Genomic DNA, 57,146 nt, shown 5'->3' with positions numbered 1-57,146 from the left:
CTTGCCGCAGATGATTTCCAGCCGCGTGCAATTCGGCGTCTACGGCGCGGCGATCCCGATCGTGCTGGTGTGCCTGATGTACCTGGGTTTCACCGCCACCGGTACGGTGCTGTCCGGCCAGGCGCTGGGCCAGTTGTTTGGCGTCAGCGACACCGTCGGCATCCTGCTGTTCGCCAGTGTCATCGTGGTGGTCACGGTGCTCGGTTATCGGGTGATCCACTGGATCGGCCGGGTTGCCAGTGTCATCGGCGTGATTGCCTTCGTGTATCTGTTCAGCCGTTTGCTGAGCCAGGTGGATGTTGGCGCGCTGTTGCAGATCCGTCACTTCAGCTGGAGCAGTTTCCTGCTGGCGGTGTCGCTCGCGGCGTCCTGGCAGATCGCGTTCGGCCCTTATGTGGCGGACTATTCGCGTTACCTGCCGAGCAAGGTTTCCTCGGTGAAAACCTTCTTTGCCGCTGGCGCAGGTTCGGTCATCGGCGCGCAGGTGGCGATGGTCCTCGGCGTGTTCGCGGCAGCTTCGGCCAACGGCCAGTTTGCCGGTCACGAAGTGGCTTACATCGTCGGGCTGGGCGGCACCGGTGCTACCGCGGCGCTGCTGTACTTCAGCATCGCCTTCGGCAAGGTGACCATCTCGACACTGAACTCATACGGCAGCTTCATGTGCATCGCCACCATCATCAGCGGCTTCCGTGGGCATCTGACGGTCTCGCGCCTGCAGCGTCTGGTGTTCGTGCTGGTGATCGTCGGCGCGGCAACCCTGATCGCCTTGCTCGGCCAGCACTCGTTCCTCGGTGCATTCAAGTCGTTCATCCTGTTTTTGCTGGCGTTCTTCACGCCATGGAGTGCGATCAACCTGGTCGATTACTACTGCATCACCCGCGAGCGCTACGACGTGCCGGCGCTGGCCGATCCCAACGGTCGTTACGGGCGCTGGAACCTGCTCGGGATCAGCGTCTATGTGTTCGGCGTGCTGGTGCAGCTGCCGTTCATCTCCACCAAGTTTTACACCGGCCCGCTGGTGGCCGCCCTCGGTGACGTGGATATCTCCTGGATCATCGGTCTGGTGCTGCCTGCCGCGCTGTATTACCTGTGCGCGAAAAAATGGCACGGCTCGGTGCCCGATCACCTGATTCTGCCGGTCGAGCAGAACAGCGTTGTACCACCTGAAAAAAGTAGGGCCGGGCGCGCTGCGGCGCAGGCCTGATTGGACGTGGACAGGGCTGGATGCCTCTTGACTGCCGTAAGCCAATTCATGATTAGGAGCGTCGCAACAATGAAATCGAACAAGACCCTGCTCACCACACTGCTGTCCATGGGCCTGTTGGCCAGTGCCGGCGCCACCCAGGCGGCCGGCTGGTGCGAATCCGGCAAACCGGTGAAATTCGCCGGCCTGAACTGGGAAAGCGGCATGCTGCTGACCGACGTGCTGCAAGTGGTGCTGGAGAAAGGTTACGACTGCAAGACCGACAGCCTGCCGGGCAACTCCATCACCATGGAGAACGCCCTGAGCAGCAACGACATTCAAGTGTTCGCCGAAGAGTGGGTTGGCCGCAGCGAGGTCTGGAACAAGGCCGAGAAGGCCGGCAAGGTGGTCGGTGTCGGCGCCCCGATCGTCGGCGCGATCGAAGGCTGGTACGTGCCGCGCTACGTGATCGAAGGCGACGCCAAACGCAAGATCGAGGCAAAAGCCCCGGACCTGAAAAACATCGCCGATCTGGGCAAATACGCGGCTGTTTTCAAAGACGCCGAAGAGCCGTCCAAGGGCCGTTTCTACAATTGCCCGGCGGGCTGGACCTGCGAGCTGGACAACAGCGAAATGCTCAAGAGCTACGGCCTGGAAAACACCTACACCAACTTCCGCCCGGGCACAGGACCTGCGCTGGATGCGGCGGTGCTGTCGAGCTACAAGCGTGGCGAGCCGATCCTGTTCTACTACTGGTCGCCAACCCCGCTGATGGGCCAGATCGACGCGGTCAAACTCGAAGAAAAGCCGGGCGTCGACAAAAGCGTGAGCATCAAGGTGGGCCTGTCGAAAACCTTCCACGAGCAGGCACCGGAACTGGTGGCCGTGCTGGAAAAGGTCAACCTGCCGATCGACCTGCTGAACCAGAACCTGGGACGTATGGCGAAGGAACGTATCGAGTCGCCAAAACTGGCGAAAATCTTCCTCAAGGAACATCCTGAGGTCTGGCACGCGTGGGTCAGTGACGACGCAGCCAAGAAAATCGACGCGGCGCTGTAGGTCGATACCTCCCGGTCAACCGTGAGGCTGGCCGGGAGATATGCCGTAAATCGCTTGATTGAGATTTCTGATTGAGAGCCGCTTATGTTTCCCGAAAGCTTTACCTTTTCCATCGCCGACTGGGTCAACGGTTGGGTCGATTCGCTGGTTACCAACTACGGTGATGTGTTCCGCCACATCTCCGACACCCTGCTGTGGGCCATCGTCAACCTCGAAGGCCTGCTGCGTGCGGCGCCGTGGTGGTTGATGCTGGCGATCGTCGGTGTGGTCGCATGGCACGCCACGCGCAAAGTCGTCACGACTGCGGTCATCGTCGGTCTGCTGTTCCTCGTGGGCGCTGTCGGCCTGTGGGACAAACTCATGCAGACCCTGGCGCTGATGATGGTCGCGACGATCATTTCGGTGCTGATCGGCATTCCGCTGGGGATTCTCTCGGCGCGCAGCAACCGCCTGCGTTCGGTGCTGATGCCGCTGCTCGACATCATGCAGACCATGCCCAGCTTCGTGTACCTGATTCCGGTGCTGATGCTGTTCGGTCTGGGCAAGGTCCCGGCGATTTTCGCCACGGTGATCTACGCCGCGCCGCCGCTGATCCGCCTCACCGATCTGGGCATCCGCCAAGTCGACGGGGAAGTCATGGAAGCGATCAACGCCTTCGGTGCCAACCGCTGGCAGCAACTGTTCGGCGTGCAATTGCCGCTGGCCCTGCCAAGCATCATGGCCGGGATCAACCAGACCACCATGATGGCCCTGTCGATGGTGGTGATCGCCTCGATGATCGGCGCCCGGGGTCTGGGTGAAGACGTGCTGGTGGGGATTCAGACCCTCAACGTCGGACGCGGCCTCGAAGCCGGTCTGGCGATCGTGATTCTCGCAGTGGTCATCGACCGCATTACTCAGGCGTACGGTCGGCCACGGCATGAGGTGAGCAAATGAAAAACGCAACCGTGAGCAAGATCGAAGTCAAAAACGTCTTCAAGATTTTTGGCAACCGCGCCAAGGACGCACTGGCGATGGTCGGCCAGGGCAAGACCAAGGATCAGGTGCTGAACGAAACCGGTTGCGTGGTCGGGGTCAACGACCTGTCGCTGAGCATCGGCACTGGCGAGATTTTCGTGATCATGGGCCTGTCCGGCTCCGGCAAATCGACCCTGGTGCGCCACTTCAATCGTTTGATCGACCCCACCAGCGGCGCGATTCTGGTCGACGGCGTGGACATCCTGCAATACGACATGGAAGCGCTGCGCGAATTTCGCCGGCACAAGATCAGCATGGTGTTCCAGAGCTTCGGCCTGCTGCCGCACAAGACCGTGATCGAGAACGTCGCCTACGGTCTGAAAGTGCGCGGCGAAAGCAAACAGTTGTGCGCCGAACGTGCGCTGCACTGGATCAACACCGTGGGCCTCAAAGGCTACGAAAACAAATACCCGCACCAGCTCTCTGGCGGCATGCGTCAGCGCGTGGGCCTGGCCCGCGCCTTGGCGGCCGACACCGACATCATCCTGATGGACGAAGCGTTCAGCGCGCTGGATCCGCTGATCCGCGCCGAGATGCAGGACCAGTTGCTGGAGCTGCAAAAGACCCTGCACAAGACCATCGTCTTCATCACCCACGACCTCGACGAGGCCGTGCGCATCGGCAACCGCATCGCGATCCTCAAGGACGGCCGCCTGATTCAGGTCGGCACGCCAAGAGAGATCCTGCATTCGCCGGCGGATGAGTATGTTGACCGGTTCGTGCAGCGGCGGGCGGCGGTGGTTTAGTGGACTAAGGGTGAGACTGCTTTTGTGGCGAGGGAGCTTGCTCCCGCTCGAGCGCGCAGCGGTCGCAAAAATTTTGGGCCTGCTTCGCAGTCCAGCGGGAGCAAGCTCCCTCGCCACAGGTTGGTGTATCAACAGAATTGGCATGAGGTTTTAGATGTCCCAGGCTGAAAAAATCATCATCACCGGCAACCCCCTGCGTTGGCAGGACGTGGTCGCCGTCGCCCGTCACGGCGCAAAACTTGAGCTGTCGAGCGAGACCTGGGCGCGCATCGAAAATGCTCAGGGCATCGTTCAGCGTATCGTCGAAAGCGGCGAGCGTGCCTATGGCGTCAACACCGGTCTGGGCGGTTTGTCCAACGTGTCGCTGAAGGACGAGCAACTCAGCCAGCTCTCGCGCAACACTTTGCTCAGCCACGCCTGTGGCGTTGGTCCGGTGCTGCCCGATGAGCAGACCCGGGCGATCATCTGCGCGGCGATTCACAACTACAGCCACGGCAAATCCGGCATTCATCGCCGCGTGGTCGAAGTGCTGCTGGCGCTGCTCAATCGTGGCATCACCCCGCAGGTTCCATCGCAAGGTTCGGTCGGTTACCTGACGCACATGGCGCACATCGGCATCGCATTGCTGGGCGTGGGCAATGTCAGCTATCGCGGGCAGATCACCTCGGCGCAACAGGCGCTGGCCGAAGAAGGTTTGCAGCCGGTGCAATTGGGTGCGAAGGACGGTTTGTGTCTGGTCAACGGTACGCCGTGCATGACCGGCCTCAGCTGCCTGGCGGTTGCCGACGCGACACGCCTGGTGCAATGGGCTGACGTGATCGGCGCCATGAGTTTCGAAGCCCAGCGTGGGCAGATTGCCGCGTTCGACGCCGAGATCATCGCGCTCAAGCCGCACCCGGGCATGCAACAGGTCGGGAGCAATCTGCGCGCCTTGCTCGATGGCAGTGAAGTGATCGCGACCAGCAAAGGCATTCGCACTCAGGATGCGTTGAGCATCCGCTCGATTCCGCAGGTGCACGGCGCGGCGCGCGATCAACTGGACCATGCGATCAAACAGGTGGAAGCCGAGCTCAACGGCTGCACCGATAACCCGTTGCTGTTGGGCACGCCGGAGAATTTCCGGGTGATGTCGCAGGCCAACCCGCACGGCCAGTCAGTGGCAATGGCAGCGGATCTGCTGGCGATTGCCATGGCTGAAATAGGCTCGATTGCCGAGCGCCGCCTCGATCGTCTGGTCAACCCGCACGTCAGCGGTCTGCCGGCGTTTCTGGTGGCCAACCCGGGGGTGAACTCCGGAATGATGATCGTGCAATACGTCGCCGCTTCGCTGTGTGCCGAGAACCGCCAATTGGCGCAACCGGCAGTGCTCGACAACTACGTCACCTCGGGCCTGCAGGAAGACCACCTGAGCATGGGCACCAGCGCTGCGCTGAAGCTGCACCGCGCCCTGGAAAACTGCACGCAGATCCTCGCCATCGAATACCTGCTGGCGGCGCAGGCCTTCGAATTCCTCAAGGAGCAGCGCTTTGGCGCAGGCACCGACCGGGCGTGGCGCCTGCTGCGGGAAACCGTCCCGGCCTACGATCAGGATCGCTGGCTGGCGCCGGATATCGCCGCCGCCGCCAGCGTTCTGAAAGCCCCGAATTCGCTGCACAACGTATTACCGAATCTGCACTGACAATTACCTATACCAGCGTGCCAAGGCGCGGATCGTCCACAAGACGAGAAACGACGGATAACGGAATGCTCCGGAGCGACTGGTAGTTAATAACAATGTTCAAAAGGAGCATTTTAATGACTGCGCTGAACCTGATTCCGGGCCAACTGAGCCTGGCCCAACTGCGTGACGTTTATCAGCAACCGGTCAAGCTGACCCTCGACCACAGCGCTGCGGCGCAGATCGAGGCGAGCGTCGCCTGCGTCGAGCAGATCCTCGCCGAGAATCGCACCGCCTACGGCATCAACACCGGTTTTGGCCTGCTGGCTTCGACCCGCATCGCCAGCGAAGACCTGGAAAATCTCCAGCGTTCACTGGTGCTGTCGCACGCCGCCGGCGTCGGCCAGCCGATCAGCGACGAGCTGGTGCGCCTGATCATGGTGCTCAAGGTCAACAGCCTCAGCCGTGGTTTCTCCGGCATCCGCCGCGTGGTGATCGACGCGCTGATCGCGCTGATCAACGCCGAGGTGTATCCGCACATTCCGCTCAAAGGTTCGGTGGGCGCTTCTGGCGATCTGGCACCGCTGGCGCACATGTCGCTGGTGCTGCTGGGTGAAGGCAAGGCGCGCTACAAGGGTGAATGGATGGAGGCGACCGAAGCGCTGAAAGTCGCCGGTCTGACCCCGCTGACCCTGGCGGCGAAAGAAGGTCTGGCGTTGCTCAACGGCACTCAGGTGTCCACTGCATTCGCCCTGCGCGGTCTGTTTGAAGGTGAAGACCTGTTTGCCGGTGCACTGACCGTTGGCGGGCTTACGGTGGAAGCGGTACTCGGTTCGCGCTCGCCGTTTGACGCGCGCATTCACGCCGCCCGTGGTCAGAAAGGTCAGATCGATGCTGCAGCCGCATATCGCGATCTGCTCGGCGAGCGCAGCGAAGTCTCCGATTCGCACCAGAACTGCGAAAAGGTTCAGGACCCGTACTCGCTGCGTTGCCAGCCACAAGTCATGGGCGCCTGCCTGACCCAGTTCCGTCAGGCCGCCGACGTGCTGGTGGTCGAAGCCAACGCCGTCTCCGATAACCCGTTGGTATTCGCCGCTGAAGGTGATGTGATTTCCGGCGGTAACTTCCACGCCGAACCGGTGGCCATGGCCGCCGACAACATGGCCCTGGCCATCGCTGAAATCGGTTCGCTGAGCGAGCGCCGCATCTCGCTGATGATGGACAAGCACATGTCGCAACTGCCGCCATTCCTGGTGGCCAATGGCGGTGTGAACTCCGGCTTCATGATCGCTCAGGTGACCGCCGCAGCATTGGCCAGCGAGAACAAAGCGCTGTCCCATCCGCATTCTGTCGACAGCCTGCCGACCTCGGCCAACCAGGAAGACCACGTGTCGATGGCTCCGGCCGCCGGCAAGCGTCTCTGGGAAATGGCTGAAAACACCCGCGGGATTCTTGCGGTGGAATGGCTGGCGGCGGTGCAGGGACTGGATCTGCGCAACGGTCTGAAGACCTCGGCCAAGCTGGAACAGGCGCGGGCGATTCTGCGCCGCGAAGTGCCGTTCTATGAGAAGGACCGCTTCTTTGCGCCGGACATCAATGCGGCGACCGAGTTGTTGGCTTCGCGCTGCCTGACTGAGCTGGTTCCGGCGAAATTGCTGCCTAGTTTGTAAGTGTTTTTCAGGGGGAGTTTTGTTGTTGCTGAAATCGATCCCCCTCACCCCAGCCCTCTCCCCCAAGGGGGAGAAGGAGAAGGGGAAGGGAGCCGATCTTCATTGTTTTCAGAGCCGGAGTTCGGCTCAAGATTCTCAGGTCGATGTATCTCGACAGAACAACCCGGTCAGTCCCCTCTCCCTCCGGGAGAGGGCTAGGGTGAGGGGCTTTTGAAGGCTCCCCACCAAACCAATTCCAACGGAGGCCAACAGTGAAAACCCTCTGGCAACACTGCCACGTCGCAACCATGGCGCAGGGCGTCTACTCGATCATCGAGGATGCGGCCATTGTGACGTCCGGTGCGCACATCGAGTGGGTCGGTCCGCGCAATCTGCTCCCGTCCGGTGAATACCCGGCGGTCAACGATCTGCAAGGCGCGTGGGTGACCCCCGGCCTGATCGACTGCCACACCCACACGGTGTTCGGCGGCAACCGCAGCGGCGAATTCGAACAGCGTCTGCAAGGCGTCAGCTATGCCGAGATCGCGGCGCAGGGCGGCGGCATTGCCAGCACCGTGCGCGCCACCCGTGAAGCGACTGAAGACGAGCTGTTCGTCAGCGCTGCCAAGCGCCTGAAAAGCCTGATGCGCGACGGCGTGACCACGGTCGAGATGAAGTCCGGCTACGGTCTGGACCTGGCCAGCGAGCGCAAGATCCTGCGCGTCATTCGTCGCCTGGAAAAAGAGCTGCCGATCAGCGTGCGCAGCACCTGTCTGGCCGCCCACGCGCTGCCGCCGGAGTACAAGGATCGCGCTGACGACTACATCGAGCACATCTGCGCCGAGATGCTCCCGGCATTGGCCGCCGAAGGGCTGGTCGATGCGGTGGATGCGTTCTGCGAGTACCTGGCGTTCTCGCCGGAGCAGGTCGAGCGGGTGTTCATCACCGCGCAAAAACTTGGTCTGCCGGTAAAGCTGCACGCCGAACAACTGTCGTCGCTGCATGGTTCCAGTCTGGCGGCGCGGTATCACGCGTTGTCCGCCGATCATCTGGAATTCATGGATGAAGACGACGCCATCGCCATGGCCAAAGCCGACACCGTCGCGGTGTTGTTGCCGGGAGCGTTCTACTTCCTGCGCGAAACCCAGCTGCCGCCGATGGACGCGTTGCGCAAGCACAAGGTGAAAATCGCCATCGCCAGCGACCTCAACCCCGGCACCTCACCGGCGCTGTCGTTGCGCTTGATGTTGAACATGGCCTGCACCTGTTTCCGCATGACCCCGGAAGAAGCCCTGGCCGGTGCGACCATCCATGCCGCACAAGCGCTGGGTATGGCTGACACCCACGGATCGCTGGAGGTCGGCAAGGTCGCCGACTTCGTTGCCTGGCACATCGATCGTCCGGCGGATCTGGCCTATTGGCTCGGCGGTGATCTGGACAAACGCGTCGTGCGTCACGGCGTCGAATCAAGTCTGTAGGAGAGCGGTTGTGGATAAGGTTCTGAGTTTCAAACAAGGTCGCGTGCCCCTGCTGATCAGCATGCCGCATGCCGGTGTGCGCCTGACGCCTGTGGTCGAGGCCGGGCTGATAGCGGATGCGAAAAGCCTGCCGGACACCGACTGGCACATTCCGCAGCTCTACGATTTTGCCGAAGAGCTGGGCGCCAGCACCCTGGCGGCCGAGTACTCGCGGTTTGTCATCGATCTGAACCGTCCGTCTGATGACAAGCCGTTGTATGCAGGCGCCACCACAGGCCTGTACCCGGCGACGTTGTTCGATGGCATTCCTCTGTTCCGCGAAGGGCACGAGCCTTCGAAAGAAGAGCGCGCGACCTATCTGGAACAGATCTGGACGCCGTACCACCGCACCCTGCAGCAAGAGCTGGCGCGGCTGAAGGCCGAGTTCGGCTATGCGCTGCTGTTCGACGCGCACTCGATCCGTTCGATCATCCCGCACCTGTTCGACGGCAAACTGCCGGACTTCAACCTCGGCACCTTCAACGGCGCCAGTTGCGATCCACAGCTGGCGACGCAGCTCGAAGCGATCTGCGCGCGGCATGGCAATTACAGTCATGTGCTCAACGGACGCTTCAAGGGCGGCCACATTACCCGCCATTACGGCAACCCGGCCGAGAACATCCACGCCGTGCAACTGGAACTGGGCCAGTGCACCTACATGGAAGAGTTCGAACCGTTCCGCTACCGCGCCGATCTGGCCGAGCCGACGCGGGTGGTGTTGAAGGAGTTGCTGCTGGGCTTCTTGAACTGGGGCAAATCCCGCTATACCACCTGACTCGCAGAGAAAATTGTGGCGAGGGAGCTTGCTCCCGCTCGACGGTGCAGCCGTCGTAAACCGGCAATCCGGATTCAACCGGAACACTCGGCTGACTGTTTTGGGGCTGCTCCGCAGCCCAGCGGGAGCAAGCTCCCTCGCCACAGATTTTGATTCATGGCCTCAGGCATGCTCATTGACGTAAATCGGGTTTATGATGCCGAACGGCAGAATAATAGAAGTCCCCCCAGGGATGACCTCGACCCCTTACGGAGCGCGCAATGCAGACATTGTTTCCGCAGATCAAACCCCACGCCCGGCACGATCTGGCTGTCGATGACACCCATACGCTGTACGTCGACGAAAGCGGTTCGCCGGAAGGCTTGCCGGTGGTGTTCATCCACGGCGGCCCGGGTGCCGGTTGCGACGCGCAGAGCCGTCGCTATTTCGATCCGAACCTGTATCGCATTGTCACCTTCGACCAGCGCGGCTGCGGACGCTCCACCCCGCACGCCAGCCTGGAAAACAACACCACCTGGGATTTGGTCGCCGACCTCGAGCGTATCCGCAAGCACCTGGGCATCGACAAATGGGTGCTGTTCGGCGGTTCCTGGGGTTCGACCCTGGCGCTGGCCTACGCGCAAACCCACCCGGAGCGCGTACACGGTCTGATCCTGCGTGGGATCTTTCTCTGCCGTCCGCAGGAAATCGAGTGGTTCTATCAGGCCGGTGCCAGCCGTCTGTTCCCCGATTACTGGCAGGATTACATCGCGCCGATCCCGCTGGACGAGCGCGGCGATCTGCTCAGCGCTTTCCACAAGCGCCTCGTCGGCAACGACCAGATTGCCCAGATGCACGCGGCCAAGGCCTGGTCGACCTGGGAAGGGCGCACTGCGACCCTGCGCCCGAACCCGCTGGTGGTCGACCGTTTCTCCGAGCCGCAGCGCGCCCTGTCGATCGCGCGGATCGAGTGCCACTACTTCACCAACAACGCGTTCCTTGAGCCGAATCAGCTGATTCGCGACATGGGCAAGATCGCCCACCTGCCGGGGGTGATCATTCACGGTCGCTACGACGTGATCTGCCCGCTGGACAACGCCTGGGAACTGCATCAGGCCTGGCCGAACAGCGAGCTGCAGGTGATTCGCGACGCCGGTCACGCCGCGTCCGAGCCGGGCATCACCGATGCGCTGGTGCGTGCCGCAAGCAAAATGGCTCGCCGCCTGCTCGACCTGCCGCCCGAAGAAGCATGAAGGGGCTGATACAGCGCGTGCGCGGTGCACGGGTCGAAGTGGCGGGCGAGATCGTCGGCGCGGTGGATCAAGGATTGCTGGTACTGGTGGCGGTCGAACCCGACGATACCCGTACCAGCGCCGACAAACTTCTGCATAAGCTGCTTAACTATCGGGTATTCAGTGACGCCGAGGGCAAGATGAATCTGTCCCTGGCGGATGTGGGCGGCGGGTTGCTGCTGGTCTCTCAGTTCACCCTGGCTGCCGACACCAAGAGTGGGTTGCGTCCGAGTTTCTCGACCGCGGCCCCCCCGGCATTGGGCGAGGAATTGTTCGACTATCTATTGGGCAAAGCGAAACAGATGCATGGCACTGTGGCATCAGGTAGATTCGGCGCGGATATGCAGGTGCACCTGGTCAACGATGGCCCGGTCACCTTCCTGTTACAGACATGAAAGCGCTTGAAACATCTTTTCAAGGGCTTTTCGACTGAAAACAGGCGTTTTTCGCGATAAATACTTTGTTACCCCTGATGCGTTGTCACGCGGGCTACTAGATAATCGCGCGCTATGGGGATCAGCGTTCGCTGGTCCATTTTTGACTTAGGTAGAGACTTGTCCGGATCCGATTGGGGAATCATTTTGCCCCAGCGGAGTCGGAACAATGCTCGCCAACTTGGCAAGGGTGCGCTGGGAGGTCGGCTTTTCAAAGTCGAAAACCCCACAGGCACTTAATCTGGCCGTTGGTTTTTTGATCTGTTTTCGGCGAGGGTTGCTCGTGATTGTTAGTCCCTGTAATGCAGCAAAAATGTCTGCCAAACGCATGCGAAGTGCCCTGGTAGCGGGTTCGGCGCTCCTGTGCCTGCTCAGCGCCGGCCAGCTTTGGGCGTTCAATCTTGACGATGTATCAGCCAAGGCTAAAGAGCTCGCCGGGCAGAAATTCGAAGCCCCGCGCAGCAACCTGCCGAACGAATTCCGTGACATGAAGTTCGCGGATTATCAGAAAATCCGCTTCCTCACCGAAAAGGCTGAGTGGGCCGATCAGAAGACGCCGTTCAAGCTGTCCTTCTATCACCAGGGCATGCACTTCGATACGCCGGTGAAAATCAACGAAATCACGGCGAACACCGTCGAAGAGATCAAATACGATCCGACCCGCTTCGATTTCGGCGACCTCAAGTTCGATCCTAAGGCTACCGAGCAACTGGGCTACGCCGGTTTCCGTGTGCTGTACCCGATCAACAAGGCCGACAAGCAAGACGAAATCATGACCATGCTCGGCGCGAGCTACTTCCGCGTCGTTGGCAAGGGCCACACCTACGGTCTGTCGGCCCGTGGTCTGGCAATCGATACTGCGCTGCCGTCGGGCGAAGAGTTTCCGCGTTTCCGCGAGTTCTGGATTCAGCAACCGAAGCCGGGCGACAAGCATCTGGTGATCTTCGCCCTGCTGGATTCGCCGCGCGCCACCGGTGCCTACCGCCTGATCCTGCGTCCGGGCAGCGACACCATTGTCGACGTCAAGGCGCAGATGTTCCTGCGTGACAAGGTCGGCAAACTGGGCATCGCGCCGTTGACCAGCATGTTCCTGTTCGGCGCCAACCAGCCGTCGAAAGTCCTCAACTACCGTCGTGAACTGCACGACTCCAGCGGTCTGTCGATCCATGCCGGCAACGGCGAGTGGATCTGGCGTCCGCTGAACAACCCGAAACACCTGGCCGTGAGCAACTTCAGCGTCGAGAACCCGCGTGGTTTCGGTCTGCTGCAACGTGGCCGTGATTTCAGCCACTACGAAGACCTCGACGACCGCTACGACAAGCGCCCAAGCGCCTGGATCGAGCCGAAGGGCGAGTGGGGCAAGGGCACCGTTGATCTGGTAGAGATTCCGACCGCCGATGAAACCAACGACAACATCGTTGCGTTCTGGAGCCCGGAAACCATGCCGGAACCAGGCAAGCCGCTGGACTTCGCCTACCGTCTGCACTGGACCATGGACGAAGCGGCGATTCACGCCCCCGACAGCGCCTGGGTCAAGCAGACCCTGCGTTCGACCGGTGACGTCAAGCAGTCGAACCTGATCCGTCAGCCAGATGGCAGCGTTGCCTACCTGGTCGACTTCGAAGGTCCATCATTGGCGGCTCTGGCCCCGGATGCCGACGTGCGCAGTCAGGTCAGCGTTGGCGATAACGCCGAGCTGGTCGAGAACAGCGTGCGCTACAACCCGGAAACCAAGGGCTGGCGCCTGACCCTGCGGATGAAGATCAAGGACGCGAGCAAGTCCACCGAGATGCGCGCCGCCCTGGTTCAGCCAGTGGTCACCGCTGATCTGGCCAAGTCTTCGGTACCGGCGTCGAATTCGTCGGTGGCCAAGGCGGACAAGGTCGCGGCCAAGCAACAAGAGAAGGAAGAGAAGGAAGCCAAGGCAGCCGAAGCCAAACAGGCCGACGCCAAGCCAGCCGCAGATGCCAAGGACAAGGCCAACAAAGACGCCAAGCAGCCAGCGGCTGCCAACGCGGCCCCAGCCACACCGGAATCGGCACCGACTGAAGAAGTCCTGACCGAGACCTGGAGCTATCAGTTGCCTGCCGATGAGTAACTCTCAAGTACAGCCAGAGACTCTGTCCGAGTATCTGGCGCATCTGCCGATGACCGACGAGCAGCGCGCGGAACTCGCGGGCTGCCAGTCGTTCAGCGAATTACACCAGCGCCTGTCGTCGTCAACGTTCGACGCGCCTGCCGAAGCCGCCCAGGCTTCGGTGGGCAAGCGCCTGACCCTGAGCACCGCCGAAGAGCTTGAAGACGCGGAGATGCTGGTGCTCGACTCCAGCGGTCGGGTCAGCATGAAGGCGACACCGCCGATCCGTCGGACCAAAGTCGTGCCGGAGCCATGGCGCACCAATATTCTGGTGCGTGGCTGGCGCCGCCTGACCGGGCGCACCAATCCGCCGCAGCCGCCGAAGGACGAAAACGTGTTGCCGGCAGCGCGCTGGCGCACGGTCGGTTCGATCCGTCGCTACATTCTGTTGCTGCTGATGCTTGGCCAGACCATCGTTGCCGGCTGGTACATGAAAGGCATCATGCCGTACCAGGGCTGGTCGTTCGTCGATCTGGACGAAGTGCTGCACCAGCCGCTGCTGCAAACCGCCACGCAAGTGCTGCCGTATGCGCTGCAGACCAGCATCCTGATCCTGTTCGGGATTCTGTTCTGCTGGGTATCGGCCGGTTTCTGGACGGCGCTGATGGGCTTCCTCGAGTTGCTCACCGGCCACGACAAATACCGTATCTCCGGCAAAAGCGCCGGCAACGAGCCGATTCCGAAAGACGCCCGTACTGCGCTGGTCATGCCGATCTGCAACGAAGACGTGCCCCGGGTATTCGCCGGTCTGCGCGCCACCTTCGAATCGGTCGCCGCTACCGGTGATCTGGATCGCTTCGACTTCTTCGTCCTCAGCGACAGTAACGACACCGATATCTGCGTCGCCGAGCAGCAGGCCTGGCTGGACGTCTGCCGCGAAGCCAAGGGCTTCGGCAAGATCTTCTATCGCCGCCGCCGTCGTCGCGTGAAACGCAAGAGCGGCAATCTCGACGACTTCTGCCGTCGCTGGGGCGGTGACTACAAGTACATGGTCGTGCTCGATGCCGACTCGGTGATGAGCGGGGAATGCCTGACCAGTCTGGTACGCCTGATGGAAGCCACGCCGGACGCCGGGATCATCCAGACCGCGCCGCGTGCGTCGGGCATGGACACCCTGTATGCGCGCATGCAGCAGTTCGCCACCCGCGTGTACGGTCCGCTGTTCACCGCCGGTCTGCACTTCTGGCAGTTGGGTGAATCCCACTACTGGGGTCACAACGCGATCATCCGGATGAAGCCGTTCATCGACCACTGCGCTCTGGCGCCGTTGCCGGGCAAAGGTGCGTTCTCCGGGGCGATCCTGTCTCACGACTTCGTTGAAGCCGCGCTGATGCGCCGTGCCGGTTGGGGCGTGTGGATTGCCTACGACCTGCCGGGCAGTTACGAAGAGTTGCCGCCGAACCTGCTCGACGAGCTCAAGCGTGACCGTCGCTGGTGCCACGGCAACCTGATGAACTTCCGCCTGTTCCTGGTCAAAGGCATGCACCCGGTGCACCGCGCGGTGTTCCTGACCGGCGTGATGTCGTACCTGTCGGCGCCGTTGTGGTTCTTCTTCCTGGTGCTGTCCACCGCGCTGCTGGCGGTGAACACGCTGATGGAGCCGCAATACTTCCTGGAGCCGCGTCAGCTTTATCCGTTGTGGCCACAATGGCACCCGGACAAGGCGATCGCGCTGTTCTCGACGACCATCGTGCTGCTGTTCCTGCCGAAACTGCTGAGCATCATCCTGATCTGGGCCAAGGGCGCGAAAGAGTTTGGTGGCAAGTTCAAGGTGACCCTGTCGATGCTGCTGGAGATGCTGTTCTCCATGCTGCTGGCGCCGGTACGGATGATTTTCCACACCCGTTTCGTTCTCGCCGCGTTCCTCGGCTGGGCCGCAACCTGGAACTCGCCGCAGCGTGACGACGACTCCACGCCATGGAGCGAGGCGGTCAAGCGCCACGGTCCGCAGACCCTGCTGGGCTTCTGCTGGGCGCTGCTGGTGATCTGGCTGAACCCGAGTTTCCTGTGGTGGCTGGTGCCGATCGTCGGTTCGCTGATGCTATCGATCCCGGTGTCGGTGATTTCCAGCCGTGTCGGTCTGGGCCTGAAGTCCCGTGACGAGAGCCTGTTCCTCATCCCCGAGGAATACAATCCGCCACAGGCGCTGCTGGCGACCGACCAGTACACCCACGAAAACCGCTGGCATGCACTGAATGACGGCTTCATCCGCGCCGTGGTCGATCCGCAGCAGAACGCCCTGGCGTGTTCGCTGGCGACGGCCCGTCACGGTCAGGCCGAGCCGATCGAGTGGCTGCGTCAGGAGCGTGTGCGTCACGCCCTGAAGGCGGGTCCGGCAGCCCTGAGCAACCATGATCGCCTGCAATTGCTGAGCGATCCGGTAGCCCTGGCGCGTCTGCACGAGCTGGTCTGGGCCGAAGGTCACAACGAGTGGCTGGACGCCTGGCGCGCTTCGGTGAAAGCCGATCCGCATGCGCCGCTGTTGCCGCTCAAGCCAGTGAGCTTGCAGGCGCAACCGGCCTGATGAAGAAACCCCGCTAACTAGCGGGGTTTTTTTATGGCGCTGAAAAGCCCCCTCACCCTAACCCTCTCCCGGAGGGAGAGGGGACTGACCGGATTGGATATTCGAGTTGCATCGACCTGAGAAATCGAGTCGAACTTAGCTTTCGAATATTTCCCCGATCGGCTCCCTTTCCCCCTCTCCCCTCTGGGGAGGGGGCTGGGGTGAGGGGTGGCCTTTGAATGTTAAACAAATCGTCCATTAAACCTTGTGCAAAAAATCGAGTGCGTTAGCATCCGTCCCCGAATTGGCGCGCCCGGACGATCTTGTCCATTTCAGTCGGTTTTCGCGCCGCAATTGCAATGGTTTTGGGGACTTGAAGATGAAGAAGTATCTGTCGATGCTGCTGGTCGGCGTCACGGCACTGGTTGCAGTCAATGCGGCGCACGCCGGTGCAATCGATGACGCGGTCAAGCGCGGCACGTTGAAAGTCGGTATGGATCCGACCTACATGCCGTTTGAAATGACCAACAAGCGCGGCGAGATCATCGGCTTCGAAGTCGACATCCTCAAAGCCATGTCCAAGGCCATGGGCGTCAAGCTCGAGCTGGTCTCCACCGGTTACGACGGGATTATCCCGGCCCTGATGACCGACAAGTTCGACATGATCGGCAGCGGCATGACCCTGACTCAGGAGCGCAACCTGCGCCTGAACTTCAGCGAACCGTTCATCGTGGTCGGCCAGACCCTGCTGATCCGCAAGGAACTGGAAGGCACCATCAAGTCCTATAAAGACCTGAACACCGCTGACTACCGCATCACCTCCAAGCTCGGCACCACCGGTGAGATGGTTGCCAAGAAGCTGATCGCCAAAGCCAAGTACCACGGCTACGACAACGAGCAGGAAGCCGTGCTCGACGTGGTCAACGGCAAGGCTGACGCGTTCATCTATGACGCGCCGTACAACGTGGTCGCGGTGAACAAGGTCGGCGCCGGCAAACTGGTGTTCCTCGACAAGCCGTTCACCTACGAGCCGCTGGCCTTCGGTCTGAAGAAGGGTGATTACGACAGCATCAACTTCATCAACAACTTCCTGCACCAGATCCACGAAGACGGCACCTACGATCGCATCCATGACAAGTGGTTCAAGAGCACCGAGTGGCTCAAGGACATGGAATAAGTCCGGTCGTTGTGGCGAGGGAGCTTGCTCCCGCTCGGCTGCGCAGCAGTCGTAAACCGGTTGACTCGTTCTACCCGACGTTGCGCGGTGGCTGATTTCAGGGCTGCTGCGCACCCCAGCGGGAGCAAGCTCCCTCGCCACAGAGGGAGCGAGCATCCTGATCGATATGGATTTGCTCTAGATGAAACAGAAAAAAGCCCAATGGCCCTGGCACGTCCTGACCGTGCTGGTGCTGGTCGGCCTGGCGGGCGCGTTGTATTACGCCACGTCGCTGATGTCCTACGAATGGCGCTGGAACCGTGTGCCGCAGTACTTCGCCTATCAGGCCGAAGAATCCCAGCGTGCCACCGATATCTCCACCGTCACCGAACTGGTGCGCAAGGGCGGCAGCGCGCAAGTCACTCTGCGCAACGACGCCGGTGACGAGCAGCACCTGACTGTCGACGAAAACAGCCTGCAATTCGCTCAGGGCGACGATGTGGCCGAAGGCGACGTCGTGGGCGTGACCCGGCATTGGGCGGCAGGGCCACTGCTGTGGGGCCTTTGGACGACGCTGTGGCTGTCGGTGGTGTCCGGCGTACTCGGTTTGCTGATCGGTCTGGTCACCGGGCTGTGCCGCCTGTCGAGCAACCCGACGCTACGCGACCTGTCGAGCATCTACGTCGAGCTGGTGCGCGGCACGCCGCTGCTGGTGCAGATCTTTATCTTCTACTTCTTCATCGGCACGGTGATGAACCTGTCCCGCGAGTTCGCCGGGATCGCCGCGCTGTCGCTGTTTACCGGCGCCTACGTGGCCGAGATCATCCGTTCCGGCGTGCAGTCGATTGCTCGCGGGCAGAACGAAGCTGCGCGTTCGCTCGGTCTGAGCGCCGGCCAGTCGATGCGCCACGTGGTGCTGCCGCAAGCGTTCAAACGCGTGCTGCCGCCGTTGGCCGGGCAATTCATCAGTCTGGTCAAAGACACCTCTCTGGTGTCGGTGATCGCCATCACCGAACTGCTGAAAAGCGGCCGTGAAGTCATCACCACCTCGTTCTCGCCGTTCGAAATCCTGTTCTGCGTTGCCGGCCTGTACCTGTTGATCAACCTGCCGCTGTCGAAAATCGCCAGCCGGCTTGAGCGGAGGCTCGCGCAAAGTGATTGAAGTCCGCGATCTGGTAAAAGTCTTCGACACCCGGGGCCAGGTAGTCCGGGCGGTGGATAACGTCACCACGTCTGTCGCCAAGGGCGAAGTGCTGGTGGTGATCGGCCCGTCCGGCTCGGGCAAGTCGACCTTCCTGCGTTGCCTCAATGGCCTGGAAGAATTCGACTCGGGCTCGGTGAGCATCGACGGTCTGCAACTGGCTGACCCGAAAACCGACGTCAACGCCTACCGCCGTGAAGTCGGCATGGTGTTCCAGCATTTCAACCTGTTCCCGCACATGACCGTGCTGGAAAACCTCTGCCTGGCGCAGAAGGTCGTGCGCAAGCGCGGGCAAAAGGAAAGCGAGGCCAAGGCCTTGGCGTTGCTGGAGAAGGTCGGTATTGCGCAGAAGGCGCGGGAATACCCGTCACGCCTGTCCGGCGGTCAGCAACAGCGCGTGGCAATTGCCCGGGCGCTGGCGATGGACCCGAAAGTGATGTTGTTCGACGAACCGACTTCGGCCCTCGATCCGGAAATGGTCGGTGAAGTGCTGGACGTGATGAAGAACCTGGCCGTGGAAGGCATGACCATGGTTTGCGTGACCCACGAAATGGGTTTTGCCCGGGAAGTGGCGGATCGGGTGCTGTTCTTCGATCACGGCAAACTGCTGGAAGATGCCGCGCCGGCGCAATTTTTCGATGCGCCGAAGGATCCGCGCGCTCAGGCGTTCCTGCGGCAGGTGTTGTAACGGCGGCGTTCTTTCGGACGCCATCGCTGGCAAGCCAGCTCCCACAGTGAATGGGTTGAACACAAACTTTGTGAACGACTAGAAACCTGTGGGAGCTGGCTTGCCAGCGATAGCATCACCTCGGTCCACAGTGAACCGAGGTCGATGCATCACCTCAGACCTTGAACCGCCCCACCAGCATCTGCAGATGCGTCCCCAGCCGCGCCAGCTCAACACTCGACGCCGCCGTTTCTTCACTCGCCGCCGAGGTCTGATCCGACACATCCCGCACATTCAGCACACTACGGTTGATTTCTTCAGCCACGGCACTCTGCTGCTCGGCCGCCGCGGCGATCTGCTGGTTCATCGCCTGAATCGCCGACACGGTGCGGGTGATGCTTTCCAGTGAGCCACCGGCACGGCGGGTCAGTTCGACGCTGCTGTCGGTCAGGCTGCGGCTGTTGTCCATGATCGTCGCCACTTGCTGGGTGCCGTTCTGCAGGCCGACGATCAGCTCTTCGATCTCTTCGGTGGACTTCTGCGTGCGCTGGGCGAGGCTGCGCACTTCATCGGCAACCACCGCAAAGCCACGACCAGCCTCACCGGCACGGGCCGCTTCGATCGCGGCGTTGAGCGCCAGCAGGTTGGTTTGCTGGGCCACGGACTTGATCACGTCGAGCACGCTGCCGATCTTGTCGCTTTCGCGCTTGAGTTCGCCCATGGCTTCGGTCGAATGACCGACCTCAACGGCCAGACGCTCAATCTGCGCGATGGCTTCACCCACCACTTTGTCACCTTCGCGGGCCTGCTGGTCGGCGGCCACGGCGGCTTCGGAAGCCTCCTCGGCGTTGCGTGCGACTTCCTGCACGGTGGCGGCCATTTCGTTCATGGCGGTGGCGACCTGATCGGTCTCGATTTTCTGATTGTTGACCCCGGCGCTGGTCTGCTCGGTGACCGCTGACAGCTCTTCGGCGGCGCTGGCGATCTGCGTGACGCCGTCGCTGATGCCTCCGATCAACTCGCGCAGGCCTTGGGTCATGCTCTGCATCGAGCGCTGCAGTTGGCCGAGTTCGTCGCGGCGTTGCGAGATCAGATTGTGGGTCAGGTCGCCGGCAGCCACGCGCTCGGCGACTTTCAGGGTCTGGTTCAGCGGGATGATGATCTGCCGGGTGATCGCCCACGCGGCCAGCAAACCGAAAGCCACGGCGAGCAGGGTGGCGATGATCAGCATGTTCTTGGCGTGCGCGGCATCGGTATCGCGCACCACGGTTTGTGATTCGGTGAGCTTCTTGCTGACGTCGAGGAGGATGTCGCCCTGAGCGGTCATGGTTGCCCCGGCCTTGGCATTGTTCACCTGCGAGTCGCGGAACTGAGCGACCGCCGCGCGATAAGCCTTGATCGAGTCGGTGGCCTGTTGCAGGTTGGCAATGTGCTGTTCGGGCAGTTTCGCCGGCAGGCTGTCGAGGTTTTTCAGCGCATTGTCGATGGCGTCCAGCGCGGGCTGCTCCGCCTCGGCCTTGCCGCTGTAGGTGTAGCCGCGCACCTGATAGCGCGCTTGCTGCAACAGTTTGCTCAATTCGATCACGCTGTTGAATTGCGCGACGCTGTCACCCTGCAGCATGGATTTCTCGACTTCCGAGACTTTAGCCACGGCATTGTCGGCACTGGCGCCGAGCTTGCTGCGCGCGTCTTCACGCTGCACGGTGGCCTGTGTCATGTCGGCGAAGGCACGTTTGTACTCGGCGACAGCGGCCAGTTGCTGATCGACCATGGCCGCATCTGCGGGCTGCTCGATCAGGCCGCGCGCGGTTTGCAAGCCGCTGGCGAGTTTGGCCAGCAACTCGTTGACCGCGCCCGGGCCTTGTTCGCCACGACGCGCTTCATAGTCCAGACGCGCCAGGCGCAGGTCCTTGGTCAGCTCGTTGAGGCTGGAAATGAAGCCGAGCTTGTCGCCACGGCTGATGATGCCGCCCATGCCGGTCCAGCCGGTAAAGGTAATCAGCAGGGTGAGCAACAGCACCAGGCCGAAACCGATGCCCAGCTTGCGTTTGACGCTGACGTTCCCAAGATTCTCGGCTAACCAACGGTACATGCGACGACTCCCCTCGGACCACTAATTGGACTTATGGGGACTGTATCGGCGGGGTGATGGCAATCTGTAACCCGATTTGTCTGAAGCGCAGCGACATTGTGGCGAGGGAGCTTGCTCCCGCCCGGCGGCGCAGCCGTCGCAAAACTGACAAACACATTTTCATCTGAGGGAAGAGCAATGGCCGCTTCGCGCCCAAGCGGGAGCAAGCTCCCTCGCCACAGTACTTTTAGAACAGGCGGGCGAGCAGGGCGGTGACGGCGGTTTCGACGCGCAGGATGCGCTCGCCCAGTTGCACCGGTTGCAGGCCGGATTTTCCCAGCAGGTCGATTTCGTAGGGGATCCACCCGCCTTCGGGGCCGATCGCCAGCGTTACCGATTCGCTTAATGCCCGTGGGCATGGCGGGTAGTTGCCGGGATGGCCGACCAGACCGAGTGTGCCTTCGCTGATCGCGGGCAGGCGATCTTCGACGAACGGTTTGAAGCGTTTCTCGATGATGACTTCCGGCAGTACGGTATCGCGGGCCTGCTCGAGGCCGAGGATCAGATTCTCGCGAATCGCCTCCGGCTCGAGAAACGGCGTCTGCCAGAAACTCTTCTCGACCCGGTAGCTGTTGACCAGAATCAGCTTCGACACGCCCATGGTCGCCACGGTCTGGAACACCCGTCGCAACATCTTCGGGCGTGGCAGGGCCAATACAAGTGTCAATGGCAGCTTGGCTGGCGGTGATTGATCGAGGGTGACACGCAACTCGGCTTCGCCAGCCTCAAGGCGCAGCAGCTCGGCCGAACCCATCAAGCCATTGATGCGTCCCACGCGCAGGCTGTCACCGACTTCCGAGCGGTGCACTTCCTGCATATGAGTCAGGCGCCGGTCACGCAGCACGACGCGGTCGGCCGCGATGAAGTCGGCCTCTTCGAGCAGCAGCAGGTTCATGCCTGGGTCGCTGGCGGCTGGTCGTTGTGATCGTCGGCTGGCGTTTCGTCCGGGCGTTCGCGCTTGCTGATCAGGCCGCCGAACAGAATGCCGATTTCAAACAGCATCCACATCGGTACCGCCAGCAGGGTCTGCGAGAAGATGTCCGGCGGGGTGAGGATCATGCCGACCACGAAGCAGCCGATGATCACGTACGGGCGAATCTTCTTCAGGTATTTGACGTCGACCACGCCGATCCACACCAGCAGCACCACGGCCACCGGAATTTCGAACGCGACGCCGAAGGCGAAGAACAGCGTCATGACGAAGTCGAGGTAACTGGTGATGTCGGTCATCATTTCCACGCCGGCCGGGGTGGCGGCGGCGAAGAACTTGAAGATCAGCGGGAACACGAAGTAATAGGCGAACGCCATGCCGGTGTAGAACAGCAGGATGCTCGACACCAGCAGCGGCACGGCGATGCGCTTCTCATGCTTGTACAGGCCCGGCGCGATGAAGCCCCAGATCTGATGCAGGATCACCGGAATCGCGAGGAACAGCGAGACCATCATCGTCAGCTTCAGCGGCGTCAGGAACGGCGACGATACGTCAGTGGCGATCATCGTCGCGCCGACCGGCAGGTACTGGCGCAGCGGCGTCGAGACGAAGGTGTAGATCTGCTGGGTGAACGCGAACAACCCGGCGAAGATAATGAACACCGCCGCCACACAACGCAGTAGACGGGTGCGCAACTCGGTGAGGTGCGATACCAGCGGCATGTGCTGGTCGTTTTCGGGAAGATCGCTCATGGTGCTCGCGGCGGCAATGTAGGGTCGTGAGGCGCTGGTGTGGTCGGCGCGGCGGTTGGGGCTACGTGTTCAACCGAAGTATTTGCGGCAGCGGACACTGGTTCTGTCGGCGCTGCAACAGGTGCAGTTGCAGGCGCAGCAGGCGCATGAATCGTCTGCTCACCCACATGCTCAACCGGCGTCGGCTCCTGCTGAACCGGCGTGAAAATCTTCCGCGCCTCCTGCTCCAGCGACAGAATGTGCTCGTTGTGCAGTTGCCGACGGATCTCGTCGGCACCGATTTCACGTTCAACTTCCTGTTTGATCGCGTTGAAGCTGCGCTTCAGCCTGCCGACCCACAGGCCGGCGGTGCGCGCAGCGCCCGGCAGACGCTCGGGGCCCAGCACCAGCAGGGCGACGAGGCCGACGAGCAGCAGTTCAGAGAAGCTGATACCAAACATTAGTCAGTGCTCACACGTCTTTGCGGATCGGCTCTTCGACTTTCTGCGCCTGCACGTCGATGGTGTGCGGCGGGTTGGCCTGAGCGGTGGCTTGCGGCTGCACCGGTGGTACTGGCTGCGCAGGCGTCACGGTCGGATCGGCGGCCGGCTTTTCGTCATCGTTCATGGCTTTGCGAAAGCCCTTGATCGACTCGCCGACGTCGGTGCCGAGGTTTTTCAGTTTCTTGGTGCCGAACACCAGCACCACGACTACCAGAATGACGATCCAGTGTTTCCAGTCAAAAATGCCCATGTTGCTGTTCCTCTCTAAAAATTGTTCAGGCGGACGGACGCGAGGCTTTCTCGACGTGTCCGGACAGACCGAAGCGACGATCCAGTTCATCCAGCACGGCCTGCGGATGCTGCCCCAACTGGGCGAGCATGACCATGCTGTGGAACCACAGGTCGGCAGTCTCGTAGATCACATCGCTGCAGTCACCGCTGATGGCGGCGTCCTTGGCGGCAATAATGGTTTCGACCGACTCTTCGCCGACTTTCTCCAGAATCTTGTTCAGGCCCTTGTGATACAGACTAGCTACATATGAGCTGTCGGCCGCTGCGCCTTTGCGCTCTTCGAGCACTTCGGCCAGGCGAGTCAGGGTGTCACTCATGTTTGTGTCCTGCGGAGTAAATGGCGTGCGGGTCTTTCAGAACCGGGTCGACCGTTTTCCAGTCGCCGTTTTCGTAGACGCGGTAAAAGCAGCTTTGACGGCCGGTATGGCAAGCGATGTCGCCGATCTGTTCGACCATCAGGATGATCACGTCGGCATCACAGTCCAGGCGCATTTCATGCAGGGTCTGTACGTGGCCGGACTCTTCGCCCTTGCGCCACAGCTTGCCACGGGAACGTGACCAGTAGATTGCACGGTTTTCCGCAGCGGTCAGTTCCAGCGCTTCGCGGTTCATCCAGGCCATCATCAGCACGCGTCCGGTCTTGTGATCCTGGGCAATCGCCGGCACCAGGCCATCTGCGTCCCACTTGATCTCGTCCAGCCAGTTTTTCATCTTCGACTCCGACAGCGAACCCGTACTTCAATTGTCAGGTTCAGGCGTTGAAACAGTGTGCCAGCCGATCAGCGAACTGGCTATCGGCGAACGACCAGATACAAGCCGACTGCCACCATGATGCCCGCCGGCCAATGCCCCAGTTCGTGCAGCGGGCCACCCGCGGCGAGGATCGTGCCGCCGGCCAGATGTGCGCAACCGAGCAGGCGCAGGAACCAGTCGTCCTTGCGTTTGTGCCACGGTGGTGGCGGGTCGTAGGCGTGCGGTTGCGACATGCGTTCGAGCAGATCGCGAGCCATGTTGGCCAGGTGCGGCAGTTGTTCGAACTGGCTCTGCACGTTGCCGAGCAAGGCTTTCGGGCTGACGCGCTCGCGCATCCAGCGCTCGAGAAACGGCTGCGCGGTGTTCCACAGATCCAGATCCGGGTACAGCTGACGGCCAAGGCCTTCGATGTTCAGCAGGGTCTTTTGCAGCAGCACCAACTGCGGCTGCACTTCCATGTTGAAGCGCCGCGCAGTCTGGAACAGGCGCATCAGCACCTGGCCAAATGAAATATCTTTTAACGGTTTTTCGAAGATCGGTTCGCATACGGTGCGGATCGCCGCTTCGAATTCGTTGAGTTTGGTTTCCGCCGGCACCCAACCCGAATCGATATGCAACTGCGCCACACGGCGGTAATCGCGCTTGAAGAAAGCGAACAGGTTGCGTGCCAGGTAGTCCTGGTCTTCCGGGGTCAGGCTGCCGACGATGCCGCAGTCGATCGCGATGTACTGCGGGCTCCACGGGTTGACGGTGCTGACGAAGATATTGCCCGGGTGCATGTCGGCGTGGAAGAAACTGTCGCGGAACACCTGGGTGAAGAAGATCTCCACGCCACGCTCGGCGAGCATTTTCATGTCGGTGCGCTGGTCGGCGAGGGTCGCCAGATCCGTCACCTGAATCCCGTAGATGCGCTCCATCACCAGCACTTTCGGCCGGCACCAGTCCCAATAGACTTGCGGCACGTAAAGCAGCGGCGAGCCTTCGAAGTTGCGCTTCAACTGGCTGGCGTTGGCCGCCTCGCGCAGCAGGTCGAGTTCGTCGTAGATGGTTTTTTCGTAGTCCTGCACCACGTCCACCGGGTGCAGCAGGCGGGCGTCGGCGGAGACTTTCTCGGCGGCGCGGGCGAGGATGAACAGCCACGCCAGATCCTGGGCGATCACCGGTTTCAGGCCCGGACGGATCACCTTGACCACCACTTCTTCGCCGGTCTTCAGTTGCGCAGCATGCACTTGCGCCACCGAGGCCGAGGCCAGCGGTTCGACGTCGAAACGGCTGAACACTTCGCTGATTTTTTTGCCTAGCTGTTCTTCGATCAGCTTGATCGACAGCTGCGAATCGAACGGCGGCACGCGGTCCTGCAGCAGCATCAGCTCATCGGCGATGTCTTCCGGCAGCAGGTCGCGGCGGGTCGAGAGAATCTGCCCGAACTTGATGAAGATCGGTCCCAGATCCTGCAGCGCCAGACGCAGGCGCGCGCCACGGCTCAGCTCCAGCGGCTTGCGCGGCAACCAGCGCCACGGCAGCACGTAGCGCAGCGCCAGGAGAAACCAGGGCAGCGGCAGATCGAACAGCAGGTCATCGAGGCGGTAGCGGATCACGACGCGCTGGATGCGCAACAGACGGCGGACGGCAAGCAGCTTCATGCGTTATCGCTTGGGTCGAGGGATCGGGAAAGGCGCTCGAAGCGCGCCTCGAGACGTTCCAGATCAACTTTGATCCGGTCCAGTTCGCTGAACCGCGCTTCGGCTTCGCGCTGACCGACGAGGGTGCGCGATTCTTCGGCGAGGTATTCGGCGAGGTTCTGGTTGAGGCTGGCAAATCCTTGTTGATACCAGCGTGCGCGGCTGCGCAGATGACCGCCGACCAATTGCGTGGCGACCGGGCCGAGCCAGCGCGAGAGTTCGTACTCCCAGTCCAGCTCCAGGTCCTGCAGCACGCCGGCCAGCTCCAACAGCACGCCGCTGTCACCGTCGAGCTCGACTTCCGGGGCGTGCAGCACCGCGGTCTTGTCTTTGCTCAGGGCCAGTTTCACCAGGCTCGAGGCCGGAGCGCGCAGGGTGCAGTCGACGCCGGTTTCCCAGTGCGAGGCGAGCATCAGGCCCTCATCGCTGGGCAGGATGAACAGTTGCAGCGCCGGGCTGCGGCAATCGACGGCAATCACTTTGCCAGTCAGATGCGTCAGCCGCGGCAGCGCCGTGCTGTCGAGACGCAGCACCCGGTTGAGGCCGAGTTCGACGCTGGCGAGCAGCCCGGTGAGCAACATCAGGGCTTGATGCCACGGTGCAGGGCAACGATGCCTGCGGTCATGTTGTGATAGGTCACGCGGTCGAAACCGGCGTCGACCATCATCGACTTCAGGGTTTCCTGATTCGGGTGCATGCGGATCGATTCGGCCAGGTAGCGATAGCTTTCCGAGTCGTTGGTGATCAGCTTGCCCATCAGCGGCATGAAGGCGAACGAGTAAGCGTCGTAGGCTTTTGACATCAGCGCGTTGGTCGGCTTGGAGAACTCCAGCACCAGCAGGCGACCGCCGGGCTTAAGCACGCGCAGCATCGAACGTAGGGCGTCTTCTTTATGGGTCACGTTGCGCAGGCCGAAGGCGATGGTCACGCAGTCGAAGTGATTGTCCGGGAACGGCAGCTTTTCCGCGTCCGCCTGAACGAATTCGACGTTGCCCGACACACCCAGATCCAGCAGGCGGTCACGACCGACCTTGAGCATGGATTCGTTGATGTCGGCCAATACCACCTGGCCGGTAGGGCCGACCAGATGCGAGAACTTTTTGGTCAGGTCGCCAGTGCCGCCGGCGATATCGAGCACGCGGTTGCCTGCACGCACACCGGACAGTTCGATCGCGAAACGCTTCCACAGACGGTGCATGCCGCCCGACAGAAGGTCGTTCATCAGGTCGTACTTGGCGGCTACGGAGTGGAATACCTCAGCGACTTTTTCCGCTTTCTGGCTTTCCGGAACGTTTTTGAAGCCGAAGTGTGTGGTGGTTTCGTCATCGCTGCCTTTGCGCTGATCAGTCATATCGCTGTCACCAAAAGAGAATGCGCGACATTCTAATCCCCAAGCCATGCTTTGTCTTGGAATGGCTAAAGGTAAGATGGGCAACCTTCGGGACGATTTGCCGCAGACGCGGTCAAGATTTACCGTCACCTATTCATCAAGCAGGAGTCATTCGATGGCCAAAATCAGTGTTGAGCGTGCCCATAGCCTGGGCAAGGAAGCCGCCCGCGAGAAGGCCGACAAGCTGGCGCAGAAACTCTCCGATCAATATGGCCTGGAGCCGCAGTGGTCGGGCGACACCCTGAACCTCAAACGCTCGGGCGTGAAAGGCGCGGTGCATGTGGCTGACGATTCGATTCGCGTCGACGTGGAGCTGGGCATCATGATGTCGGCCATGAGCGGCATGATCAAAGCCGAGATCGAAAAGGCGCTGGACAAAGCGCTGGTCTGATTTCTGCCTGAAATACGGTCCCCTGTAGGAGTGAGCCTGCTCGCGATAGCGTCGTGTCAGCCAACAATTCTTTGAATGACACGACGCTATCGCGAGCAGGCTCACTCCTACATTTGTTTTGTGGTGCTCCCGGGCTTTTATGTCAGTTGTTAGGGTGCCGTTTCTAATTTTTCTCCCTACTTTGTGCCTGAGCCCGACACTTTTGCGGGCAGTTCCTCAAACCTTCTGCGCGTGAGGTGCACCATGGCCAAAGTCATTCTGAAGAAAAAAATCGACGCATCGACTTCTGCTCTGAGCGACGTCAAATCCTATGCTCGCAAGATCTGGCTGGCAGGCCTGGGTGCCTACACCAAGGTCGGCCAGGAAGGTAGCGACTACTTTCAAGAGTTGATCAAGGCTGGTCAAACTGTTGAAAAGAAAGGCAAAAAAGCCGTCACCGAAAAACTCGAAGCCGCCAACGCCGAGATCGACGAAGCCAAGGATGAAGTCAGCTCGTTCAAAGGTCGCGTCGAAGTTCAGCTCGACAAGGTCGAGAAGGCGTTCGACTCCCGTGTAGCAAGCGCCTTGAATCGTATCGGCATTCCGTCTAAACATGACGTTGAGACACTCTCTGCTAAGCTCGATGAGCTGACGGCATTGCTCGAACGCGTCGCGCGTAAATCTTAAGGAGAACGGGATGGCTGGTAAAAAGAACACCGATAAAGAAGGCAGCTCGTGGATTGGGAAAGTCGAAGACTACTCCCGCAAAATCTGGCTGGCTGGTTTAGGCGTGTACTCGAAGATCGACACTGACGGCAGCAAGCTCTTCGATACATTGGTCAAAGACGGCGAGAAAGCCGAGAAGCTCACCAAGTCTGCAGTCGGCAAAAAAGTCGATGCCGCCAAGGATTCCGCTTCTTCGGCCAAATCGCGCATCAGCGGCGTGAAAGATCGCGCACTGGGCAAGTGGGACGAGCTGGAAGGGGCTTTTGACAAGCGCCTGAACAGCGCGATTTCGCGCCTCGGTGTGCCTAGCCGCAATGAAGTCAAAGCGCTGCACAGCAAGGTCGAAACCCTGACCAAGCAGATCGAGAAACTCACTGGCGAGAAGGCACGTCCGGTAGCGGCGAAAACCGCTGCGGCCAAACCAGCCGCTAAAACTGCAGCGGCAAAACCGGCAGCCAAAACTGCTGCCAAGCCATTGGTCAAAGCGGCTGCCAAACCGGTGGCGAAGGCTAAAACAGCCGTTAAATCCGTAGCGAAAACGGCTGCCGCCAAACCTGCTGCGAAAGCAGCGGCCAAGCCGGTTGCAGCCGCCAAGGCCGCTGCGAAGCCTGCCGCTAAAACCGCGGCGAAGCCAGCAGCCAAGCCAGCAGCGAAAACCGCTGCCGCCAAACCTGCTGCCAAGCCAGCGGCCAAACCGGCTGCGGCGAAAAAGCCGGCAGTGAAAAAACCGGCCGCGCCGAAAGCCGCTGCGCCAAAACCGGCAGCTCCGGCAGCCAAGCCTGCTACCCCGGCAACCCCGGCGAGCGCGTCGAATTCGGCCGCTGCACCGACTCCGGTAGCCACCCCGACTGCTGCATCGACCCCGTCGACGCCAACCAGTCAGTCCTGATTTTTCAGGGCAAAACAAAACGCCCGGCCTTTGAAGGTCGGGCGTTTTTGTTTGTGCTTTTAAAAACTTACCCTCACCCCAGCCCTCTCCCCGAGGGAGAGGGGGCCGATTCGGGGATGCTACAGCCTTACACCGACCTGAAAGTGTCGTATTGAATCCATAATCGACTGGATTTTTCAGGTCGCCGTATCGCGTAAGACAATAAGGTCAGTCCCCTCTCCCTCTGGGAGAGGGTTAGGGTGAGGGGCTCTTGATTTCATTCGTGATCTTCGAGGTATTGCAGGGCCATCCGCTCCGTCGCCACCTTCACCGGCGGCAGCAGATGCGGCGCCACCAGCATCATGATCTGGTACACCACCAGTTTGACCTCGCCCTCGCGATCGAGAATCCGCTGATAGTCCAGCGAGAACAGCAGGGTCATGGTGATCTGCTCCACCAGTTGCCCCAACGCCTGGGTATCACTGACCAGTTGCCCGGATGCCTTCAATCGCGCCAGCAATGACGCCAGCGTGCGCTTGAGCGCGTTGAGTAGGCTGCGGATGCCCTTGGCCAGCTTCGGCAGGCGCCCGGCGAGGTTCGACAGGTCCTGGAACAGAAAGCGGTACTGCGCCAGGCGCTCGACGATCAGGTGCAGGAACAGCCAGTAATCCTCCGGCGCCAGCTCGACATCCGACGGCGGGTCGAGCAGGGGCGCCAGTTCGTTCTGAAAGCGTTCGAACAGGCCGAGAATCAACGGCTCCTTGCCGTGAAAGTGGTAGTAGAGGTTGCCGGGGCTGATCCCCATTTCGTTGGCAACCTCCATGGTGGAGACGTTGGGCTCACCCTTTTCGTTGAACAGTTGCAGGGCACATTCGAGAATCCGGTCGCGGGTCTTCATCCAGTCTTCTTAGAAAAGTTCGGTTAAGCGTCAGCGCACATGCACGTAGGTGCCGGGTGCCGCCTCCATCGGTGGATAGTTCGGATTGCCGAGGGTAAACGTGGTCTCGTGCTGTGTGCCGGAGCGTTGCTGTATCCATTCCAGCCACTGCGGCCACCAGCTGCCATCAGTGCGTTTGGCGTCGTAGTACCAGGCGCGCGGATCGCTGCTCAGCTTGCCGTTCTCGACGTAATTGGCCTTCGTGTTGCTCGGCGGGTTGAGGATGCTCTGCACGTGCCCGCTGTTGGACAGTACAAAGCGCCGCTCGCCACCGAGCAGCAGGGTCGAGCGGTACACCGCATCCCACGGCGTGATGTGGTCGTTCATGCCAGCCACGCTGAAGCTGTCGACGGTGACTTTCTGCAGATCGATCGGCGTGCCGCAGACTTCCAGCCCGCCCGGATGGGTCAGCGGGTTGTGCTTGAAGAAGTCCAGCAGGTCGCCGTGGAAGGCGGCGGGCAGGCGGGTGTTGTCGTTGTTCCAGTAGAGAATGTCGAAGGCCGGCGGCTCCTTGCCGAGCAGGTAGTTATTGACGAAGTAGCTCCAGATCAAATCGTTGGGCCGCATCCAGGCGAACACCTTGGCCATGTCGCGACCGTCGAGCACGCCTCTCTGGTAGGAACGGCGTTTGGCCGCTTCGATGGTTTGTTCGTCGGCGAACAGCGTGGTCGGGGTTTCGATCTCGCTGTCGAGCAGGCTGACCAGATAGGTCGCACTGGAGATCCGCCGCAGTTGCCGTTTGGCCTGCAGATGACCCTGCAGCGCGGCGATGGTCAGGCCGCCGGCGCAGGCGCCCATCAAGTTGACCTCGCGCGCGCCGGTGATCGCCCGGCAGATGTTCATCGCTTCTTCCACCGCCTCGACGTAGGTCGACAGGCCCCATTCGCGGTGACGCACGTCCGGGTTGCGCCAACTGATCATGAAGGTCTGCAGGCCGTTTTTCAGCGCGTACTGGACGAAGCTGTTGTGCGGGCTGAGATCGAAAATGTAGTACTTGTTGATTTGCGGCGGCACCACCAAAAGCGGCTTGGCGTACTGCTTTTCGCTCATCGGCTTGTACTGGATCAGCTCGAGCATCTCGTTGCGAAACACCACGGCGCCGGTGGTGGTGGCGACGGTCTTGCCGACCTCGAACGCCTGCTTGGTGACCTGACGCGGCAGGCCATCGTTGTGCAGCAGATCATCGAACAGATGGCTCAGGCCGCGCACCAGACTCTGGCCGCCGGAGTTGAACAGTTCCTTCACCGCCAGCGGATTGAGCAAGGTATTGGAGGGCGCCACGGCATCGTTGAGCAAAGTGAACGCGAAATGCGCGCGGGCGCGGTCGTCCTCGCTCATGCTGCTTTCATCGATCCAGCTCTTGACCTGTTTCTGCCAGGCCAGATACGCCTGCAGGCTGCGCCGGTAGAACGGATTGAGGCTCCACGCCGGGTCGGCGAACCGCGCATCCTGCGGGTTGGTCGGGTGCAGCGTTTCACCGAGCAGCACCCGACCGAGCTGGCCGCCGAGTTTCAAGGCGTGTTTCGCACTGTGGAGCGGGTTGCGCAGACCGTGGGCGGCGACACTGCGCAACGTGGAGAGCAAGTCGCGGCCACGCAGGCCGGTCATTGCACTCTGTGCATTGATGAACACGGCGGGACTGGGCACCACGCCCGTCGCAGGTTTGTCGCGCATGACTCAACACTCCTTCGTCTTCAGGTCAAAAACAAACTCACCGAACCAGAACACCATAGTCGCTGTTACGGGTTGCTGCCTGCGCGGCGTCCTGCCGCGCGCATTGTTCAAAACCCTGCATAAAGCCTGCCGCCGTGATTTATCCGCCCAGCGGGGTCGGATGCGGGTGCATCACGGCGCGCTGCCGCTCCTCCTCAAGGAATTTCATGATGATCGGCGCCACGGCTTCGGCGCGGGTGATCAGGAACAAATGACCGTCGTCGATGATGTGCAGCTGGGCGTTGGGAATCCGCCAGGCGAGCATGCGCATGTTGATCAGCGGGATCAGCGGATCGTCGTCGCCGGCCAGCACCAGGGTCGGCTGATGGATCTTGTGCAGCCAGTGAATGCTGGTCCAGCCGAGTCCGGCGAACAGCTGCCAGTAGTAACCGAGCTTGCCCGCCGAACGCACTTTCGCCGCATGGCTGGCAGCCAGCGTCGGGTCGCGGCGGAACGAGCCGCCGTAGATCAACGGCGCAATCCGGATCACGTGCGATGGCTGGATGTAACGGCGTGGGCTGGCCATCATCCACAGCACTTTCGGCTTGCCCGGCACCATGAAGGCGCCGGCTGCGGTCGCCGCCAGCACCAGTTTCTTGCAGCGTTCGGGATAGTCGTGGGCGAATTGCTGCGCCAGCGCGCCGCCCCACGACACGCCGATCACGTTGACCTGACCGTAGTCGAGGTAGTCGAGCATCCGCGCCGTCAGCTTCGCCAATCCGGGAAAGCGATACGGCCGGTTGGGCGTCGACGAGCCGCCGACACCGGGCACGTCAAAGGCGATCACTTCCAGATCCGGGTCCAGCGCCGCGACAAACGGAAACACCAGCTCCAGGTTGGCGCCGATGCCGTTGAAAATCAGCAAGGGCGTCAAATGAGGCTTGCCGGGGCGTACCGCGGTGCGGAGGGTCTGCCCATCCAGATCGACGGTACGGAATATGAACGGTTGCGGCATGCTTCAGGCCCTGTGGATTAATTCATCCCCGCCCCCCCCCTGTATGAGTGAGCCTTGTGGTGAGGGGATTTATCCCCGATCGGCTGCGCAGCAGTCGCAAAATCATTACGCACGGTTTTTCAGAACTACCGCGTCAGATGGTTTTGGGGCCGCTTCGCAGCCCATCGGGGATAAATCCCCTCACCACAGTTTCACCCCACAGTTCGGGGAGCCGAGGTGTGTCAGTTACCGCTCATGTACGTAAGTGCCCGGCGAGGCCTCGCCTGCCGGATACGCCTTGTTGCCCAGTTTCAGTGGTGCCTTTTTCAGATTGCCCGAGCGCTCGGCCTGCCATGCCTGCCAGTACAGCCACCAGGAATCGGTGTGCTTGGTCGAATTCTCCTGCCAGTCGTCGGCATTGGCGGCCATGCCTTCGCTGGTCATGTAGCGCGATTTCGGGTTGCCCGGCGGATTCAGGATGCTCTGGATGTGCCCGCTGCTCGACAGCACGAACTCGACCTTGCCGCCAAACAGCTGCGCCGACTTGTAGCAGGACCTCCACGGGGTGATGTGGTCGTTGGTGCCGGCCAGCGAGAAGATGTCGGCGGTAACCTGCTTGAGGTCGATCGGCGTACCGCACACTTCCAGTGCATTGGGGCGAATCAGTGGGTTGTTTTTGAACATCTCGATCAGGTCGCCGTGAAACGCGGCGGGCAACCGAGTGGTGTCGTTGTTCCAGAACAGGATGTCGAACACCGGCGGCTCGTTGCCGAGCAGGTAGTTGTTGACCCAGTAGTTCCAGATCAGGTCGTTGGGACGCATCCACGCGAAGACCTTGGCCATGTCTTTGCCTTCGAGCACGCCGGCCTGGTACGAGTGGCGCTTGGCGGTCTCGAGGGTCTGCTCGTCGACGAACAGGGCGACGTCGCTATCCAGGGTGGTGTCGAGCACGCTGACCAGCAGGGTCAGCGCGTTGACCTTGTTCTGGCCGAGGGCGGCGTAGTGGCCGAGCAGCGCGGTGCAGGTGATGCCGCCGGAGCAGGCGCCGAGCATGTTCACGTCTTTGCTGCCGGTGATGGCGGTGACCACGTCGACTGCTTCTTTCAGTGCATCGATGTAGGTCGACAGGCCCCACTCGCGCTGGGCCTTGGTCGGGTTGCGCCAGCTGACGATGAAAGTCTGCACGTTGTTGCGCAGGCAGAAGCGCGCCAGACTCTTGTCCGGGCTCAGGTCGAACACATAGAACTTGTTGATCTGTGGCGGCACCACGAGCAGTGGACGCTCGTGCACCTGCTCGGTGATCGGCTTGTACTGGATCAGTTCCAGCACGTCGTTGCGAAACACCACCGCGCCTTCGGTCACGCCCAGGCTCTTGCCGACCTCGAATGCGCCCATGTTGACCTGGCTCGGCATGCCGCCGTTGTGCACCAGATCCTTGGCCAGATGCGAGAGGCCGTCGAGCAGGCTTTTGCCGCCGGTCTCGAAGAAGCGTTTGACCGCTGCCGGGTTGGCGGCGGTGTTGGTCGGGGCCATGGCTTCGGTCATCAGGTTGATCACGAAGTGGCCGCGCGCGATGTCTTTGGGTGACAGGCTGCTGTCGTCGATCCAGGAATGGAGCTCCTTGCGCCACGCCAGGTAAGTTTGCAGATAACGTTTGTAGAGCGGGTTCTGACTCCACGCCGGATCAACGAAGCGACGATCATCGCTGGCCGGTTGCAGTTCGGATTTGCCGAACAGCACGTTCTTCAGTTCAAGACCGAAATGGGTCACGTGCTTGACGCTATGGATCGGTTGTTTGATGGCCTGGGTCAGCACCATTCGAGCAGAGGCCAGCAGATCCTTTCCGCGCAGCCCAACGACGGGATTAAGCCCCAGGGTGTTTTCCGAGGCTTGGTACTTCAGGTCATCGTTATTCTTGTTACTCATCTACGACGCTCCATTGTCCTGAGACGAGTACCCGTTTTCTGCTGTGCAGTTCCACAGCGAATGCCAGGTACTACTGCTCGGGTGACCGTTAATTCTGCATAGCTGCTTTACAGTCGTAGAGCACTGCAGGGAACTTGCCAGCTCCATTGGTTACCCGAGTTTAATTTTTTTCGCAAGCAGGCCGATCCTCGGCCACACAGCAGAGCATTCAAACAGATGAATTTAGAAAATGCCCTCTAAAGAGCAAGAGTCTCGGACTAGAGCATCAGCTTGACGATTGACTGGTCCGGATCGCGGGTTTTCCCGGCCGCTTTGAGCTCGGCCAGATAATCGGCCCAGAGTGCGTCATGACGTCGCCCCAGCTCGTAGAGATAATCCCAGGTGAACAGGCCGCTGTCGTGACCGTCGTCGAAGGTCAGTTTCAGTGCGTACTGACCGGCCGGTTCCAGGCCGCTGAGGCCGACATTGAGCTTGCCGAATTGCAGGATCGGTTTGCCGTGGCCCTGGACCTCGGCGGAAGGGGAATGCACGCGCAGGAATTCGGCGGGCAGGGTGTACTCCTCGCCGGACGCGTATTTGAGCGTCAGGGTTTTCGAGGCTTTGTGCAGTTTGATGTCGGTAGGAATAGTGGTCATTGCAGGTCATCCGACTGTGATGAACCCCTGTAGGAGCTGCCGCAGGCTGCGATCTTTTGATCTTGTCTTTTATGAATCAAAATCAAAAGATCGCAGCCTGCGGCAGCTCCTGCAGGGAAGGTGACCTACAGGATATAACGGGACAGGTCTTCGTTCTGCGCCAATTCGCCCAGATGGCTGTTGACGTACGCAGCGTCGATCAGGATCGGTTTGTCGTCATGCGCGCTGGCCAGGTCACCGGCACTGAACGACACCTCTTCCAGCAGGCGCTCGAGCAGCGTGTGCAGGCGACGGGCACCGATGTTCTCGGTCTTCTCGTTGACCTGCCAGGCGATCTCCGCCAGACGCTTGATGCCTTCCGGCTGGAACTGGATGTTCAGGCCTTCGGTTTTCAGCAGTGCGCAATATTGCTCGGTGAGCGAAGCGTGCGGCTCGCTGAGGATGCGCTCGAAGTCTTCCGGGCTCAGCGCCTTGAGTTCGACGCGGATCGGCAGGCGACCCTGCAGCTCCGGCACCAGATCGCTCGGCTTGCTCAGGTGGAACGCACCGGAGGCGATGAACAGGATGTGGTCGGTCTTGACCATGCCCAATTTGGTATTGACGGTGCAGCCTTCGATCAGCGGCAGCAGGTCGCGCTGTACGCCTTCACGGGACACATCGGCGCCGCCGACATTGCCGCGCTTGGCGACCTTGTCGATTTCGTCGATGAACACGATGCCGTGCTGCTCGACCGCTTCCAGCGCCTTGGCCTTCAACTCTTCTTCGTTGACCAGACGCCCGGCCTCTTCGTCGCGCACCAGTTTCAGCGCTTCTTTGACCTTGAGCTTGCGAGCTTTCTTCTTGCCCTTGCCCATGTTGGCGAACAGGTTCTGCAACTGGCTGGTCATTTCTTCCATGCCAGGCGGCGTGGCGATTTCGATGCCGGCCACTTCAGCGACTTCGATCTCGATTTCCTTGTCGTCCAGCTGGCCTTCGCGCAGGCGCTTGCGGAACAGCTGACGGGTGTTGGAGTCGCTGCTCGGCGCTTCTTCATTGCTGAAGCCCATGCGTGCCGGTGGCAGCAGTGCGTCGAGGATACGGTCCTCAGCAGCGTCTTCGGCACGGTGGCGCACGCGGGTCATTTCCTGCTCGCGGAGCATCTTGATCGCGGCGTCGGCCAGGTCACGGATGATCGATTCGACGTCACGGCCAACGTAGCCGACTTCGGTGAATTTGGTCGCTTCGACCTTGATGAACGGCGCGTTGGCCAGTTTTGCCAGGCGACGGGCGATCTCGGTTTTACCGACACCGGTCGGGCCGATCATCAGGAGGTTTTTCGGAGTCACTTCAACGCGCAGCTCTTCAGGCAGCTGCATGCGGCGCCAGCGGTTGCGCAGGGCAATCGCGACGGCGCGCTTGGCATCGTCCTGGCCGATGATATGGCGGTTGAGTTCGTGGACGATTTCGCGGGGAGTCATGGACATAATAATTGACGGTCCTCAAGCAGAAACAAGCCGTGGCACTTAGGCCGCGTCAGGCTTATTCAGCGAGATCCTGCTCCTCAATGGTCTGGGTGTGGTTGGTGAATACACAGATGTCGCCGGCGATACCGAGGGCGGTCTCGACGATCTCGCGAGCCGACAGGTCGGTCTTTTTCAGCAGCGCGCTGGCTGCGGCTTGCGCGTAGGCGCCGCCGGAACCCATGGCGATCAGGCCGTCTTCAGGTTCGACCACGTCACCGTTGCCGGTGATGATCAGCGAGGCGTCCTTGTTGGCAACCGCGAGCATGGCTTCGAGGCGGCTCAGGGAGCGGTCGGTGCGCCATTCTTTGGCGAGTTCTACAGCGGCGCGGATCAGGTGGCCCTGATGTTTCTCGAGCTGGCCTTCGAAGCGTTCGAACAGGGTGAAGGCGTCGGCGGTGGCACCGGCGAAACCGGCGATGACCTGGCCGTGGTACAGGCGACGCACCTTTTTGGCGTTGCCTTTCATCACGGTGTTGCCGAGAGAAACCTGGCCGTCGCCGCCCATGACGACTTTGCCGTGGCGGCGGACTGAAACGATGGTGGTCAAGGGAAGAGTCTCCACGCAGCGGGCGAAAATGCCTTATGCCCATTCATATGGGGGTGCTGGAGAGGATTTCAACCGGGGAGGGTAATGGGAGACGAATGGTGTTTGATGACTGTGGCGAGGGGATTTATCCCCGATGGGGCGCGAAGCGGCCCTGAAACCTGCGGTTGCAGTCGGTCTGACGCACCGCGAATGCCGGATTTACGACTGCTGCGCAGCCGGTCGGGGCGGTGCGACGTTTCGCTAAATCCCCTCACCACAAGGTTGTGGGCAACCTCAGAGTGAGGTGCCCACAGGCCAATCAGCGGCTCTGGCGTTGTTGTAACAACAGATTGCTGAAGCCGCTGCCGGCCAGTTGTTTCTGCGCCGTGGTCAGCTGTTCGCGGTTGCTGAACGGGCCAACCAGTACGCGATACCAGGTTTCATCCTTCACTGTGCCGGACTCAACCGCCACAGCCTGGCCGAGCAGAATGATCTGCGCGCGCACCTTGTCCGCGTCCGCCTCTTTGCGGAACGAACCGGCCTGGAGGAAGAACTTGGTCACTGGCGCCGCTTTCGCCACCGGTGGCGCTGGCGGCGGGGTAATGCCCGACAGCGCGGCCTGCGCGCGTGCGGTGTCGATTTTCGCCGCTTCCGCCGGGGTCACCGGTGTGGTCGGCACTTGCGGCGTCGGCAGGGTTTTCTCCGGCACGGCATCCGGCGGCACGATCACTTCCGATTCCGGCAGCAGGGTGTAGAAGTCGTACTTCGGCTTCACCGGTTGCGTCGGGCTCGGCGGGGTCTTGTTGGCCTCGGCGATCTTCGACGCTTTCTGCTGCTGCGCCTGCTCGACTTTCTCGCGCTTGACCGTGTCGCTGCCCTTGCCCGGCTCCAGTTTCATCAGGAACACGATGAACGCGCCGACCGTCAGGCCGATGGCCATCCACAGCCAGCCCGGGATCGGTTGCTTTGCAGGAGCTTGGTAACGGCTGGCGCCACGCTTGGGTGCAGGTTTTTTCTTGGCAGCCAACTTACATGCGCTCCAGAGTTTCCAGGCCCAACAGTTCCAGGCCTTGCTTGAGAGTACGACCGGTCAGCGCGGCCAGACGCAGACGGCTCTGCATCTGGGCCGGCGTTTCGGCGGCGAGGATCGGGCAGTTCTCGTAGAAGCTGGAGAACAGACCGGCGACGTCATACAGATAGGTGCAGAGGATGTGCGGTGTGCCTTTTTCCGCAACGTTGTTCAGCACTTCGCCGAACTGCGCCAGTTTCGCCGCCAGCTCTTGCTCGTGCTCGGCTTCGAGGACGATCTGGCCGTCGACTTCGCTGAAGTCCTTGCCCAGTTTGCGGAACACACCGGCGACACGGGTGTAGGCGTACAGCAGGTATGGCGCGGTGTTGCCTTCGAAATTCAGCATCAGGTCGAAGTTGAAGCTGTAGTCGCTGGTGCGGTGCTTGGACAGGTCGGCGTATTTCACCGCACCGATGCCGACAACCTTGGCGATGTTGCGCAGTTCGTCTTCGGCCAGTGTCGGGTTTTTCTCTTTGACCAGGTTGTAGGCACGCTCCTGGGCTTCGGTCAGCAGATCGATCAGCTTCACGGTGCCGCCATCACGGGTCTTGAACGGACGGCCATCGGCGCCGTTCATGGTGCCGAAGCCCATGTGCTCCATTTCCATCGGATGGGTCACGAAACCGGCCTTGCGCGCCACGGCGAACACTTGCTGGAAGTGCAGGGCCTGACGCTGGTCGACGAAGTACAGCGCGCGGTCAGCCTTCAGCTTGCCGCTGCGGTAGCGCACGGCCGCCAGGTCAGTGGTGGCGTACAGGTAACCGCCGTCAGCCTTGACGATGATCACTGGTAGCGGATCGCCGTCGGCGTTCTTGAACTCGTCGAGGAACACGCACTGGGCGCCGTTGCTCTCGACCAGCATGCCGGCGGCTTTCAGGTCGTTGACCACGTTGATCAGGTCGTCGTTGTAGGCGCTTTCGCCCATCACGTCGGCCATGGTCAGTTTGACGTTGAGCAGTTCGTAGATTTTCTGGCAGTGCGACAGCGAGATGTCTTTGAACTTGGTCCACAGCGCCAGGCACTCGGCATCGCCGGCCTGCAGCTTGACCACCAGACCACGGGCGCGGTCGGCGAATTCTTCGGATTCGTCGAAACGCTGCTTGGCGGCGCGGTAGAAGTTTTCCAGATCCGACAGCTCGTCGCTGGTGATCGGGTTTTCCTGCAGGTAAGCCATCAGCATGCCGAACTGGGTGCCCCAGTCGCCGACGTGGTTCTGGCGGATCACTTCGTCGCCGAGGAACTCGAGAACACGGGCCACGCCGTCGCCGATGATGGTCGAGCGCAAGTGGCCGACGTGCATCTCTTTGGCCAGGTTCGGCGCCGACAGGTCGACCACGGTGCGTTGCGCCGGGCCGGCCTTGCGCACGCCAACGTGAGCGTCAGCCAGTGCGGCGTCGAGGCGCGAGGCGAGGGCCTGGGTGTTCTGGAAGAAATTGATGAAGCCGGGGCCGGCGATTTCGGCTTTGGTGACGTTCTCGTCGGCCGGCAGCGCAGCGATGATTTTCTCCGCCAGATCGCGCGGCTTCATGCCCGCAGGCTTGGCCAGCATCATGGCGATGTTGCTGGCGAAGTCGCCGTGGGTCTTGTCACGGGCGTTCTCCACCTGAATCGCCGGCGACAGGCCTTCAGGCAACACACCTTCGTTGACGAGTTGGGTGAGGGCTTGTTGGATCAGCTGGCGAATGGTGTCTTTCATGGTCTTCTCTTTCGACCGCAAGCGCGGCGGCGCATCGATGCGCGGGTGGAAAAACTGGGCATTATCCGTTGCGAAGACGGGCTTGCCAACCTTAGCAGGCAGGATGTGGATATGTGGTGACAAATTACCCTGTGGCGAGGGAGCTTGCTCCCGCTCGGCTGCGCAGCAGTCGTAAAACCGGCTCGATCGGTTTGGCTGGCATTACCGTTTTGGGGCCGCTTCGCGCCCCAGCGGGAGCAAGCTCCCTCGCCACAGGTCAGCGTCAATACAAATCCACCGGATCGACATCCAGCGACCAGCGCACCGCCCGCCCGCTCGGCATCTGTTCCAGCTCCAGCAACCAGCTGGCGAGCAGTCGATGCAAGGGTGCCCGCGCCGCCGCCTGCACCAACAGCTGTGCACGATAGCGCCCCGCACGGCGCTCCATCGGTGCCGGCACCGGTCCGAGCAATTCGATCCCGCCTGGATTCTGTTCAGCCAGCAAGCGCTCGGCGGCGCTGCATGCCTCATCGAGAAAACCTTCCGCCTGCCCCGGTTTGTGCGCTTCGGCGCGTAACAGCGCCAGGTGTGAAAACGGCGGCAGCCCCGCCGCGCGGCGCTCACTCAAGGCCTGCTCGGCGAAAGCGAAGTAACCCTGTTCGGTCAGTTGCACCAGTAAAGGATGGTCGGCCAGGTGCGTCTGGATGATCACTTTGCCCGGCTCCTCAGCCCGCCCGGCGCGCCCGGCCACCTGCACGATCAGCTGCGCCATGCGCTCGCTGGCGCGGAAATCTCCGGAGAACAGCCCGCCGTCGGCATCCAGAATCGACACCAGCGTGACCCGCGGGAAGTGGTGCCCCTTGGCCAGCATCTGCGTGCCGACCAGAATGCACGGCTGACCCTTCTGAATCGTCGCGAATAATTGATTCATCGCGTCCTTGCGCGAGGTGCTATCGCGGTCGACGCGCAGCACCGGGTAGTCCGGGAACAGAATCGCCAGCCGCTCCTCGGCGCGTTCGGTGCCGGCGCCCACCGGGCGCAGATCGACCTTGTTGCACTTGGGGCACTGGCGCGGCGTGCGTTCGACGTTGCCGCAGTGATGACAGCGCAGCTCACCGTAGCGCTGGTGCACGGTCATCCGCGCGTCGCAGCGTGAACACTCCGACATCCAGCCGCAATCGTGACACAGCAATGTCGGCGCAAAGCCGCGCCGGTTGAGGAATACCAGCACCTGCTGGCCGGCCGCGAGGGTCTGGCCGATGGCTTGTTGCATCGGCCCGGAAATGCCGCTGTCCAGCGGACGGCTTTTCACGTCCAGCCGCAGGAACCGAGGTTGCTTGGCGCCGCCGGCCCGCTCGTTGAGGCGCAGCAGGCCATAACGACCGGTGTAGGCGTTGTGCAGGCTTTCCAGCGAAGGCGTGGCGGAGCCGAGGACGATCGGGATGTTTTCCTGTCGCGCGCGCACCAGCGCCAGATCCCGGGCGTGGTAGCGCAGGCCTTCCTGCTGTTTATAGGAGCCGTCGTGCTCTTCGTCGATGATGATCAGCCCCGGGTTTTTCATCGGGGTGAACAGCGCCGAGCGGGTGCCGATAATAATGTCGGCCTCGCCGTCGCGGGCAGCGAGCCAGGCGTCGAGGCGCTCGCGGTCGTTGACCGCCGAATGCAGCAGGGCGATGCGTGCGTTGAAGCGCTGCTCGAAACGCGCCAGGGTCTGCGGGCCGAGGTTGATCTCCGGGATCAGCACCAGTGCCTGCTTGCCGGCTTCGAGGGTTTCGCGGATCAGTTGCAGATAGACTTCGGTCTTGCCGCTGCCCGTGACCCCGGCCAGCAGAAACGCGTGATAGCTGTCGAACCCGGCGCGGATTGCTTCGTAAGCGGCGCGTTGTTCGGTGTTCAGCGGCAACTCCGGTTGCGCCAGCCAGTGTTCGTGGCGCACGCCAGGGGCGTGCCGGCGAATCTCCACCTGCACCAGTCCTTTTGCCAGCAGCAGGTCGAGGCTGTCCTTGCTCAGCATCAGTTTGCTCAACAACTGATGGGCGACGCCGTGCGGGTGCTGCGCCAGCGTCGCCAGCGCTTCCCGTTGCCGTGGCGCGCGGGCGACGCGCGGATCATCGAGACTGGCGCCGGGGGCGACTGACCAGAAGCGCTCCTGTCGCGCCTCGGCCAGTTCGCCCTGACGCAGCAGCACCGGCAGCGCCCAGCTCAAGGTGTCGCCGAGGCTGTGCTGGTAATACTGCGACGTCCACAGGCACAGCTTGAACAGTGCGGGCGGCAGCGGCGGCTCGGCATCGAGCAGGGCCAGCGCCGGTTTGAGTTTTTCCAGCGGTACATCGCTGGTGTCGGTGACTTCGACCAGGATCCCGATCATTTCCCGCCGACCGAACGGCACACGCAAGCGCATGCCCGGCTGCAACTGGGCACGCGATACCCCAGCCGGCGCCCGATAATCGAACAGGCGGCGCAGGGGCGAAGGCAGGGCGAGGCGCAGAATGGCGTCGGGCACGCGGGGGGATCTCTATCAACACAAAAGGAGGCTTGGCGCAGATCAAGTGTGGGAGCGAGCTTGCTCGCGAACGCGGTGTGTCAGGCACGAAGTCATCAACTGGCACAACGCATTCGCGAGCAAGCTCGCTCCCACAGGGGTGCGTTCAAGCCCGGGAGCCTAGCAGACGGTCGGTCTCAGGGACAGCTTGCGCGATTGACATTGTCTGGTAGAATCCGCGGCCTAATTACGTGCGGTATTCAACAATAGTGTTGGGTGGCGGCACGCTAGCTGAGGAAGACATCATGAAAGCTGATATCCACCCGAATTACCCAGAAGTTGCAGTAACCTGCAGCTGCGGCAACAAGTTCGAAACCCGTTCGACCTTCGGCAAAGCCCTGGCGATCGACGTTTGCAACGAGTGCCACCCGTTCTACACCGGTAAGCAGAAGACTCTGGACACCGGTGGCCGCGTTCAGAAGTTCGCCGACCGTTTCGGTGCCTTCGGCGCCAAGAAGTAAGATTGGTCATTCTGGAAAACTTCGACGGTTTCTCCAGGCTGATGAAAAAGGCGTCCCTTGTGGGCGCCTTTTTTGTGTCCGCGATTTGGCTGTCCGCAGCCCAGGCATTTTGCCCCACGCCTGCCGGCCTCAGCAGCGTCAGCGTCCAGCGCGTGGTCGATGGCGACACGCTACGCCTGAGCGATGGGCGCAGTGTGCGGATGATCGGTCTCAACACGCCGGAGTTGGGCAAGCAGGGCCGCAGTGACGAACCCTTCGCCGTGGCGGCACGTAAACGCCTTGAAGCACTGGTGGCGGACAGCCGCGGTCGGGTCGGTCTGCTCCCCGGCAAGCAGGCCAAAGACCATTACGGTCGCACCCTTGCGCATGTCTACAGCACCAACGGCACCAATCTTGAAGCGCAAATGCTCGCCGACGGCCTCGGTTTTCAGGTGGCGGTGGCACCGAATGTCGATCTTGTTGCCTGTCAGCAGGCGGCCGAACGCAGCGCCCGGCAGGCCGGTCGAGGCCTGTGGCGCCAGTCGCCTGTACTGAAAGCGGAGCAGATCCACACTGCGGGTTTCGCCGTGGTCAGTGGGCGTGTGAGCAAGGTTCAACGCAATCGCGGCGGAATCTGGATCGAGTTGCAGGACTCGGTTGTACTGCGCGTTGCACCCAATCTGGTCGGACAATTCGACAACGCCCGGTTGCAGGCGCTGCAGGGCAGACAGATCGAGGCTCGCGGTTGGATCGTCGACCGTTCGCGGCGTGGCGGGTTGAAATCGGGTCAGGCGCGTTGGTTGTTGCCTTTGACCGATCCGTCGATGCTGCAAAGCACCCACTGAAGAAAAATTGTAGACATTTTTTCTGTTGATTGTGAACAGTCAAGCCCTTGTGCGCCGTGGCTCTTGGCCCAAAGTCGTAGGACAGGGCGCTTGACAGGGGTGACCGCTCAGTCTTGTGGGGACTTTGCGAGGCGCGTATCCTCGCTGACCAGTCTGTCCAACAGTAAAAAGCGGAATGCCAAAATGTCTGATCTGAAAACTGCCGCTCTCGAATATCATGCCAATCCTCGTCCAGGGAAGCTGAGTGTCGAGCTCACCAAGGCCACTGCTACCGCCCGCGACCTGTCGCTGGCCTACAGCCCCGGCGTAGCTGAACCAGTGCGTGAGATCGCCCGCGATCCTGAACTGGCCTACAAATACACCGGCAAGGGCAACCTGGTTGCAGTCATTTCCGATGGCACCGCGATTCTGGGCCTGGGTAACCTCGGCCCACTGGCCTCCAAGCCAGTGATGGAAGGTAAAGGCGTACTGTTCAAGCGCTTCGCCGGCATCGACGTGTTCGACATCGAAGTCGATTCCGAAAGCCCGCAAGCCTTCATCGACACCGTAAAACGCATCTCCATCACCTTCGGTGGCATCAATCTGGAAGACATCAAGGCGCCTGAGTGCTTTGAGATCGAACGTGCTCTGATCGAGCAGTGCGACATTCCGGTATTCCACGATGACCAGCACGGCACCGCGATCGTGACCGCTGCGGGCATGATCAACGCCCTGGAAATCGCCGGCAAAACCCTGCCGGAAGCCAAAATCGTCTGCCTCGGCGCCGGCGCTGCGGCCATCTCCTGCATGAAGTTGCTGGTGAGCATGGGCGCAAAAATCGAAAACATCTTCATGGTTGACCGTACTGGCGTGATCCACTCCGGCCGTGATGACCTGAACCAGTACAAAGCCGTGTTCGCTCACGCCACCGACAAGCGCAGCCTGGCTGATGCTCTGCAAGGCGCTGACGTGTTCGTCGGTCTGTCCGGCCCGAACCTGCTGAGCGCTGAAGGTCTGCTGTCGATGGCGGCCAACCCGATCGTCTTCGCCTGCTCGAACCCGGATCCGGAAATCTCCCCGGAGCTGGCACACGCCACCCGCAGCGACGTGATCATGGCCACCGGTCGTTCCGACTACCCGAACCAGGTCAACAACGTTCTGGGCTTCCCGTTCATCTTCCGCGGTGCCCTGGACGTTCGCGCCAAGCGCATCAACGAAGAAATGAAAGTGGCTGCGGCCAACGCCCTGCGTGAACTGGCCAAACTGCCAGTGCCACAGGACGTGTGCGACGCCTACGGTGGTGCGCCGCTGGAATTCGGTCGTGAGTACATCATTCCCAAGCCAATGGACAAGCGCCTGATCACCCTGATCTCCGACGCCGTGGCCAAAGCTGCGATCGAGACCGGTGTGGCGACCCTGCCGTATCCGAAGAACTACCCGCTGAAAAGCGTGGATGACGTGTTCAACGGCTAAGTCGTTGTAGCGCTTCAACCAGAAGCCCCGGCTCGTAATGAGCCGGGGCTTTTTGTTAGGCAGATCAAAAGATCGCAGCCTGCGGCAGCTCCTACAGGGGGGAGCACATTCCAAATGTAGGAGCTGCCGCAGGCTGCGATCTTTTGATCTTGATCTTCACGCAATAAAAAACCCCGCTCCTCTCACGAAGGCGGGGCTTTTTGCCAAGGCTGGATCAGAACAGGTCGATCGGTGCCTGCTCATCCGCCGGCAGCGGACTGCCCGGTACGGCGCCGTTGCCCAGTTCATTCACCGAGGGCGGCGTGTCTTCCGACTTGAACAGCTCGAAGTACGCGCCCGGCGTGCTCGGCGTTGCCGCGCGACCGCTGACCGGATCCACCCGCAGGCTGAGGATGCCTTCCGGCTCAGGCTGCACGTGTGGCGGCTTATCCTTGAGCGCGGCCGACATGTAATTCATCCAGATCGGCAGCGCCACGGTGCCGCCGAACTCGCGGCGGCCGAGGCTTTCCGGCTGGTCGAAACCGGTCCACACGGTGGTCACGTAATCGGCGTTGTAACCGGAGAACCATGCATCCTTCGATTCGTTGGTGGTACCGGTCTTGCCCGCGATGTCGCTGCGGCCCATGGCCAGTGCGCGACGCCCGGTGCCGAGCTTGATCACGTCCTGCAGCATGCTGTTGAGGATGTACGTGGTACGGCCATCGACGATTCGCTCAGCGACTGCCGGCGCTTGAGGCGCGGCGGCAGTGCCCGGGGCTTCGCCCGGCACCGGCGCGGCGTTGACGGTGATCGGCTGCGACGCTGGCGCGGCGAGGCCATCCGTGGCCGACACGCCCTGAGGCACGGTCGGCGGGTTGGCGACGAACAGCGTGTCGCCGTTACGGCTTTCGATCTTGTCGATGATGTACGGGGTGATCTTGAAGCCGCCGTTGGCGAAGGTGCTCCAGCCGGTGGCGATTTCCATCGGGGTCAGGGTCGCGGTGCCCAGCGCCAGCGACAGGTTCGGCGGCAGATCCTGCTTGTTGAAGCCGAAGCGGGTGATGTAGTCGATGGTCTTGCCCACACCCATCGCCTGCAGCAGGCGGATCGACACCAGGTTACGCGACTTGTACAGCGCCTCGCGCAGACGGATCGGGCCGAGGAAGGTGTTGGTGTCGTTCTTCGGCCGCCAGACCTTGTCCAGGTATTCGTCGACGAACACGATCGGCGCATCGTTGACCAGCGTCGCGGCGGTGTAGCCACTGTCCAGCGCGGCGCTGTAGACGAACGGCTTGAAGCTCGAACCCGGCTGACGCTTGGCCTGCAGGGCGCGGTTGTAGTTGCTCTGCTCGAAAGCAAAACCACCGACCAGCGAGCGAATCGCGCCGTTCTGCGGATCCAGCGACACCAGCGCGCCCTGCGCCTGCGGGATCTGGCTGAATTTGAGCGAGTTGTTCGGCTGACGCTGCACGCGAATCAGATCGCCGACCTGCGCCACATCCGACGGCTGACGCGGTGCGGCGCCCATGCTGTTGGTATTGAGGAACGGGCGCGCCCATTTCATGGTGTCCCAGGCGACGTGTTCTTCGCCGGTACGGGTCAGTACCTGCAAGCCATTCTTGTCGACCTGGGTGACGATGGCCGGCTCAAGACTGCTGATGGTGCGCTGCTTGGTCAGCTCGCTGGCCCACGCTTCGTGGGTCTTGCCCGGCAGACGCGATTCGGGGCCACGGTAGCCGTGACGCTGGTCGTAGGTCATCAGGCCTTCGTGCAGCGCGGTGTTGGCCATTTCCTGCAGGTTGCTCGGCACCGTGGTGGTGACGCGGAAGCCTTCGGTATAGGCGTCGCTGCCATAGCGACCGACCATCTCGGCACGGGCCATCTCGGCGATGTACGGTGCGTTCACTTCCGGGGTCGGCACGTGATAGCTGGCGTTCAGCGGCTCGTTGATCGCGGCGGTGTAGTCGGCCTCGGAGATCTTGCCGAGCTTGTACATGCGCCCGAGGATCCAGTCGCGACGTTCCTTGCTGCGCGCCGGGTTGGCCAGCGGGTTGAAGCGCGACGGGGCTTTCGGCAGGCCGGCGATCATCGCCATCTGCGCCAGGCTGACATCGCGGATCGACTTGCCGTAATACACCTGCGCCGCCGCCTCGATGCCGTAGGCGCGGTTACCCAGATAAATCTTGTTCACATACAGCTCAAGGATCTCGTCCTTGGTCAGCTGCCGTTCGATCTGCAGGGCCAGAAGAATCTCGGTGGTTTTGCGCGAGAAGCTGCGTTCGCTGGTCAGGAAGAAGTTCTTCGCCACCTGCATGGTGATGGTGCTGCCGCCGGACTGAATGTGTCCGCTTTTGACCAGTTGGGTCGCCGCGCGCATCAGGCTGCTCGGATCGACGCCATAGTGATTGGCAAAATTGTCGTCTTCAGCACTTAGTAACGCATTAATGAAATTGGGCGGAATGTCGGCGAAACGGATCGGAGTACGGCGCATTTCGCCAAATTCTGCGATCAATTTGTTGTCGCTGCTGTAGACCCGGAGCGGAATCTGCAACTGAATGCTTCTCAGCGCCTCCACAGACGGCAAACCCGGGCTAAGGTAAAGAAACGCGCCGCTGAGACCTAAAAGCAGTCCGCAGAAAACGGCGACGATGGACCAACCGAAAAATTTCAGCAGACGAATCAAGGCTTTTGAACATCCAGGGCAAAGAATGAATTGGGCGACAGGGTTCCGGTAACACACAGAACAGCCTGGGCCGGCAGTAAAAAGCGGAAAAAAACGCTGGGCATTATAAGCACTTTTCTGCTGGGGGCGTCATTTGCGCTTCTGTCAAGGCGGGGTGAAGGAACGCAATGCGTATTACAGAGTCCGTAACTCACGGAAAGTCATAGGGAATTGGTAGTGCTGGGACTCTTCAATAAAAAGACCAATACGTTACTGGGGATCGACATCAGCTCCACTTCGGTGAAGCTTTTGGAATTGAGCCGTCAGGGTGACCGCTACCGGGTCGAGGCGTACGCGGTTGAGCCGCTGCCGCCCAACGCCGTGGTCGAGAAGAACATCGCCGAGCTCGAAGGCGTGGGCCATGCCTTGTCCCGGGTGCTGGTCAAGGCGCGCACCGGGCTCAAGAGCGTGGCGGTGGCGGTGGCCGGTTCTGCGGTGATCACCAAGATCATCGAGATGGACGCCGGGCTGACCGACGACGAGCTGGAAAACCAGCTCAGGATCGAGGCCGACCAGTACATTCCCTATCCGCTGGACGAAGTCGCCATCGATTTCGAGGTTCAGGGCGTTTCCCCGCGCAACCCGGAGCGGGTCAACGTGCTGCTGGCCGCATGCCGCAAGGAAAACGTCGAAGTGCGCGAGGCGGCACTGGCGCTGGCCGGGCTGACCGCGCGAGTGGTCGATGTCGAAGCCTACGCACTGGAGCGCTCGTTCGGCCTGCTCGCCACGCAACTGGCGGCATCGCAGGAGCGCCTCACCGTGGCGGTGGTGGACATCGGCGCGACCATGACCACCCTCAGTGTTCTGCACAACGGCAAAATCATTTACACCCGCGAGCAACTGTTCGGCGGGCGGCAGTTGACCGAGGAAATCCAGCGTCGTTATGGCTTGACCATCGAGCAGGCCGGTCTGGCGAAAAAACAGGGCGGCTTGCCCGATGACTACGTCAGCGAGGTGTTGCAGCCGTTCCGGGAGGCGCTGGTGCAGCAGGTCTCGCGTTCGCTGCAGTTCTTCTTTGCCTCGGGTCAGTACAACGCGGTGGATCACGTTCTGCTGGCGGGTGGTACGGCATCGGTGCCGGGGCTGGATCGCCTGATCGAACAGCGCCTGGGCACCCCGACCCAGGTCGCCAACCCGTTTTCCGACATGGCCCTGAGCAGCAAGGTCAACGCCGGGGCGCTGGCCAGCGACGCGCCGGCCCTGATGATTGCCTGCGGGCTCGCGCTCAGGAGTTTCGACTGATGGCGCGGATCAACCTTCTCCCCTGGCGCGAGGAGCGCCGCGAAGAGCGGCGCAAACGCTTTCTGCTGATCCTGATCGGGGTCTTCGTCGGTTCGGTGGGCGCAGTGTTCATCGCCGATCAGATCGTCGGTACCGCCATCGAGCGGCAGACAGCACGCAATATCTATATTGGCAAACAGATCGCCGTGGTCGACGAACGGATCAAGCAGATCAGCGAGCTCAAGGCGCGGCGCCAGCAACTGGTCGAGCGCATGCGCATCATCCAGGACTTGCAGGGCAACCGGCAGATCAGCGGGCGGATCTTCGACCAACTGGCGCGCACGCTGCCGGACGGGGTGTATTTCACCAGCGTGAAATTGCTCGGCAAGACGCTGTCGATCAGCGGCGCGGCGGAGTCGAACAACCGCGTTTCGGAGCTGATGCGCAATCTGGATGCTTCCGACTGGTTCGATGCGCCGAGTCTTAATGAAGTGAAAGCGACGACTGCCGGTCAGGTGGATCAGGCCAACGTCTTTCAGCTGACCGTGCGTCAGACCCAGCCAGCCGCGACGGAGGGCGACAAATGAAGCCGTCCGAATGGCTGCAAAGTCTGCGCAACATCGACTTCAACGATCTGGACACCAGCAATATCGGCTCCTGGCCGGCCGCGGTGAAAACTATCGCGGGAGCATTGCTGGCGGTACTGGTGTTGGCGCTTGGCTATAACTTTTTCATCAGCGACATGGAAAACCAGCTGGAAGCCAAGCGTCAGGAAGAGGACACCTTGAAGGAGCAGTTCGCCAGCAAGGCGCACATGGCTGCCAACCTGGAGCTTTACACCCAGCAGATGAAGGAGATGGAGACCTCCTTCGGCGTGCTCCTGCGGCAGTTGCCCAGCGACACCGAGGTCCCGGGATTGCTCGAAGACATCACCCGCACCGGGCTGGGCAGCGGTCTTGAATTCGAAGAGATCAAGCTGCTGCCGGAGGTGACCCAGCCGTTCTACATCGAGCTGCCGATCCAGATCACTGTCACCGGGGCTTACCACGACCTCGCGACCTTCGTCAGTGGCGTCGCCGGGTTGCCACGCATCGTCACCTTGCACGATTTCGAACTGGCACCGGCCAATCCCGACGGCGGGACGAAGCTGCGCATGAGCATTCTCGCCAAGACCTACCGCTATAACGACAAGGGGTTGGACAAATGACCCCGATCCGTTATTTCGCCCTGTCGGTGCTGTTGCTGGGTCTTGGCGGATGCTTTGGTGGAGATGACTTCAGCGATCTCGACGCCTACATGAATGAGGTGCGTCTGCGGCCGGCGGGCAAGATCGAGCCGACGCCGACGTTCCGTTCCTATCCCACGTTTACCTACAGCGCGGCCAACCTGCGCAGCCCGTTCTCGCGTCAGGTGCGCGTCGATCTGGCCGGGCAGCAACGTGGCTCGCGCAACGTCAAACCCGACCCCAACCGGGTCAAGCAATACCTCGAAGGTTTCAACATCGAGCAGTTTGAAATGGTCGGCACGATCTCCAATGCCTCCGGCTCCTTCGCCCTGCTGCGCGGAGCGGGGGCGGTGCATCGGCTGAAAGTCGGCGACTACCTGGGGCGCAACGACGGTCGCATCGTCGCCATCAGCGCCACTCAGGTCGATGTGGTCGAAATCGTGCCCGATGGCGAAGGCGCCTGGCTGGAGCGTCCGCGCACCATTCCTTTGAAAGAGCACTCATAGTGGAAGTCGAACAATGAACAGGATTTTCTTTAGCCTCGGTTTTTCGCTATGGATAGCGCTGCTTTCACCGATGGTTCAGGCGGCCAGCCTCAAGACGCTGGATGTCGCGGCGTTACCGGGTGATCGCATCGAGTTGAAGCTGTCGTTCGACAGCCCGCCACCGCAACCCAAGGGCTACACCACCGAATCGCCGGCGCGAATCGCCCTCGATCTGCCGGGTGTCGCCAGCCAACTGGCAAGCAAGACCCGTGATCTGGGCAGCGGCAACGCGCGAACCGCTACAGTGGTCGAGGCCAACGACCGCACGCGCCTGATCATCAACCTGACGCAACTGACGCCCTACACCTCACGGGTAGAGGGCAACAATCTGTTCGTGGTGGTCGGGCAGGGCGCCAAGCCTGCGGCGCCGCGTCCCGCCGCTGTTGCGCCGCGACCGGTCGCGGCGCCGGCGAAGGTTTACACTCCCGTCGCCAAAACCATTCGTGGCGTCGACTTCCAGCGCGGCACCGCGGGTGAGGGCAACGTGGTCATTGACCTTTCGGACCCGACCATCGCCCCGGACATCCAGGAGCATGACGGCAAGATCATCCTCAGCTTTGCTCGCACGCAGTTGCCCGACAGGCTGCGGGTGCGCCTCGACGTCAAGGACTTCGCCACGCCGGTGCAGTTCGTCAACGCTGCCGCCACCGGTGATCGTGCGGTCATCACCGTCGAACCCAGTGGCACGTTCGACTATTCCACCTACCAGACCGACAACAAACTCACCGTCAGCATTCGCCCGATGACGGTCGATGACCTGCAAAAGCGCAACGCCGACCGCAACAGCTACAGCGGCGAAAAGCTTTCGCTGAATTTCCAGGACATCGACGTGCGTTCGGTGCTGCAACTAATCGCCGACTTCACCAACCTCAATCTGGTGGCCAGCGATACGGTGCAGGGCGGGATCACCTTGCGTTTGCAAAACGTGCCGTGGGATCAGGCGCTGGACCTGGTGCTGAAAACCAAAGGCCTGGACAAGCGCAAGATCGGCAACGTGTTGCTAGTGGCCCCGGCCGACGAAATCGCTGCCCGTGAACGCCAGGAACTGGAGTCGCAAAAACAGATCGCCGAACTGGCGCCGCTGCGCCGCGAGCTGCTGCAAGTGAATTACGCCAAAGCCGCGGATATCGCCAAACTGTTTCAGTCAGTGACCAGCGCCGAGGCGAAAATCGACGAGCGTGGCTCGATTACCGTCGATGAGCGCACCAACAACATCATTGCCTACCAGACCCAGGATCGCCTCGACGAACTGCGGCGGATCGTGGCGCAACTGGATATTCCGGTGCGCCAGGTGATGATCGAGGCGCGGATCGTCGAGGCCAACGTCGATTACGACAAGAGTCTGGGCGTGCGCTGGGGCGGCTCGATCCAGAACAAGGGCAACTGGAACACCTCCGGGGTCAGCAATGGCTCGTCGACCACCATTGGCACGCCGGGCAGTACCAGCACCAACTCGCCGTTCGTCGACATGGGCACGGTCGGTAACACGTCCGGGATCGGCATAGCCTTCATCACCGACAACGTGCTGCTCGATCTTGAGCTGACTGCCATGGAGAAGACCGGCAACGGCGAAATCGTCTCCCAGCCGAAAGTCGTCACCTCCGACAAGGAGACGGCGAAGATCCTCAAGGGCACCGAGATTCCGTATCAGGAAGCCAGTTCCAGCGGTGCGACGTCGGTGTCGTTCAAGGAGGCTTCGCTGTCGCTGGAAGTGACGCCGCAGATCACCCCCGACAACCGCATCATCATGGAGGTCAAGGTCACCAAGGACGAACCGGACTACCTGAACAAGGTGCAGGATGTGCCGCCGATCAAGAAGAACGAGGTCAACGCCAAGGTGCTGGTGAACGACGGCGAGACCATCGTGATTGGCGGTGTTTTCTCAAATACTCAAAGCAAGGTTGTAGATAAGGTGCCATTTCTTGGCGATGTGCCGTATCTTGGCCGCCTTTTCCGGCGTGATGTGGTTTCTGAGAAAATATCCGAGCTGCTGGTATTTCTCACTCCGCGTATCATGAATAACCAGGCGATTGCTGTGAGTCGTTGATTCTGTGCGAAATTTGATTCTTGTAGGACCGATGGGCGCTGGCAAAAGCACCATCGGCCGGTTGCTGGCCAAAGAGCTGCGCCTGCCGTTCAAAGATTCCGACAAGGAAATTGAACTGCGCACGGGCGCCAATATCCCGTGGATCTTCGACAAGGAAGGCGAGCCCGGCTTTCGTGACCGTGAGCAGGCGATGATCGCCGAGCTGTGCGCGTTCGACGGCGTGGTGCTGGCGACCGGCGGCGGCGCGGTGATGCGTGATGCCAACCGCAAGGCCCTGCACGCGGGCGGACGGGTGGTGTATCTGCACGCCTCCGTCGAGCAGCAGGTCGGGCGTACGTCGCGCGATCGCAATCGTCCTTTGCTACGCACCGCCGATCCGGCGAAAACCCTGCGAGACCTGCTCGAGATCCGCGATCCGCTTTATCGGGAGATCGCCGATCTGGTGGTGGAAACCGACGAACGGCCACCGCGCATGGTGGTGCTCGACATTCTCGACCGTCTGGCACAGCTGCCACCCCGTTAAAGCGCCGCCGGAAATGCGCTATCCTCGGCGTCCTGTCACAGCCGCCGAGGTTGTGGCGGATGGCGTGCGGGCGGCGTCAGATTCGCTACAGGCCGCAGACAACCAATAATTCAGGGCAGGACGCCTGCTTCCATCTTCACTGTGGGGACACATGCAGACACTCAAGGTCGATCTAGGCGAGCGCAGCTACCCGATTCATATTGGCGAAGGTTTGTTGGATCAGCCTGAGCTGCTGGCGCCGCATATCCACGGGCGGCAAGTGGCAATCATCTCCAACGAGACCGTGGCGCCGCTCTATCTCGAACGTCTGACCCAAAGCCTTGCGCAGTTCTCGGTGATCTCGGTGGTGCTGCCGGACGGCGAAGCCTTCAAGAACTGGGAAACCCTGCAACTGATCTTCGACGGCCTGCTGACCGCCCGTCACGACCGCCGCACCACGATCATTGCCCTCGGCGGCGGTGTCATCGGTGACATGGCCGGTTTTGCCGCCGCCTGCTACCAGCGCGGTGTCGATTTCATCCAGATTCCTACCACGCTGCTGTCCCAGGTCGATTCGTCGGTGGGCGGCAAGACCGGCATCAACCATCCGCTGGGCAAGAACATGGTCGGCGCGTTCTATCAGCCGAACGTGGTGCTGATCGATACTGCATCGCTGAAAACCCTGCCGGAGCGCGAGCTGTCCGCGGGTCTGGCGGAAGTCATCAAGTACGGTCTGATCTGCGACGAGCCGTTCCTGACCTGGCTCGAAGACAACGTCGACGCCCTGCGCGCGCTGGACCAGATAGCCCTGACCTACGCCATCGAGCGCTCCTGCGCGGCCAAGGCTGCGGTGGTCGGCGCCGACGAGAAGGAAACCGGCGTGCGCGCCACGCTCAATCTCGGCCACACCTTCGGTCACGCCATCGAGACCCACATGGGCTATGGTGTCTGGTTGCATGGTGAGGCGGTCGCCGCTGGCACCGTGATGGCGCTGGAAATGTCCGCGCGTCTGGGCTGGATCAGCGAACAGGAGCGTGATCGCGGCATTCGTCTGTTCCAGCGTGCCGGTCTGCCGGTGATTCCGCCGGAAGAAATGACCGAAGCCGATTTTCTCGAACATATGGCAATTGATAAAAAAGTGATCGACGGTCGTCTGCGCCTGGTGCTGCTGCGCCGGATGGGCGAAGCGGTGGTGACCGCCGATTATCCGAAAGAGGTTCTACAGGCCACGCTGGGAGCGGATTACCGCGCTCTGGCTCAGCTTAAAGGTTAATAAGATTCCGATGACTAGTTTGCATGCCGACGAGGCGTTCCTCGGCCATTTCCAGTTAAGTCACGACCCTTTCGCGCCGCGGGTGCCGGGCTTCAAATTTTTCCCGGCCCAGCGCAAGCCGGTGCTGGGGCAACTGCATCACCTGGCGCGTTACAGCCAGTTGCTGCTGGTGGTCACCGGCCCGCAGGGCAGCGGCAAGACCTTGCTGCGTCAGGCGCTGGTGGCCAGCACCAACAAACAATCGGTGCAAAGCGTTGTCGTGTCGGCCCGTGGCGCCGGCGATGCCGCTGGCGTGCTGCGTCAGGTTGCCCAGGCGCTGGACGTGGCGCAGGCGGAAGTCGGCGCGATTCTGGCGCAAGTGGTGCAGCTGGCACTGACCGGGCAGGAAGTCTATCTGCTGGTGGATGATGCCGAGCAGCTCGACGAATCCGCCCTCGAGGCGCTGATGGCGCTGGGTGCCGGTGCGCCGGAAGGTCGTCCGCACGTGTTCCTGTTCGGTGAGTCGTCGCTGATCGCGCAACTGGAGGCCTTGCACCTCGAGGAAGAGCGCTTCCACGTCATCGAACTGCAGCCGTACACCGAAGAAGAGACCCGCGAATATCTCGACCAACGGCTCGAAGGTGCGGGCCGGGGTGTCGAACTTTTCACTGCGGATCAGATCTCTGAGATTCACGAAAGCGCCGAGGGTTGGCCTGGCAACATCAACCAGGTCGCTCGCGATGCACTGATCGAAGTCATGATTGCCAGCCGCTCTGCGGTCAAGCGTCCAAGTATGGGGTTCAACATGCCGAAGAAACACGTATTGGCGATATCCGCCGTCGTTGTGGTCGCGGTCGCCGCCGCCTGGCTGATGCCGGGTCGCAACAAGGCGCCAACCACTGGCGCACCGGCCAATGAACAGGCACAACTGCCGTTGGGCCAGGGCGCCAAGGGTGGCGCGCCGAACGTCGAGTTCGCCGGCAATACCCAGCCGATGCCGCTGCCGCTGGTCGGCAACTCGCAACCGGTCATGCGCGGCCCGTTGGCTGAAGCCGCTGGCGGCATCACTGAAGGTGACGACGGCGTGCCGGTTGAAGGCTCCAGCGCGACGCCGCCGACCGTCACCACTTCCGCGCCACCGGCAGGTGTTCCGGCCGGCCCGGCTCCGACGCCAGTACCTGTTCCGGCGGCCAAGCCGACCCCGGCACCGACTCAGGTCGCCACCGCCAAGCCTGCTCCGGCAGCGCCAGCGGCCAAACCGGCTCCTGCCCCGGCCAAGCCAGTTGCAGCCGCCAAACCGGCCGAGAAGCCGGTTACCGTCGCCAGAGCCGCCGGTGGCAGCTGGTACGCCGGTCAGCCGACCAGCAACTACGTGGTGCAGATCCTCGGTACCAGCTCCGAAGCGACCGCACAGAACTTCGTCAAGGAGCAGGGCGGCGAGTACCGTTATTTCAAGAAAGTCCTCAACGGCAAGCCGCTTTACGTGATCACCTACGGCAACTTCGCCAATCGTGATGCGGCCGTTTCTGCCATCAAGGCCTTGCCAGCGAAGGTTCAGGCTGGTAAACCTTGGCCTCGCACTGTCGCCAGCGTCCAACAGGAACTGGCAACAACTCGCTGAAGATTCGGCGGCCTTACCCAGGCCGCCTCTCCAAGCACCTCAAAATTTCTACGAGTGCGCGCTTCCTTCCAGGTCGCGTGCCTTGTGGTGTCTGCGTCACAGTAGTCTTTGAGTCGTTGCGGTCAGAATTAAAAAAGTTTTGACTAGCACAGCATATCGCTTTAAACCTTTCACAAATGCGACATAGATTTGCGACATTTCGTCGTCAAATTTGTGAGCGTCTGTGTCGCTGTGTACAATGACCACCCTTTTGCCCCCGCAAAGCCGGCGTACGTTCGGCGCGGCAAGCAAGTGGTTGAATTGAAAAGAAATTTGCCTCGAAAAGAGGCAGCCTGGTGAGAAAGTGTCTATGAAAGCAGGTCTGTACCAACCAGATGAATTCAAGGATAACAGCGTTTTCGTACTGATAGCCCATATGCAGGGCGAACCCAGTCATACCCTATTGCATAAGGCCATCGTTGCCCTGTCCTGCATGACCCACCGCGGTG

At 61.3% G+C, this 57,146-nt stretch carries 51 protein-coding genes and 1 pseudogene (1 of these 52 running past the window's edge); 30 read left to right on the top strand and 22 right to left on the bottom strand.

Features of this window, described 5'->3' with window-relative positions; translation table 11 throughout:
• From ACIP8I_RS20595 to ACIP8I_RS20525, 15 genes are all read left to right on the top strand, one after another.
• Positions 1 to 1,204, top strand: the 3' portion of a protein-coding gene (locus ACIP8I_RS20595; RefSeq protein WP_400763472.1) for a purine-cytosine permease family protein. It extends 269 nt beyond the left edge of the window; 1,204 of the gene's 1,473 nt are visible here — the last part of the coding sequence; the start codon falls outside the window, past its left edge; the stop codon is at positions 1,202 to 1,204.
• Positions 1,205 to 1,273: 69 nt separating this feature from the next.
• Positions 1,274 to 2,242 (top strand): ABC transporter substrate-binding protein, encoded by a 969-nt coding sequence (locus ACIP8I_RS20590; RefSeq protein WP_007961756.1) that lies wholly within the window; start codon positions 1,274 to 1,276, stop codon positions 2,240 to 2,242.
• Between the two features lie 84 nt (positions 2,243 to 2,326).
• Positions 2,327 to 3,178, top strand: coding sequence for a proline/glycine betaine ABC transporter permease (locus ACIP8I_RS20585; protein ID WP_007949591.1), 852 nt, complete (start codon positions 2,327 to 2,329; stop codon positions 3,176 to 3,178).
• Positions 3,175 to 4,005 (top strand): glycine betaine/L-proline ABC transporter ATP-binding protein, encoded by an 831-nt coding sequence (locus tag ACIP8I_RS20580; protein WP_183783813.1) that lies wholly within the window; start codon positions 3,175 to 3,177, stop codon positions 4,003 to 4,005. The genes ACIP8I_RS20585 and ACIP8I_RS20580 overlap by 4 nt, the downstream gene beginning before the upstream one ends.
• 154 nt (positions 4,006 to 4,159) lie before the next feature.
• Positions 4,160 to 5,683: a histidine ammonia-lyase gene (gene hutH, locus ACIP8I_RS20575; protein WP_400763468.1), complete on the top strand. Its 1,524-nt coding sequence runs from the start codon at positions 4,160 to 4,162 to the stop codon at positions 5,681 to 5,683.
• Positions 5,684 to 5,799: 116 nt separating this feature from the next.
• Complete coding sequence (hutH, locus tag ACIP8I_RS20570; RefSeq protein ID WP_400763465.1) at positions 5,800 to 7,332, top strand: histidine ammonia-lyase; 1,533 nt, start codon at positions 5,800 to 5,802, stop codon at positions 7,330 to 7,332.
• A gap of 251 nt (positions 7,333 to 7,583) precedes the next feature.
• Positions 7,584 to 8,789: an imidazolonepropionase gene (gene hutI / locus ACIP8I_RS20565; RefSeq protein WP_400763464.1), complete on the top strand. Its 1,206-nt coding sequence runs from the start codon at positions 7,584 to 7,586 to the stop codon at positions 8,787 to 8,789.
• Positions 8,790 to 8,799: 10 nt separating this feature from the next.
• The gene (gene hutG, locus ACIP8I_RS20560) at positions 8,800 to 9,603 is read left to right on the top strand and encodes an N-formylglutamate deformylase (RefSeq protein ID WP_400763451.1); all 804 of its coding nucleotides are present in this window, start codon (positions 8,800 to 8,802) and stop codon (positions 9,601 to 9,603) included.
• Positions 9,604 to 9,863: 260 nt separating this feature from the next.
• Positions 9,864 to 10,835: a prolyl aminopeptidase gene (pip, locus tag ACIP8I_RS20555; RefSeq protein WP_400763448.1), complete on the top strand. Its 972-nt coding sequence runs from the start codon at positions 9,864 to 9,866 to the stop codon at positions 10,833 to 10,835.
• Positions 10,832 to 11,269 (top strand): D-aminoacyl-tRNA deacylase, encoded by a 438-nt coding sequence (dtd, locus tag ACIP8I_RS20550; protein WP_400763446.1) that lies wholly within the window; start codon positions 10,832 to 10,834, stop codon positions 11,267 to 11,269. Before pip ends, dtd begins: the two co-directional genes overlap by 4 nt.
• A 352-nt stretch (positions 11,270 to 11,621) precedes the next feature.
• Positions 11,622 to 13,406, top strand: coding sequence for a glucan biosynthesis protein G (locus ACIP8I_RS20545; RefSeq protein ID WP_169842613.1), 1,785 nt, complete (start codon positions 11,622 to 11,624; stop codon positions 13,404 to 13,406).
• A complete protein-coding gene (gene mdoH, locus ACIP8I_RS20540) occupies positions 13,399 to 15,969 on the top strand; it encodes a glucans biosynthesis glucosyltransferase MdoH (protein WP_400763441.1) in 2,571 nt (856 codons plus the stop codon). The genes ACIP8I_RS20545 and mdoH overlap by 8 nt, the downstream gene beginning before the upstream one ends.
• A 358-nt stretch (positions 15,970 to 16,327) precedes the next feature.
• Positions 16,328 to 17,125, top strand: a complete 798-nt coding sequence (locus tag ACIP8I_RS20535) for a transporter substrate-binding domain-containing protein (protein WP_003220833.1) — start codon at positions 16,328 to 16,330, stop codon at positions 17,123 to 17,125.
• Between the two features lie 181 nt (positions 17,126 to 17,306).
• Entirely contained in the window at positions 17,307 to 18,266 is a 960-nt protein-coding gene (locus tag ACIP8I_RS20530; protein ID WP_027611292.1) for an amino acid ABC transporter permease, read from the top strand.
• A complete protein-coding gene (locus ACIP8I_RS20525; RefSeq protein ID WP_367082654.1) occupies positions 18,259 to 18,993 on the top strand; it encodes an amino acid ABC transporter ATP-binding protein in 735 nt (244 codons plus the stop codon). The genes ACIP8I_RS20530 and ACIP8I_RS20525 overlap by 8 nt, the downstream gene beginning before the upstream one ends.
• A 154-nt stretch (positions 18,994 to 19,147) precedes the next feature.
• Here ACIP8I_RS20525 and ACIP8I_RS20520 read toward each other — a convergent pair whose 3' ends face one another.
• The 11 genes and pseudogenes from ACIP8I_RS20520 to ubiE all read right to left on the bottom strand — a co-directional run bounded on the left by ACIP8I_RS20520 (position 19,148) and on the right by ubiE (position 27,345).
• Complete coding sequence (locus tag ACIP8I_RS20520) at positions 19,148 to 19,861, bottom strand: methyl-accepting chemotaxis protein (RefSeq protein WP_371262571.1); 714 nt, start codon at positions 19,859 to 19,861, stop codon at positions 19,148 to 19,150.
• Positions 19,862 to 20,002: 141 nt separating this feature from the next.
• Positions 20,003 to 20,947, bottom strand: a pseudogene (locus ACIP8I_RS20515) (methyl-accepting chemotaxis protein); the annotation flags it as partial.
• Between the two features lie 343 nt (positions 20,948 to 21,290).
• The gene (locus tag ACIP8I_RS20510; protein ID WP_400763436.1) at positions 21,291 to 21,998 is read right to left on the bottom strand and encodes a 16S rRNA (uracil(1498)-N(3))-methyltransferase; all 708 of its coding nucleotides are present in this window, start codon (positions 21,996 to 21,998) and stop codon (positions 21,291 to 21,293) included.
• Entirely contained in the window at positions 21,995 to 22,786 is a 792-nt protein-coding gene (gene tatC / locus ACIP8I_RS20505; protein ID WP_027611295.1) for a twin-arginine translocase subunit TatC, read from the bottom strand. Before tatC ends, ACIP8I_RS20510 begins: the two co-directional genes overlap by 4 nt.
• Entirely contained in the window at positions 22,783 to 23,226 is a 444-nt protein-coding gene (gene tatB / locus ACIP8I_RS20500) for a Sec-independent protein translocase protein TatB (RefSeq protein WP_400763432.1), read from the bottom strand. The genes tatC and tatB overlap by 4 nt, the downstream gene beginning before the upstream one ends.
• Positions 23,227 to 23,236: 10 nt before the next feature.
• Entirely contained in the window at positions 23,237 to 23,518 is a 282-nt protein-coding gene (locus ACIP8I_RS20495; protein ID WP_003220847.1) for a twin-arginine translocase TatA/TatE family subunit, read from the bottom strand.
• A gap of 25 nt (positions 23,519 to 23,543) precedes the next feature.
• Complete coding sequence (locus ACIP8I_RS20490; RefSeq protein ID WP_007909355.1) at positions 23,544 to 23,876, bottom strand: phosphoribosyl-ATP diphosphatase; 333 nt, start codon at positions 23,874 to 23,876, stop codon at positions 23,544 to 23,546.
• Positions 23,869 to 24,270: a phosphoribosyl-AMP cyclohydrolase gene (gene hisI, locus ACIP8I_RS20485; RefSeq protein ID WP_003220851.1), complete on the bottom strand. Its 402-nt coding sequence runs from the start codon at positions 24,268 to 24,270 to the stop codon at positions 23,869 to 23,871. Before hisI ends, ACIP8I_RS20490 begins: the two co-directional genes overlap by 8 nt.
• 80 nt (positions 24,271 to 24,350) lie before the next feature.
• Entirely contained in the window at positions 24,351 to 25,955 is a 1,605-nt protein-coding gene (ubiB, locus tag ACIP8I_RS20480) for a ubiquinone biosynthesis regulatory protein kinase UbiB (protein WP_400763430.1), read from the bottom strand.
• Positions 25,952 to 26,575: an SCP2 domain-containing protein gene (locus ACIP8I_RS20475; RefSeq protein WP_400763428.1), complete on the bottom strand. Its 624-nt coding sequence runs from the start codon at positions 26,573 to 26,575 to the stop codon at positions 25,952 to 25,954. The genes ubiB and ACIP8I_RS20475 overlap by 4 nt, the downstream gene beginning before the upstream one ends.
• Positions 26,575 to 27,345, bottom strand: a complete 771-nt coding sequence (gene ubiE, locus ACIP8I_RS20470; protein WP_400763425.1) for a bifunctional demethylmenaquinone methyltransferase/2-methoxy-6-polyprenyl-1,4-benzoquinol methylase UbiE — start codon at positions 27,343 to 27,345, stop codon at positions 26,575 to 26,577. The genes ACIP8I_RS20475 and ubiE overlap by 1 nt, the downstream gene beginning before the upstream one ends.
• A gap of 154 nt (positions 27,346 to 27,499) precedes the next feature.
• On the opposite strand from ubiE, the gene ACIP8I_RS20465 reads away from it, so the two are divergent.
• The 3 genes from ACIP8I_RS20465 (at position 27,500) to ACIP8I_RS20455 (ending at position 29,369) form a co-directional block, all read left to right on the top strand.
• Complete coding sequence (locus ACIP8I_RS20465) at positions 27,500 to 27,775, top strand: polyhydroxyalkanoic acid system family protein (protein ID WP_003220859.1); 276 nt, start codon at positions 27,500 to 27,502, stop codon at positions 27,773 to 27,775.
• Positions 27,776 to 28,018: 243 nt separating this feature from the next.
• Positions 28,019 to 28,441, top strand: coding sequence for a phasin family protein (locus ACIP8I_RS20460; RefSeq protein WP_367082664.1), 423 nt, complete (start codon positions 28,019 to 28,021; stop codon positions 28,439 to 28,441).
• Positions 28,442 to 28,451: 10 nt separating this feature from the next.
• Positions 28,452 to 29,369, top strand: coding sequence for a phasin family protein (locus tag ACIP8I_RS20455; protein ID WP_400763423.1), 918 nt, complete (start codon positions 28,452 to 28,454; stop codon positions 29,367 to 29,369).
• Between the two features lie 256 nt (positions 29,370 to 29,625).
• Here ACIP8I_RS20455 and ACIP8I_RS20450 read toward each other — a convergent pair whose 3' ends face one another.
• The 10 genes from ACIP8I_RS20450 to ACIP8I_RS20405 all read right to left on the bottom strand — a co-directional run bounded on the left by ACIP8I_RS20450 (position 29,626) and on the right by ACIP8I_RS20405 (position 42,768).
• Positions 29,626 to 30,246, bottom strand: a complete 621-nt coding sequence (locus ACIP8I_RS20450) for a TetR/AcrR family transcriptional regulator (protein WP_400763420.1) — start codon at positions 30,244 to 30,246, stop codon at positions 29,626 to 29,628.
• A 30-nt stretch (positions 30,247 to 30,276) separates the two neighbouring features.
• Positions 30,277 to 31,959 carry a class II poly(R)-hydroxyalkanoic acid synthase gene (gene phaC, locus ACIP8I_RS20445; protein ID WP_400763418.1) on the bottom strand — a complete coding sequence of 561 codons (1,683 nt, stop codon included), beginning with the start codon at positions 31,957 to 31,959 and terminating at the stop codon, positions 30,277 to 30,279.
• 139 nt (positions 31,960 to 32,098) lie between these two features.
• Complete coding sequence (gene phaZ, locus ACIP8I_RS20440; protein WP_027611303.1) at positions 32,099 to 32,953, bottom strand: poly(3-hydroxyalkanoate) depolymerase; 855 nt, start codon at positions 32,951 to 32,953, stop codon at positions 32,099 to 32,101.
• Between the two features lie 225 nt (positions 32,954 to 33,178).
• A complete protein-coding gene (gene phaC, locus ACIP8I_RS20435; RefSeq protein ID WP_400763415.1) occupies positions 33,179 to 34,858 on the bottom strand; it encodes a class II poly(R)-hydroxyalkanoic acid synthase in 1,680 nt (559 codons plus the stop codon).
• A 257-nt stretch (positions 34,859 to 35,115) separates the two neighbouring features.
• The gene (locus tag ACIP8I_RS20430) at positions 35,116 to 35,493 is read right to left on the bottom strand and encodes a gamma-butyrobetaine hydroxylase-like domain-containing protein (RefSeq protein ID WP_400763412.1); all 378 of its coding nucleotides are present in this window, start codon (positions 35,491 to 35,493) and stop codon (positions 35,116 to 35,118) included.
• A gap of 125 nt (positions 35,494 to 35,618) precedes the next feature.
• Positions 35,619 to 36,956: an ATP-dependent protease ATPase subunit HslU gene (hslU, locus tag ACIP8I_RS20425; protein WP_400763409.1), complete on the bottom strand. Its 1,338-nt coding sequence runs from the start codon at positions 36,954 to 36,956 to the stop codon at positions 35,619 to 35,621.
• A gap of 55 nt (positions 36,957 to 37,011) precedes the next feature.
• A complete protein-coding gene (gene hslV, locus ACIP8I_RS20420) occupies positions 37,012 to 37,542 on the bottom strand; it encodes an ATP-dependent protease subunit HslV (RefSeq protein WP_007968352.1) in 531 nt (176 codons plus the stop codon).
• Positions 37,543 to 37,840: 298 nt separating this feature from the next.
• Positions 37,841 to 38,548, bottom strand: a complete 708-nt coding sequence (locus ACIP8I_RS20415) for an SPOR domain-containing protein (protein WP_007968349.1) — start codon at positions 38,546 to 38,548, stop codon at positions 37,841 to 37,843.
• A gap of 1 nt (position 38,549) precedes the next feature.
• Positions 38,550 to 40,286 (bottom strand): arginine--tRNA ligase, encoded by a 1,737-nt coding sequence (gene argS / locus ACIP8I_RS20410; protein ID WP_095138002.1) that lies wholly within the window; start codon positions 40,284 to 40,286, stop codon positions 38,550 to 38,552.
• A gap of 262 nt (positions 40,287 to 40,548) precedes the next feature.
• Positions 40,549 to 42,768, bottom strand: coding sequence for a primosomal protein N' (locus ACIP8I_RS20405; protein ID WP_400763405.1), 2,220 nt, complete (start codon positions 42,766 to 42,768; stop codon positions 40,549 to 40,551).
• Between the two features lie 284 nt (positions 42,769 to 43,052).
• Between ACIP8I_RS20405 and rpmE the strand changes: the two genes are divergently transcribed.
• From rpmE to ACIP8I_RS20390, 3 genes are all read left to right on the top strand, one after another.
• Positions 43,053 to 43,268: a 50S ribosomal protein L31 gene (rpmE, locus tag ACIP8I_RS20400; protein ID WP_007968345.1), complete on the top strand. Its 216-nt coding sequence runs from the start codon at positions 43,053 to 43,055 to the stop codon at positions 43,266 to 43,268.
• A gap of 41 nt (positions 43,269 to 43,309) precedes the next feature.
• Positions 43,310 to 44,092, top strand: a complete 783-nt coding sequence (locus ACIP8I_RS20395) for a thermonuclease family protein (protein WP_400763494.1) — start codon at positions 43,310 to 43,312, stop codon at positions 44,090 to 44,092.
• A gap of 183 nt (positions 44,093 to 44,275) precedes the next feature.
• Complete coding sequence (locus tag ACIP8I_RS20390) at positions 44,276 to 45,544, top strand: malic enzyme-like NAD(P)-binding protein (RefSeq protein ID WP_041074924.1); 1,269 nt, start codon at positions 44,276 to 44,278, stop codon at positions 45,542 to 45,544.
• Between the two features lie 214 nt (positions 45,545 to 45,758).
• Here ACIP8I_RS20390 and ACIP8I_RS20385 read toward each other — a convergent pair whose 3' ends face one another.
• Entirely contained in the window at positions 45,759 to 48,206 is a 2,448-nt protein-coding gene (locus ACIP8I_RS20385) for a penicillin-binding protein 1A (RefSeq protein WP_367082678.1), read from the bottom strand.
• Between the two features lie 216 nt (positions 48,207 to 48,422).
• On the opposite strand from ACIP8I_RS20385, the gene ACIP8I_RS20380 reads away from it, so the two are divergent.
• From ACIP8I_RS20380 to ACIP8I_RS20340, 9 genes are all read left to right on the top strand, one after another.
• Positions 48,423 to 49,487 carry a pilus assembly protein PilM gene (locus tag ACIP8I_RS20380; protein ID WP_108590281.1) on the top strand — a complete coding sequence of 355 codons (1,065 nt, stop codon included), beginning with the start codon at positions 48,423 to 48,425 and terminating at the stop codon, positions 49,485 to 49,487.
• Entirely contained in the window at positions 49,487 to 50,053 is a 567-nt protein-coding gene (locus ACIP8I_RS20375; RefSeq protein ID WP_400763401.1) for a PilN domain-containing protein, read from the top strand. Before ACIP8I_RS20380 ends, ACIP8I_RS20375 begins: the two co-directional genes overlap by 1 nt.
• Positions 50,050 to 50,673 (top strand): type 4a pilus biogenesis protein PilO, encoded by a 624-nt coding sequence (gene pilO / locus ACIP8I_RS20370; protein WP_098966813.1) that lies wholly within the window; start codon positions 50,050 to 50,052, stop codon positions 50,671 to 50,673. The genes ACIP8I_RS20375 and pilO overlap by 4 nt, the downstream gene beginning before the upstream one ends.
• Positions 50,670 to 51,197 carry a pilus assembly protein PilP gene (locus tag ACIP8I_RS20365; RefSeq protein WP_007968333.1) on the top strand — a complete coding sequence of 176 codons (528 nt, stop codon included), beginning with the start codon at positions 50,670 to 50,672 and terminating at the stop codon, positions 51,195 to 51,197. The genes pilO and ACIP8I_RS20365 overlap by 4 nt, the downstream gene beginning before the upstream one ends.
• Positions 51,198 to 51,210: 13 nt before the next feature.
• Positions 51,211 to 53,283, top strand: coding sequence for a type IV pilus secretin PilQ (pilQ, locus tag ACIP8I_RS20360; protein ID WP_400763398.1), 2,073 nt, complete (start codon positions 51,211 to 51,213; stop codon positions 53,281 to 53,283).
• A gap of 4 nt (positions 53,284 to 53,287) precedes the next feature.
• Positions 53,288 to 53,806, top strand: a complete 519-nt coding sequence (aroK, locus tag ACIP8I_RS20355; protein ID WP_027611316.1) for a shikimate kinase AroK — start codon at positions 53,288 to 53,290, stop codon at positions 53,804 to 53,806.
• 151 nt (positions 53,807 to 53,957) lie between these two features.
• A complete protein-coding gene (gene aroB, locus ACIP8I_RS20350; protein WP_400763395.1) occupies positions 53,958 to 55,058 on the top strand; it encodes a 3-dehydroquinate synthase in 1,101 nt (366 codons plus the stop codon).
• Positions 55,059 to 55,068: 10 nt separating this feature from the next.
• The gene (locus ACIP8I_RS20345; protein ID WP_400763393.1) at positions 55,069 to 56,658 is read left to right on the top strand and encodes an AAA family ATPase; all 1,590 of its coding nucleotides are present in this window, start codon (positions 55,069 to 55,071) and stop codon (positions 56,656 to 56,658) included.
• A gap of 349 nt (positions 56,659 to 57,007) precedes the next feature.
• A partial coding sequence (locus ACIP8I_RS20340) for a hypothetical protein (RefSeq protein ID WP_400763491.1) occupies positions 57,008 to 57,146 on the top strand: 139 nt, incomplete at its 3' end.

The sequence above is a fragment of the Pseudomonas sp. NPDC088414 genome, from assembly GCF_044753325.1.
Lineage (GTDB): Bacteria > Pseudomonadota > Gammaproteobacteria > Pseudomonadales > Pseudomonadaceae > Aquipseudomonas.
Note: the sequence above shows the minus strand (reverse complement) of the source record. Positions and strands in the feature narration are given on the sequence as shown.

What these genes read in the sequence shown, in the direction of transcription:
- ACIP8I_RS20590 (WP_007961756.1), top strand. Translation starts at nt 1,274, where the DNA reads ATGAAATCGAACAAGACCCTGCTCACCACACTGCTGTCCATGGGCCTG.
- ACIP8I_RS20585 (WP_007949591.1), top strand. Translation starts at nt 2,327, where the DNA reads ATGTTTCCCGAAAGCTTTACCTTTTCCATCGCCGACTGGGTCAACGGT.
- ACIP8I_RS20580 (WP_183783813.1), top strand. Translation starts at nt 3,175, where the DNA reads ATGAAAAACGCAACCGTGAGCAAGATCGAAGTCAAAAACGTCTTCAAG.
- hutH (WP_400763468.1), top strand. Translation starts at nt 4,160, where the DNA reads ATGTCCCAGGCTGAAAAAATCATCATCACCGGCAACCCCCTGCGTTGG.
- hutH (WP_400763465.1), top strand. Translation starts at nt 5,800, where the DNA reads ATGACTGCGCTGAACCTGATTCCGGGCCAACTGAGCCTGGCCCAACTG.
- pip (WP_400763448.1), top strand. Translation starts at nt 9,864, where the DNA reads ATGCAGACATTGTTTCCGCAGATCAAACCCCACGCCCGGCACGATCTG.
- dtd (WP_400763446.1), top strand. Translation starts at nt 10,832, where the DNA reads ATGAAGGGGCTGATACAGCGCGTGCGCGGTGCACGGGTCGAAGTGGCG.
- ACIP8I_RS20545 (WP_169842613.1), top strand. Translation starts at nt 11,622, where the DNA reads ATGTCTGCCAAACGCATGCGAAGTGCCCTGGTAGCGGGTTCGGCGCTC.
- mdoH (WP_400763441.1), top strand. Translation starts at nt 13,399, where the DNA reads ATGAGTAACTCTCAAGTACAGCCAGAGACTCTGTCCGAGTATCTGGCG.
- ACIP8I_RS20535 (WP_003220833.1), top strand. Translation starts at nt 16,328, where the DNA reads ATGAAGAAGTATCTGTCGATGCTGCTGGTCGGCGTCACGGCACTGGTT.
- ACIP8I_RS20530 (WP_027611292.1), top strand. Translation starts at nt 17,307, where the DNA reads ATGAAACAGAAAAAAGCCCAATGGCCCTGGCACGTCCTGACCGTGCTG.
- ACIP8I_RS20520 (WP_371262571.1), bottom strand. Translation starts at nt 19,861, where the DNA reads ATGAACGAAATGGCCGCCACCGTGCAGGAAGTCGCACGCAACGCCGAG.
- ACIP8I_RS20510 (WP_400763436.1), bottom strand. Translation starts at nt 21,998, where the DNA reads ATGAACCTGCTGCTGCTCGAAGAGGCCGACTTCATCGCGGCCGACCGC.
- tatC (WP_027611295.1), bottom strand. Translation starts at nt 22,786, where the DNA reads ATGAGCGATCTTCCCGAAAACGACCAGCACATGCCGCTGGTATCGCAC.
- tatB (WP_400763432.1), bottom strand. Translation starts at nt 23,226, where the DNA reads ATGTTTGGTATCAGCTTCTCTGAACTGCTGCTCGTCGGCCTCGTCGCC.
- ACIP8I_RS20495 (WP_003220847.1), bottom strand. Translation starts at nt 23,518, where the DNA reads ATGGGCATTTTTGACTGGAAACACTGGATCGTCATTCTGGTAGTCGTG.
- ACIP8I_RS20490 (WP_007909355.1), bottom strand. Translation starts at nt 23,876, where the DNA reads ATGAGTGACACCCTGACTCGCCTGGCCGAAGTGCTCGAAGAGCGCAAA.
- hisI (WP_003220851.1), bottom strand. Translation starts at nt 24,270, where the DNA reads ATGAAAAACTGGCTGGACGAGATCAAGTGGGACGCAGATGGCCTGGTG.
- ubiB (WP_400763430.1), bottom strand. Translation starts at nt 25,955, where the DNA reads ATGAAGCTGCTTGCCGTCCGCCGTCTGTTGCGCATCCAGCGCGTCGTG.
- ACIP8I_RS20475 (WP_400763428.1), bottom strand. Translation starts at nt 26,575, where the DNA reads ATGTTGCTCACCGGGCTGCTCGCCAGCGTCGAACTCGGCCTCAACCGG.
- ubiE (WP_400763425.1), bottom strand. Translation starts at nt 27,345, where the DNA reads ATGACTGATCAGCGCAAAGGCAGCGATGACGAAACCACCACACACTTC.
- ACIP8I_RS20465 (WP_003220859.1), top strand. Translation starts at nt 27,500, where the DNA reads ATGGCCAAAATCAGTGTTGAGCGTGCCCATAGCCTGGGCAAGGAAGCC.
- ACIP8I_RS20460 (WP_367082664.1), top strand. Translation starts at nt 28,019, where the DNA reads ATGGCCAAAGTCATTCTGAAGAAAAAAATCGACGCATCGACTTCTGCT.
- ACIP8I_RS20455 (WP_400763423.1), top strand. Translation starts at nt 28,452, where the DNA reads ATGGCTGGTAAAAAGAACACCGATAAAGAAGGCAGCTCGTGGATTGGG.
- ACIP8I_RS20450 (WP_400763420.1), bottom strand. Translation starts at nt 30,246, where the DNA reads ATGAAGACCCGCGACCGGATTCTCGAATGTGCCCTGCAACTGTTCAAC.
- phaC (WP_400763418.1), bottom strand. Translation starts at nt 31,959, where the DNA reads ATGCGCGACAAACCTGCGACGGGCGTGGTGCCCAGTCCCGCCGTGTTC.
- phaZ (WP_027611303.1), bottom strand. Translation starts at nt 32,953, where the DNA reads ATGCCGCAACCGTTCATATTCCGTACCGTCGATCTGGATGGGCAGACC.
- phaC (WP_400763415.1), bottom strand. Translation starts at nt 34,858, where the DNA reads ATGAGTAACAAGAATAACGATGACCTGAAGTACCAAGCCTCGGAAAAC.
- ACIP8I_RS20430 (WP_400763412.1), bottom strand. Translation starts at nt 35,493, where the DNA reads ATGACCACTATTCCTACCGACATCAAACTGCACAAAGCCTCGAAAACC.
- hslU (WP_400763409.1), bottom strand. Translation starts at nt 36,956, where the DNA reads ATGTCCATGACTCCCCGCGAAATCGTCCACGAACTCAACCGCCATATC.
- argS (WP_095138002.1), bottom strand. Translation starts at nt 40,286, where the DNA reads ATGAAAGACACCATTCGCCAGCTGATCCAACAAGCCCTCACCCAACTC.
- rpmE (WP_007968345.1), top strand. Translation starts at nt 43,053, where the DNA reads ATGAAAGCTGATATCCACCCGAATTACCCAGAAGTTGCAGTAACCTGC.
- ACIP8I_RS20395 (WP_400763494.1), top strand. Translation starts at nt 43,310, where the DNA reads ATGAAAAAGGCGTCCCTTGTGGGCGCCTTTTTTGTGTCCGCGATTTGG.
- ACIP8I_RS20390 (WP_041074924.1), top strand. Translation starts at nt 44,276, where the DNA reads ATGTCTGATCTGAAAACTGCCGCTCTCGAATATCATGCCAATCCTCGT.
- ACIP8I_RS20375 (WP_400763401.1), top strand. Translation starts at nt 49,487, where the DNA reads ATGGCGCGGATCAACCTTCTCCCCTGGCGCGAGGAGCGCCGCGAAGAG.
- pilO (WP_098966813.1), top strand. Translation starts at nt 50,050, where the DNA reads ATGAAGCCGTCCGAATGGCTGCAAAGTCTGCGCAACATCGACTTCAAC.
- ACIP8I_RS20365 (WP_007968333.1), top strand. Translation starts at nt 50,670, where the DNA reads ATGACCCCGATCCGTTATTTCGCCCTGTCGGTGCTGTTGCTGGGTCTT.
- pilQ (WP_400763398.1), top strand. Translation starts at nt 51,211, where the DNA reads ATGAACAGGATTTTCTTTAGCCTCGGTTTTTCGCTATGGATAGCGCTG.
- aroB (WP_400763395.1), top strand. Translation starts at nt 53,958, where the DNA reads ATGCAGACACTCAAGGTCGATCTAGGCGAGCGCAGCTACCCGATTCAT.
- ACIP8I_RS20345 (WP_400763393.1), top strand. Translation starts at nt 55,069, where the DNA reads ATGACTAGTTTGCATGCCGACGAGGCGTTCCTCGGCCATTTCCAGTTA.